Annotated in this window: 61 protein-coding genes and 2 pseudogenes (2 of these 63 running past the window's edge); 25 read left to right on the top strand and 38 right to left on the bottom strand. The window is 29.9% G+C overall.

The features are described from left to right. The 3 genes in view from gltX to FBE96_RS04135 are tightly spaced (at most 2 nt apart) and all read left to right on the top strand, a layout consistent with a single transcriptional unit that may run on beyond the window. Positions 1–1115: the 3' portion of a glutamate--tRNA ligase gene (gene gltX, locus FBE96_RS04145; protein WP_002871824.1), read on the top strand. 181 nt of this gene lie to the left of the window's left edge; only the last 1115 of its 1296 coding nucleotides appear in the window; the start codon falls outside the window, past its left edge; it ends in the stop codon at positions 1113–1115. A gap of 2 nt (positions 1116–1117) precedes the next feature. After that, positions 1118–1399, top strand: a complete 282-nt coding sequence (locus FBE96_RS04140; protein ID WP_002871825.1) for a YggT family protein — start codon at positions 1118–1120, stop codon at positions 1397–1399. Then, the gene (locus tag FBE96_RS04135; protein WP_002899557.1) at positions 1396–3021 is read left to right on the top strand and encodes a lytic transglycosylase domain-containing protein; all 1626 of its coding nucleotides are present in this window, start codon (positions 1396–1398) and stop codon (positions 3019–3021) included. Before FBE96_RS04140 ends, FBE96_RS04135 begins: the two co-directional genes overlap by 4 nt. Here FBE96_RS04135 and FBE96_RS04130 read toward each other — a convergent pair. After that, positions 2918–3403 (bottom strand): hypothetical protein, encoded by a 486-nt coding sequence (locus tag FBE96_RS04130; RefSeq protein WP_002873511.1) that lies wholly within the window; start codon positions 3401–3403, stop codon positions 2918–2920. The two genes, FBE96_RS04135 and FBE96_RS04130, sit on opposite strands and share 104 nt — an antisense overlap. A 95-nt stretch (positions 3404–3498) precedes the next feature. Between FBE96_RS04130 and mobB the strand changes: the two genes are divergently transcribed. The 5 genes from mobB to FBE96_RS04105 are packed head-to-tail and all read left to right on the top strand — an operon-like array spanning position 3499 to position 7865. Continuing rightward, positions 3499–3990 (top strand): molybdopterin-guanine dinucleotide biosynthesis protein B, encoded by a 492-nt coding sequence (gene mobB, locus FBE96_RS04125; RefSeq protein ID WP_002899555.1) that lies wholly within the window; start codon positions 3499–3501, stop codon positions 3988–3990. A 1-nt stretch (position 3991) separates the two neighbouring features. Further along, positions 3992–4834, top strand: coding sequence for a class 1 fructose-bisphosphatase (locus FBE96_RS04120; protein ID WP_002899553.1), 843 nt, complete (start codon positions 3992–3994; stop codon positions 4832–4834). Then, on the top strand, positions 4827–5024 hold the full coding sequence (locus FBE96_RS04115; RefSeq protein WP_002797008.1) for a hypothetical protein: 198 nt from the start codon (positions 4827–4829) through the stop codon (positions 5022–5024). Before FBE96_RS04120 ends, FBE96_RS04115 begins: the two co-directional genes overlap by 8 nt. Before the next feature lie 9 nt (positions 5025–5033). Further along, positions 5034–6920: a methionine--tRNA ligase gene (metG, locus tag FBE96_RS04110; RefSeq protein ID WP_002899551.1), complete on the top strand. Its 1887-nt coding sequence runs from the start codon at positions 5034–5036 to the stop codon at positions 6918–6920. A gap of 3 nt (positions 6921–6923) precedes the next feature. Continuing rightward, positions 6924–7865 carry a hypothetical protein gene (locus FBE96_RS04105; RefSeq protein WP_002867484.1) on the top strand — a complete coding sequence of 314 codons (942 nt, stop codon included), beginning with the start codon at positions 6924–6926 and terminating at the stop codon, positions 7863–7865. On the opposite strand, the gene FBE96_RS04100 is transcribed toward FBE96_RS04105, so the two are convergent. Next, the gene (locus tag FBE96_RS04100) at positions 7857–8309 is read right to left on the bottom strand and encodes a methylated-DNA--[protein]-cysteine S-methyltransferase (protein WP_002852552.1); all 453 of its coding nucleotides are present in this window, start codon (positions 8307–8309) and stop codon (positions 7857–7859) included. The genes FBE96_RS04105 and FBE96_RS04100 overlap by 9 nt on opposite strands. Before the next feature lie 54 nt (positions 8310–8363). On the opposite strand from FBE96_RS04100, the gene FBE96_RS04095 reads away from it, so the two are divergent. From FBE96_RS04095 to trmA, 5 genes are read left to right on the top strand one after another with little or no spacing between them, the layout of a single operon-like run. Beyond that, on the top strand, positions 8364–10910 hold the full coding sequence (locus FBE96_RS04095; protein ID WP_052805929.1) for a bifunctional aconitate hydratase 2/2-methylisocitrate dehydratase: 2547 nt from the start codon (positions 8364–8366) through the stop codon (positions 10908–10910). Between the two features lie 59 nt (positions 10911–10969). Beyond that, positions 10970–12208 carry an ankyrin repeat domain-containing protein gene (locus tag FBE96_RS04090; protein WP_052793867.1) on the top strand — a complete coding sequence of 413 codons (1239 nt, stop codon included), beginning with the start codon at positions 10970–10972 and terminating at the stop codon, positions 12206–12208. Beyond that, complete coding sequence (locus FBE96_RS04085; protein ID WP_002852646.1) at positions 12205–12954, top strand: SDR family NAD(P)-dependent oxidoreductase; 750 nt, start codon at positions 12205–12207, stop codon at positions 12952–12954. Before FBE96_RS04090 ends, FBE96_RS04085 begins: the two co-directional genes overlap by 4 nt. Next, positions 12951–14684 carry a Na+/H+ antiporter NhaC family protein gene (locus tag FBE96_RS04080; RefSeq protein ID WP_002906028.1) on the top strand — a complete coding sequence of 578 codons (1734 nt, stop codon included), beginning with the start codon at positions 12951–12953 and terminating at the stop codon, positions 14682–14684. The genes FBE96_RS04085 and FBE96_RS04080 overlap by 4 nt, the downstream gene beginning before the upstream one ends. Continuing rightward, positions 14681–15754 carry a tRNA (uridine(54)-C5)-methyltransferase TrmA gene (trmA, locus tag FBE96_RS04075; RefSeq protein WP_002875202.1) on the top strand — a complete coding sequence of 358 codons (1074 nt, stop codon included), beginning with the start codon at positions 14681–14683 and terminating at the stop codon, positions 15752–15754. Before FBE96_RS04080 ends, trmA begins: the two co-directional genes overlap by 4 nt. Here the strand turns inward: trmA and FBE96_RS04070 are convergent. After that, positions 15741–16157, bottom strand: a complete 417-nt coding sequence (locus tag FBE96_RS04070; protein WP_002852650.1) for a membrane protein — start codon at positions 16155–16157, stop codon at positions 15741–15743. The two genes, trmA and FBE96_RS04070, sit on opposite strands and share 14 nt — an antisense overlap. Before the next feature lie 118 nt (positions 16158–16275). On the opposite strand from FBE96_RS04070, the gene FBE96_RS04065 reads away from it, so the two are divergent. After that, positions 16276–16689: a CoA-binding protein gene (locus FBE96_RS04065; protein ID WP_002865607.1), complete on the top strand. Its 414-nt coding sequence runs from the start codon at positions 16276–16278 to the stop codon at positions 16687–16689. After that, a complete protein-coding gene (ilvA, locus tag FBE96_RS04060) occupies positions 16689–17900 on the top strand; it encodes a threonine ammonia-lyase (RefSeq protein ID WP_002906032.1) in 1212 nt (403 codons plus the stop codon). The genes FBE96_RS04065 and ilvA overlap by 1 nt, the downstream gene beginning before the upstream one ends. Here ilvA and truA read toward each other — a convergent pair. From truA to glmU, 7 genes are read right to left on the bottom strand one after another with little or no spacing between them, the layout of a single operon-like run. After that, complete coding sequence (truA, locus tag FBE96_RS04055) at positions 17897–18622, bottom strand: tRNA pseudouridine(38-40) synthase TruA (protein WP_002852636.1); 726 nt, start codon at positions 18620–18622, stop codon at positions 17897–17899. The genes ilvA and truA overlap by 4 nt on opposite strands. Then, positions 18619–19644, bottom strand: a complete 1026-nt coding sequence (locus tag FBE96_RS04050; protein ID WP_002856798.1) for an LptF/LptG family permease — start codon at positions 19642–19644, stop codon at positions 18619–18621. The genes truA and FBE96_RS04050 overlap by 4 nt, the downstream gene beginning before the upstream one ends. Beyond that, positions 19644–20420 (bottom strand): A24 family peptidase, encoded by a 777-nt coding sequence (locus tag FBE96_RS04045; protein ID WP_002879608.1) that lies wholly within the window; start codon positions 20418–20420, stop codon positions 19644–19646. The genes FBE96_RS04050 and FBE96_RS04045 overlap by 1 nt, the downstream gene beginning before the upstream one ends. Continuing rightward, on the bottom strand, positions 20417–21085 hold the full coding sequence (uppS, locus tag FBE96_RS04040; protein ID WP_002852565.1) for a polyprenyl diphosphate synthase: 669 nt from the start codon (positions 21083–21085) through the stop codon (positions 20417–20419). The genes FBE96_RS04045 and uppS overlap by 4 nt, the downstream gene beginning before the upstream one ends. A gap of 3 nt (positions 21086–21088) precedes the next feature. After that, positions 21089–21706 (bottom strand): hypothetical protein, encoded by a 618-nt coding sequence (locus FBE96_RS04035; RefSeq protein ID WP_002852539.1) that lies wholly within the window; start codon positions 21704–21706, stop codon positions 21089–21091. Further along, complete coding sequence (coaBC, locus tag FBE96_RS04030) at positions 21703–22857, bottom strand: bifunctional phosphopantothenoylcysteine decarboxylase/phosphopantothenate--cysteine ligase CoaBC (protein WP_002906038.1); 1155 nt, start codon at positions 22855–22857, stop codon at positions 21703–21705. Before coaBC ends, FBE96_RS04035 begins: the two co-directional genes overlap by 4 nt. Beyond that, positions 22854–24143, bottom strand: coding sequence for a bifunctional UDP-N-acetylglucosamine diphosphorylase/glucosamine-1-phosphate N-acetyltransferase GlmU (gene glmU / locus FBE96_RS04025; protein ID WP_002856902.1), 1290 nt, complete (start codon positions 24141–24143; stop codon positions 22854–22856). Before glmU ends, coaBC begins: the two co-directional genes overlap by 4 nt. Positions 24144–24285: 142 nt before the next feature. Between glmU and fliP the strand changes: the two genes are divergently transcribed. After that, entirely contained in the window at positions 24286–25020 is a 735-nt protein-coding gene (fliP, locus tag FBE96_RS04020) for a flagellar type III secretion system pore protein FliP (protein WP_002852529.1), read from the top strand. Here the strand turns inward: fliP and FBE96_RS04015 are convergent. The 8 genes and pseudogenes from FBE96_RS04015 to FBE96_RS03980 form a co-directional block, all read right to left on the bottom strand. Then, positions 25017–25241, bottom strand: coding sequence for a hypothetical protein (locus tag FBE96_RS04015; protein WP_002780361.1), 225 nt, complete (start codon positions 25239–25241; stop codon positions 25017–25019). The genes fliP and FBE96_RS04015 overlap by 4 nt on opposite strands. A gap of 25 nt (positions 25242–25266) precedes the next feature. Then, positions 25267–25479, bottom strand: coding sequence for a hypothetical protein (locus tag FBE96_RS04010; RefSeq protein WP_079264038.1), 213 nt, complete (start codon positions 25477–25479; stop codon positions 25267–25269). A gap of 106 nt (positions 25480–25585) precedes the next feature. Further along, positions 25586–26356: a transporter substrate-binding domain-containing protein gene (locus FBE96_RS04005; RefSeq protein ID WP_002873499.1), complete on the bottom strand. Its 771-nt coding sequence runs from the start codon at positions 26354–26356 to the stop codon at positions 25586–25588. A 94-nt stretch (positions 26357–26450) separates the two neighbouring features. Further along, positions 26451–27726 (bottom strand): annotated as a pseudogene (locus FBE96_RS04000) (hypothetical protein). 105 nt (positions 27727–27831) lie between these two features. After that, positions 27832–28551: a 3-deoxy-manno-octulosonate cytidylyltransferase gene (gene kdsB, locus FBE96_RS03995; RefSeq protein ID WP_002868113.1), complete on the bottom strand. Its 720-nt coding sequence runs from the start codon at positions 28549–28551 to the stop codon at positions 27832–27834. Continuing rightward, positions 28548–29960 carry a threonine synthase gene (gene thrC / locus FBE96_RS03990; RefSeq protein WP_002871729.1) on the bottom strand — a complete coding sequence of 471 codons (1413 nt, stop codon included), beginning with the start codon at positions 29958–29960 and terminating at the stop codon, positions 28548–28550. The genes kdsB and thrC overlap by 4 nt, the downstream gene beginning before the upstream one ends. Then, positions 29957–30883, bottom strand: a complete 927-nt coding sequence (locus FBE96_RS03985; protein ID WP_002852582.1) for a tetraacyldisaccharide 4'-kinase — start codon at positions 30881–30883, stop codon at positions 29957–29959. The genes thrC and FBE96_RS03985 overlap by 4 nt, the downstream gene beginning before the upstream one ends. Positions 30884–30886: 3 nt before the next feature. Next, entirely contained in the window at positions 30887–31627 is a 741-nt protein-coding gene (locus FBE96_RS03980) for an NAD+ synthase (protein WP_002852555.1), read from the bottom strand. Between the two features lie 73 nt (positions 31628–31700). On the opposite strand from FBE96_RS03980, the gene FBE96_RS03975 reads away from it, so the two are divergent. After that, positions 31701–32297, top strand: a complete 597-nt coding sequence (locus FBE96_RS03975; protein WP_002852433.1) for an MBL fold metallo-hydrolase — start codon at positions 31701–31703, stop codon at positions 32295–32297. 11 nt (positions 32298–32308) lie between these two features. Further along, positions 32309–32614, top strand: a complete 306-nt coding sequence (locus FBE96_RS03970) for a hypothetical protein (RefSeq protein WP_002852583.1) — start codon at positions 32309–32311, stop codon at positions 32612–32614. 40 nt (positions 32615–32654) lie between these two features. Here the strand turns inward: FBE96_RS03970 and FBE96_RS03965 are convergent, their stop codons facing one another. From FBE96_RS03965 to murJ, 7 genes are read right to left on the bottom strand one after another with little or no spacing between them, the layout of a single operon-like run. After that, positions 32655–33434, bottom strand: a complete 780-nt coding sequence (locus tag FBE96_RS03965) for an enoyl-ACP reductase (protein WP_002852476.1) — start codon at positions 33432–33434, stop codon at positions 32655–32657. Then, positions 33434–34330, bottom strand: a complete 897-nt coding sequence (dapA, locus tag FBE96_RS03960) for a 4-hydroxy-tetrahydrodipicolinate synthase (RefSeq protein WP_002852574.1) — start codon at positions 34328–34330, stop codon at positions 33434–33436. Before dapA ends, FBE96_RS03965 begins: the two co-directional genes overlap by 1 nt. Beyond that, positions 34323–35573, bottom strand: coding sequence for a pitrilysin family protein (locus FBE96_RS03955; RefSeq protein WP_002852436.1), 1251 nt, complete (start codon positions 35571–35573; stop codon positions 34323–34325). The genes dapA and FBE96_RS03955 overlap by 8 nt, the downstream gene beginning before the upstream one ends. After that, on the bottom strand, positions 35570–36628 hold the full coding sequence (locus FBE96_RS03950) for a quinone-dependent dihydroorotate dehydrogenase (protein WP_002868110.1): 1059 nt from the start codon (positions 36626–36628) through the stop codon (positions 35570–35572). Before FBE96_RS03950 ends, FBE96_RS03955 begins: the two co-directional genes overlap by 4 nt. A gap of 31 nt (positions 36629–36659) precedes the next feature. After that, positions 36660–38402 (bottom strand): ABC transporter ATP-binding protein, encoded by a 1743-nt coding sequence (locus FBE96_RS03945; protein ID WP_002858782.1) that lies wholly within the window; start codon positions 38400–38402, stop codon positions 36660–36662. Next, positions 38395–39783, bottom strand: a complete 1389-nt coding sequence (cysS, locus tag FBE96_RS03940) for a cysteine--tRNA ligase (protein WP_002871728.1) — start codon at positions 39781–39783, stop codon at positions 38395–38397. The genes FBE96_RS03945 and cysS overlap by 8 nt, the downstream gene beginning before the upstream one ends. Continuing rightward, complete coding sequence (murJ, locus tag FBE96_RS03935) at positions 39783–41234, bottom strand: murein biosynthesis integral membrane protein MurJ (protein ID WP_002852456.1); 1452 nt, start codon at positions 41232–41234, stop codon at positions 39783–39785. The genes cysS and murJ overlap by 1 nt, the downstream gene beginning before the upstream one ends. Positions 41235–41337: 103 nt before the next feature. On the opposite strand from murJ, the gene FBE96_RS03930 reads away from it, so the two are divergent. Genes FBE96_RS03930 through murF form a run of 6 tightly spaced genes read left to right on the top strand, consistent with a single transcriptional unit; the run spans position 41338 to position 47198 of the window. Further along, positions 41338–43197, top strand: a complete 1860-nt coding sequence (locus FBE96_RS03930) for a flagellar assembly protein A (RefSeq protein WP_002852626.1) — start codon at positions 41338–41340, stop codon at positions 43195–43197. Further along, the gene (ruvA, locus tag FBE96_RS03925; protein WP_002906267.1) at positions 43173–43724 is read left to right on the top strand and encodes a Holliday junction branch migration protein RuvA; all 552 of its coding nucleotides are present in this window, start codon (positions 43173–43175) and stop codon (positions 43722–43724) included. The genes FBE96_RS03930 and ruvA overlap by 25 nt, the downstream gene beginning before the upstream one ends. Before the next feature lie 9 nt (positions 43725–43733). Then, positions 43734–44774, top strand: a complete 1041-nt coding sequence (locus FBE96_RS03920; RefSeq protein ID WP_002852516.1) for a D-alanine--D-alanine ligase — start codon at positions 43734–43736, stop codon at positions 44772–44774. A gap of 59 nt (positions 44775–44833) precedes the next feature. Next, positions 44834–45049, top strand: coding sequence for a type II toxin-antitoxin system Phd/YefM family antitoxin (locus FBE96_RS03915; protein WP_002875532.1), 216 nt, complete (start codon positions 44834–44836; stop codon positions 45047–45049). 1 nt (position 45050) lies between these two features. After that, the gene (locus FBE96_RS03910) at positions 45051–45770 is read left to right on the top strand and encodes an alpha/beta hydrolase (protein WP_002852645.1); all 720 of its coding nucleotides are present in this window, start codon (positions 45051–45053) and stop codon (positions 45768–45770) included. Next, positions 45771–47198 carry a UDP-N-acetylmuramoyl-tripeptide--D-alanyl-D-alanine ligase gene (gene murF / locus FBE96_RS03905; RefSeq protein WP_002906265.1) on the top strand — a complete coding sequence of 476 codons (1428 nt, stop codon included), beginning with the start codon at positions 45771–45773 and terminating at the stop codon, positions 47196–47198. It abuts the gene before it with no gap. Between the two features lie 57 nt (positions 47199–47255). Here murF and FBE96_RS03900 read toward each other — a convergent pair. From FBE96_RS03900 to FBE96_RS03890, 3 genes and pseudogenes are all read right to left on the bottom strand, one after another. After that, positions 47256–48531 (bottom strand): annotated as a pseudogene (locus tag FBE96_RS03900) (hypothetical protein). 117 nt (positions 48532–48648) lie between these two features. Continuing rightward, complete coding sequence (flgS, locus tag FBE96_RS03895; protein WP_002852488.1) at positions 48649–49668, bottom strand: fla regulon two-component system sensor histidine kinase FlgS; 1020 nt, start codon at positions 49666–49668, stop codon at positions 48649–48651. A 3-nt stretch (positions 49669–49671) separates the two neighbouring features. Then, positions 49672–50550, bottom strand: coding sequence for a DUF234 domain-containing protein (locus FBE96_RS03890; RefSeq protein WP_002852402.1), 879 nt, complete (start codon positions 50548–50550; stop codon positions 49672–49674). A 35-nt stretch (positions 50551–50585) separates the two neighbouring features. Here FBE96_RS03890 and FBE96_RS03885 point away from each other — a divergent pair, with 35 nt between their 5' ends. Beyond that, positions 50586–51860 (top strand): aminotransferase class V-fold PLP-dependent enzyme, encoded by a 1275-nt coding sequence (locus FBE96_RS03885; RefSeq protein WP_002864147.1) that lies wholly within the window; start codon positions 50586–50588, stop codon positions 51858–51860. On the opposite strand, the gene purU is transcribed toward FBE96_RS03885, so the two are convergent. The 10 genes from purU to napG all read right to left on the bottom strand — a co-directional run. Continuing rightward, entirely contained in the window at positions 51857–52681 is an 825-nt protein-coding gene (gene purU, locus FBE96_RS03880) for a formyltetrahydrofolate deformylase (RefSeq protein WP_002852510.1), read from the bottom strand. The two genes, FBE96_RS03885 and purU, sit on opposite strands and share 4 nt — an antisense overlap. Next, the gene (locus FBE96_RS03875; protein ID WP_002868507.1) at positions 52678–53796 is read right to left on the bottom strand and encodes a CCA tRNA nucleotidyltransferase; all 1119 of its coding nucleotides are present in this window, start codon (positions 53794–53796) and stop codon (positions 52678–52680) included. Before FBE96_RS03875 ends, purU begins: the two co-directional genes overlap by 4 nt. Beyond that, positions 53765–54256, bottom strand: a complete 492-nt coding sequence (locus tag FBE96_RS03870; protein WP_002852635.1) for a hypothetical protein — start codon at positions 54254–54256, stop codon at positions 53765–53767. Before FBE96_RS03870 ends, FBE96_RS03875 begins: the two co-directional genes overlap by 32 nt. Next, positions 54253–54501, bottom strand: a complete 249-nt coding sequence (locus FBE96_RS03865; protein WP_010891888.1) for a tetratricopeptide repeat protein — start codon at positions 54499–54501, stop codon at positions 54253–54255. The genes FBE96_RS03870 and FBE96_RS03865 overlap by 4 nt, the downstream gene beginning before the upstream one ends. Positions 54502–54579: 78 nt before the next feature. Then, positions 54580–54753: a Sec-independent protein translocase subunit TatA2 gene (tatA2, locus tag FBE96_RS03860; protein ID WP_002852615.1), complete on the bottom strand. Its 174-nt coding sequence runs from the start codon at positions 54751–54753 to the stop codon at positions 54580–54582. A gap of 12 nt (positions 54754–54765) precedes the next feature. Continuing rightward, a complete protein-coding gene (locus tag FBE96_RS03855) occupies positions 54766–55104 on the bottom strand; it encodes a chaperone NapD (protein ID WP_002852435.1) in 339 nt (112 codons plus the stop codon). Then, complete coding sequence (locus FBE96_RS03850) at positions 55097–56011, bottom strand: WD40 repeat domain-containing protein (protein ID WP_002852557.1); 915 nt, start codon at positions 56009–56011, stop codon at positions 55097–55099. Before FBE96_RS03850 ends, FBE96_RS03855 begins: the two co-directional genes overlap by 8 nt. Before the next feature lie 4 nt (positions 56012–56015). Next, on the bottom strand, positions 56016–56540 hold the full coding sequence (locus tag FBE96_RS03845; RefSeq protein WP_010891887.1) for a nitrate reductase cytochrome c-type subunit: 525 nt from the start codon (positions 56538–56540) through the stop codon (positions 56016–56018). After that, complete coding sequence (gene napH / locus FBE96_RS03840; RefSeq protein ID WP_010891886.1) at positions 56537–57319, bottom strand: quinol dehydrogenase ferredoxin subunit NapH; 783 nt, start codon at positions 57317–57319, stop codon at positions 56537–56539. Before napH ends, FBE96_RS03845 begins: the two co-directional genes overlap by 4 nt. Next, a protein-coding gene (napG, locus tag FBE96_RS03835; protein WP_002852504.1) for a ferredoxin-type protein NapG crosses the window boundary here: on the bottom strand, positions 57316–57671 show its 3' end. It continues 385 nt past the right edge of the window; 356 of the gene's 741 nt are visible here — the last part of the coding sequence; its start codon lies off the right edge, out of view; the stop codon is at positions 57316–57318. Before napG ends, napH begins: the two co-directional genes overlap by 4 nt.

Below are 57671 nucleotides of genomic sequence, written 5' to 3'. Positions count from 1 at the left end.
TTAGTATTTCATGGCAGCATTACTATATACAAAGTGAAAATTTAAAATTCCATCGCCAAATGGCTTTAAAACTTGTAAGCGAAAAAAAAGCTTTTGCTTGTTTTTGCACCGAAGAAGAACTTGAAGCAAAAAAAGAGCTGGCTAAAAAACAAGGTAAAGCTTATCGCTACGATGGCACTTGTGAAAAACTAGCCGATATTGATGTTTTAGAATGTGAAAAACCCTTTGTTATCCGTCTTAAAAAACCTACTCATACTATGAAATTTACTGATTTTATCAAAGGCGAGCTTAGTTTTGAGCCTGAAAACATAGATTCTTTTGTGATTATGAGAACGGATAAAACTCCAACTTATAATTTTGCTTGTGCGGTTGATGATATGCTTGAAAATGTCACTTGTATTATACGCGGAGAAGATCATGTTTCAAACACTCCAAAACAAGAACATATCCGCGCAAGCTTAGGTTATAATAAAGCCATGACTTATGCACACTTGCCTATCATTTTAAACGAAGAAGGTGTTAAAATGAGTAAAAGAGAAGCACATTCTTCTGTAAAATGGCTACTTGAAAGTGGAATTTTACCTAGCGCAATCGCAAATTATCTGATCATGCTAGGCAATAAAACTCCTTGTGAAATTTTTACCTTAGAAGAGGCTATAAAATGGTTTGATATTTCTAAAGTTTCAAAAGCTCCCGCAAGATTTGATCTTAAAAAACTCTTACAAATCAATCGTGAACATATCAAAATGATCAAAGATGATGAGCTTAATAAAATTTTAGATTTAAACAAAGATCTTGCACAACTTGCTAAATTTTACACTCAAGAAACAAGCACTATAAAAGAACTTAAAGAAAAAATGCAAGCTATTTTTAACGCAAAAGATTTTGGCGAGTTTGAAACAGAATATAAAATTTTAAAAGAACTCTTAAAAGATATTGAACTTTTTGAAAATTATGAAGATTTTAAAAATGAACTTTTAAATAAAAGCAACTTAAAAGGTAAAAAATTTTTCATGCCTTTAAGGATAATTTTAACAGGAAATATCCACGGACCTGAGCTTAGCGATCTTTATCCTTATATTAAAAATTTTATTCACGAATTAGCAAGGATTTAACTATGGTTATAGACTCTTTTATTATTTCTATTTTTCAAGTACTTCAAATTGTCATTAACATTTATACTTGGATTATTATCATCACAGCACTTTTAAGCTGGGTAAACCCTGATCCTTATAATCCCATAGTGCAAATTTTATATAAATTAAGTTATCCTGCTTACACCTTAGTTAGAAAAATTCCAACACGCATTGGCAATATTGATCTTGCACCTTTGATTATAGTCTTAGCATTGCAGTTTCTTGACATTTTTCTTGGGAATATCTTAAGGAGTATATTGTGATAAAAAAAATACTCGTTTTTTTATTTATTTTTTCAAGTTTAAATGCTACACAATATAGCATAGAAAAACTCAAAAAGGAAGAAAATTCACTTGCTAAGGATTATTATATTTATAGGCTTTTAGAAAAAAATAAAATCAGTAAAAAAGATGCACAGGATTTAAATTCTCATATTTTTCGCTATATAGGAAAAATTAAATCCGAACTTGAAAAAATCATCCCTTTAAAGCCTTATATCAACCCAAAATATGCTAAATGCTATACCTATACAGCGAATACTATCTTAGATGCAAATTTAACTTGTCAAAGTGTGCGCTTAAATTCATTAGTTTTTATAGCGAGTCTAAATTCCAAAGACCGAACTACTTTAGCTCAAACCTTTAAAAATCAAAGACCTGATTTGACAAATTTATTGCTAGCTTTTAATACTTCTGATCCTATGAGCTATATAGTACAAAAAGAAGATATTAATGGTTTTTTTAAACTTTATAATTATTCTAAAAAATACGACTTAGATTTAAATACAAGTTTAGTCAATAAACTACCAAACCACATTGGTTTTAAAGATTTTGCACAAAATATTATTATTAAAAAAGAAAATCCAAAATTTAGATATTCTATGCTAGAAATAAATCCTGAAAATGTAAGTGAAGATTCTGCTTTCTATTTAGGAGTCAATGCCTTAACTTATGATAAAACAGAGCTTGCTTATGACTTTTTTAAAAAGGCGGCACAAAGTTTTAAATCGCAAAGTAATAAAGACAATGCTATATTTTGGATGTGGTTGATTAAAAACAATGAAGAAGATTTAAAAACTTTATCGCAAAGTTCTTCTTTAAATATTTATAGTCTTTACGCAAAAGAACTTACCAACACACCTTTTCCAAAGATAGAAAGCCTTAATCCAAGCAAGAAAAAAAATAATTTTAATATGCAAGATCCTTTTGCTTGGCAAAAAATAAACAAACAAATTCGCGATGCTAACGCAAGTCAACTAGATGTCTTGGCAAAAGAATTTGACACACAAGAAACCTTGCCTATTTATGCTTACATATTAGAACGCAAAAATAATTTTAAAAAACATTATTTTATAATGCCTTATTATGACAATATAAAAGACTATAACAAAACAAGACAAGCTTTAATTTTGGCTATTGCCAGACAAGAAAGTCGTTTTATTCCAACTGCTATTTCAGTTTCTTATGCTTTAGGCATGATGCAATTTATGCCATTTTTGGCCAATCACATAGGGGAAAAAGAATTAAAAATTCCAAATTTCGATCAAGATTTTATGTTTAAACCTGAAATAGCATATTACTTTGGAAACTATCATCTAAATTACCTTGAATCACGTTTAAAATCTCCACTTTTTGTCGCTTATGCTTATAATGGCGGTATAGGATTTACTAACCGTATGCTTGCAAGAAATGATATGTTTAAGACAGGCAAATTTGAACCTTTCTTGTCTATGGAACTAGTTCCTTATCAAGAAAGCCGAATTTACGGAAAAAAAGTTCTAGCTAATTATATTGTGTATCGACATCTTCTGAGCGATAGTATAAAGATTTCGGATATTTTTGAAAATTTAATTCAAAACAAGGCAAATGATCTAAACAAATCTTAGCTACAAGCCTAGTCTCTTCCTTGACACTAGGAAGAGATACTTTAAAATAATCAGTATAGTTGTTTTGTATTATATATTTTAAATACTCATCATCCAATTTTTCAATATTGGCTTTTTTATTATTGATAAAAACTTCTAAATTTTGAATTTTTAATGTATTTGGAGTAAAAGACAAGGCCAATACATCATCTTTACTTGTCTTGTCTAGAATTGGGTTTAAATAAGACATAGTTATAATGGCATTAATCTTATCTTGTGTGATTTTGTATTTTTGAGTAAACATTAAAGTTTGAGATTTTAAATTTGTATCCACAATCGCCTGATCTTTTAAAGAACAAGCTCCAAGCAAAAAAGCACCTAAAATTACACTATAAATTTTCATTCTTTTTCCATATTTTTTAGTATTATTGTAGCCTTTTAACCCTATTTTTTGGTTTAAAAAGATATAATTTTGCAAAAAAATTAAGAGTATATTTTATGAAACAACTTATTATAGCTTTTAGCGGGCCTTCAAATTCAGGAAAAACTACACTCATAACCAAAATAGCTGATAATTTTTTGCAACAAAATTTAAAAGTTTTAATCATTAAACATGATCCTGCCGATAAAGCTCAATTTGATTTTAACGGTAAAGATAGTTTTAAATTTTTTCAAAGTGGAGCTGAAGTCATGGTTTTAAGCCCTGCAAGAACAACTTTTTTTTCTCATGAAAATAGAGATATTTTAAAAGCTTTAAAATTAAGCCCTGATTTTGACATTTGTTTGGTTGAAGGATTAAAAACTCTTGATTTACCACGCATTAGCGTATTTTGCAAAGAAATTGATGAAAGTTATTTTATTTTTTCAAACGCCATTGCAAGCTATGAAAAAATTTCTCACCCTTATCTTACTTGGCTTGATTTAAACGATATACAAGCTATTTGCCAATACATACTTAAAAATGCTAAAAATTTACAAGGAGAATTATAAAATGCAAGAAGTGATTTCTTATATACAAAAAGCGGTTTTAGAAATTTCTAACGCTTTAAAATTTCCCGATACAAGCTACAGTCAAAATCAAAATTTTACAGGCGATACCCAACTCAAATTTGATGTTTTAAGCGATGAAATCATCACAAAAACTCTAAGTCAATGTTCAAGCATTAAAGCCATCATAAGTGAAGAAAAAGACGAAATTTTAACGCTTAACGAGAGGGCAAATTTTATCGTAGCTTATGATCCTTTAGATGGTTCTAGCTTAATGGATGTTAATTTTGCCATAGGTTCTATTTTTGCTATCTATGAAGAAAAAGCAAATGCTAAAAATTTAAGAGCTGCACTTTATAGTATGTATGGAGCGCGCTTAGAACTTGTGATTTGCAAAGATCAGCCAAAACTTTATCGCTTAAATGCAAATAATGAATTTATTTTTATAAAAGATCTTAAAATGAATGAAAAAGGCAAGATTAATGCTACAGGCGGGACGCAAAAATTTTGGGAAGAAAAACACGCTAAATTTATCAAAAGTCTTTTTGATGAAGGATATCGCTTAAGATATTCTGGAGCCATGGTAAGCGATATCAATCAAATTTTATTAAAAGGGGGTGGGATTTTTAGTTATCCTGCAACACAAGATGCACCTAATGGTAAACTTCGCGCCTTTTTTGAAGTCTTTCCTCTAGCCTTTATCATAGAAAAAGCAGGCGGAAAAACTACAAATGGAAAAAACCGCTCTTTACTTGAACTTGAATTTGATAAAATCCATGCGACAACTCCTTGTTTTTTTGGCTCAGAATATGAAATTTCAAAACTTTTAAAGGCTTACAATGAATGAAGTTAGAGATGAATTTGAGCAAGATATGGATAAAAAAAAAGAAATTTTACTTTCATGTCAAAACTCAAAAAACCTAAACTCTTGTTATAATTGCGATGAAATTTTTAACTGCCAAACTAGAAAAAATTATGTTGATGCAGTCTATAACAGTATGTCTAAGGGTAAAACCGAAGGCGGATTTGACTTTTAAAGGAAAAAAATGCGTTATATTACAACACCAATTTATTATGTAAATGATATACCTCATTTAGGTCATGCTTATACTACCATCATAGCCGATACTTTAGCAAGATTTTATCGTTTGCAAGGACATGAAACAAGATTTCTAACAGGAACAGATGAGCATGGACAAAAAATCGAAGAAGCTGCCAAACTAAGAAATTCCACTCCTCAAGAATACGCTGATAAAATCAGTTTTGAATTTAAAAAATTATGGGATGAATTTGAAATCACCTATGATATTTACGCAAGAACAACTGATACAAGGCATATTGAATTTGTTAAAGCTATGTTTTTAAAAATGTGGCAAAAAGGTGATATTTATAAAGATGAATACGAAGGACACTATTGTATTTCTTGTGAAAGCTTTTTTACTCAAAGTCAGCTTATTAACGATTGTTCTTGCCCAGATTGTGGCAAACAAACTAGAATTTTAAAAGAAGAAAGCTATTTTTTCAAACTTTCAAAATATCAAGATAAAATTTTACAATGGTATGAAGAAAAAGATCCTATCTTGCCAAAAAACAAAAAAAACGAACTTATAAATTTTGTCCAAAACGGCCTTAAAGATCTTTCCATTACAAGAACAAGTTTTGATTGGGGGATTAAACTGCCTCAAGAAATTAATGATGATAAACATATTATTTATGTATGGCTTGATGCACTTTTTATCTATGTAAGCTCACTTGACTTTCAAAACAAGGGAGAAAATGCTAAATTTTGGCCTGCGCATGTGCATTTAGTAGGAAAAGATATCTTGCGTTTTCATGCCATTTATTGGCCAGCTTTTTTAATGAGCGTGGATTTGCCTTTGCCAAAATTTATAGGTGCACATGGCTGGTGGACTAAAGAAGGTGAAAAAATGAGCAAATCTAAAGGCAATGTTGTAAAACCTAAAGAAGTAGTTGATGCCTATGGAAGTGAAGCTTTTAGATATTTCTTGCTTAGAGAAGTGCCTTTTGGTAACGATGGGGATTTTAGCGAAAATATGCTGATAAATCGTATCAATGCAGAGCTTAGCAATGAATTTGGAAATTTACTTAATCGCATTATAGGTATGAGTACAAAATATTCTCAAGGAAATATTTCAAAAGAAGGTGTTTTAAAATTTTACAATGCCGAACTAAATCAAGCAAAAGAACACTTAAATTTAGCGGTAGAATTTTTAGAAAACTTACAGTGTAATCGTTATTTAGAAGAACTTTTTAAAGCCTTAAGTGTGGCAAATTTAGCCATTAGTAAATACGAACCTTGGAATTTAATCAAAGAAAACAAACACGAACAAGCTAATGCTTTAATTGCACTTTGTGCAAATATTTTAGCCAAAACAAGCCTTTTATTAAGCCCTACTCTACCAAAGTCCTCTCAAAAGGTGGCCTTAGCTTTAAATTTTGAAATTTCGTCTGCAAATTACACAAAAATGATACTTGATAATGAACTTTTAGATTTTAAAGCAAATCCTTGCGAAGCTTTATTTCCAAAAGTAGAAAAAGCTCTTTTAAAACAAGAAATTAAAGAAGAACCTAAAAAAGAAGAAAGTCCTAAAATAAAAATCGATGATTTTGCAAAAATTGAAATCAAAGTTGCTAAGGTACTTGATTGTCAAAATATAGAAGGGAGTGAAAAACTTTTAAAATTTCAACTCGAACTTGACGATAAAGAAATCCGTCAAGTACTCTCAGGCATAGCAAAATACTATAAGGCCAGTGATTTAATCGGTAAACAAGTTTGCGTTATAAGCAATCTTAAAAAAGCTAAAATTTTTGGACATGAAAGCGATGGTATGATACTTTCTGCAAAAAGCGGAGATAAACTTGTTTTAATCACCCCTGAACAACTTGTGCAAAACGGCTCTTTAGTGGGTTAAAATATGCAAATTAGCAATTTAGGCGAACTGTTAAACGCAACACTCATTCATGAAGGTAGCGTTTTAAGCGTGGAAGGTTTTGCCATAAATTTAAACGAACTTAAAGCAGGCTTTGCCTTCTTTAATAACGATAAAAAAGAAATTACCCAAGCTGTAAAAAAAGGTGCTTATGCTATAATTACAGAAAATGACATTACTATTGAAGATAAAGATATTTTTTACTTTAGAGTAGAAAATCTAGAACAAGCTCTTGTAAGATTTTTACGCTTTTTTTGTGAAGATAAAGAATGTGAATTTTTGCTTTTTAAATCTTACGAACTAAGTCTTTGCAAGGCTTTTTATTTTAACATTTTAAAAGGAAATATTTTTGCTGATTTTGAAAAACTAATCAAAGCAAAAAAGGGTGAAATTTTTTGCTACTGTGAAGAAAATTACTTAAATAAACTTTGTGCCTATTCTCATAGTCTAAAAGATGCTAATTTTACCTTATTATCGCGATCTAGCTTCTTTTTTACAACTTTGATTTGTGAAAATTTATATTTTAAAAATCTTAATTTGCCTTTTTTTTACGCAAATAGTTTTGCAAAAATTATTTCTTTTTTAAAAGAAAAAAATCAAAAAATAATATTTGACTTTAATAAGATTGATGATTTTAAAATTTATTTTATTGATGATAAATTTGAAATCACTCCTTTTGGTTCAAGCTCTCAAGCGTTTATTGTAAGCAACAACCAAAATACCTTTGAATTCTGGAAAGAAAAATTTAAAAACATAAAAGACTTTAAAATTGCTTCTAAAAATTCTTTATTTTGCGATTTTTCCTATAATCAGCTTTCAGATTTAAGAAAATTAAAAAATTTTAAATATTGTTTAATTCTTGAAAATTATGATATTTTTGAACAAGAATTTGAAAACAAAGAAAATCAAACCCCAAGCTTATTTTAAATTCACTCCTTCATTTTCAAGCAAAAATCTTTTTATTTCAAGCCCTCCATTATATCCTCCTATGCCATTGCTTGCAATAACTCTATGACAAGGTATAAAAATAGGAATTTGATTTTTAGAATTTGCATTTCCAACAGCTCTAAAAGCTTTTGGATGATTAATTTTTTCTGCTATATCTTTATAGGTAGCTATTTTGCCATAAGGAATTTCCATTAAAGCCTTATAAACCTTTGATTCAAAATCCGTACCTTGTATCAAAACAGGAATGCTAAATTTTCTAAGCTTATGAGTAAAATATAAATCAAGTTCATATTTTGCTAAGTCAAGCAAACTACAATTTTTTTCTGATCTTTTATTATCACAAAAATCGACTCTAGTTAAAAATTTTCCATCACTATGTAAAGATAGGTAACATAAAGGCATTTTATAATAAACTTTAAACATTTTTTATCCTTCAAAGAGCTACAATTATAATAAAAAATATTTAAGGAGTAGAAAATGTCTTTTATGCAAGAATACAATAAACTTGTTGAAGAAAGAGCCGCTTTGGGTATACCACCCCTTCCTTTAAATGCAAATCAAACTAGAGAACTTTGTAAATTACTTGAAAATGAAAATAATGAAGAGCTTGCAAATCTTTTAGAAAATAGAGTAAATCCTGGTGTTGATGATGCAGCTTTAGTAAAATGTGAATTTTTAGATTCCATACTTAAAGGCAAAATCAGTGCTCCAAATATAGACAAAAAAAGAGCCTTAAGAATGCTTGGAACTATGCTGGGCGGATATAATGTTAAAGTTTTAATCGATGCCTTAAAAGATGAAAACATAGCCAAAGATTCTGCAGAAGTGTTGAAAAATATTATTTTTGTTCATGATAATTTTCATACCATAGCTGAACTTAGCAAAAACAATCCACACGCTAAAGAAGTTTTACAAAGCTGGGCAAATGCGGACTGGTTTAACAAAAAAGAAAAATTACCTCAAGTGATTAAATGTATAGTTTTTAAAGTAACAGGGGAAACAAATACCGATGATCTAAGCCCTGCAGGAGATGCTTTTACAAGAAGCGATATTCCTTTACATGCAAATGCCATGCTAAAGGTAAGACAAACAGGATCCTTAGAAAAAATCAAAGAGCTTAAAAAAAGCGGTCGTGAAGTGGTTTATGTAGGTGATGTTGTAGGAACAGGTTCAAGTAGAAAATCGGCAATAAATTCCATACAATGGCACTTAGGAAAAGAAATAGAAGGGATACCAAACAAGCACAGCGGTGGTATAGTAATGGGTTCAACCATAGCACCGATTTTCTTTAACACTGCTCAAGATAGCGGGGCTTTACCTATCATCTGTGATGTAACAAACTTAGAAATGGGCGATGAGTTTGAAATTCATCCTTATGAGGGAAAAATCATAAAAAATGGCTCTACAATTGCAGAATTTACACTCAGTCCAAACACTCTCTTAGATGAAGTTAGAGCAGGAGGAAGAATCCCACTTATCATAGGTCGTGGGCTTTGTGCTAAGGCTAGAGAATTTTTAGGCATGGAAAGTGAAAATATCTTTACCAAACCTGAACAACCTAAATCTTCAAGCGGTGGTTATACCTTAGCTCAAAAAATGCTAGGTCGTGCCTGTGGAGTTGAAGGTGTGCGTCCAGGTATGTATATAGAACCTATGACTTTAACCGTAGGCTCTCAAGATACTACAGGTCCTATGACTAGAGATGAAATTAAAGAACTTGCAAGCCTAGGTTTTAATGCAGACTTTGTGATGCAAAGCTTTTGCCATACAGCTGCTTATCCAAAAGTAAGCGATTCAAATTTACATAAAACCTTGCCCAATTTCATGACAAGTCGTGGTGGGGTGAGTTTAAAACCAGGTGATGGGGTTATTCACTCTTGGCTTAATCGTTTTGTATTGCCAGATACCGTAGGAACGGGTGGGGATTCTCACACACGCTTTCCTATAGGAATTTCTTTCCCTGCAGGAAGTGGACTTGTGGCTTTTGCTGCGGTTACTGGTTCTATGCCTTTAAATGTACCTGAAAGTGTTTTAGTGCGTTTTAGCGGGGAATTACAAGCTGGAGTTACCTTAAGAGATTTGGTTAATGCTATACCTTATTATGCAATCAAACAAGGACAACTTACCGTTGAAAAGAAAAATAAGAAAAATATTTTTGCAGGAAAAATTTTAGAAATAGAAGGCTTGCCAAACTTAAAAGTCGAACAAGCTTTTGAACTTAGTGATGCAAGTGCTGAAAGATCTGCAGCTGCTTGTAGTGTAGATTTAAGCATAGAAAGTGTAAGCGAATATATCAAATCCAATATTTCTTTAATTGAAGCTATGATAGAAGTAGGATATGAGAATAAAGCTACCCTTGCTAGAAGGGCTGAAAAAATGAGAGAATGGCTTAAAAACCCTACTCTTTTAAGAGCAGATAAAGATGCAAAATACGCTTATATTATAGATATTAATCTTAATGACATTAAAGAGCCAATCCTAGCTTGTCCAAATGACCCTGATGATGTGGCAACCTTAAGCGAAATTTTAGCCGATGATAAGCGTCCAAAAAATATAGATGAAGTTTTTGTAGGTTCTTGTATGACAAACATAGGACATTATAGAGCTTTGGGAGAAATTTTAAAAGATAAAGGCATACTTAAAACCAGACTTTGGGTAGTGCCTCCAACAAAAATGGATAAAGCACAACTTATCAATGAAGGTTATTACAGCATCTTTGGCGCAGCAGGTGCTAGAATAGAAGTTCCTGGTTGTTCTTTGTGTATGGGTAATCAAGCTAGAGTAAATGATGGAGCTGTAGTTTTCTCAACTTCTACAAGAAATTTTGACAACCGTATGGGAATGGGTGCTAAAGTATATTTAGGCAGTGCAGAACTTGCGGCAGTTTGTGCGATTTTGGGTAAAATTCCAAGCAAGGAAGAATACTTACAAATTGTTAGCGAAAAACTAAGTGATGAGCATAAGGCAAATATCTATAGATATTTAAATTTTAATGAGATTGAAAATTTCAAACTTGAAAATTAATTCAAATTTAATACTTATTTGGATTAAATAACAAAATTAAAATTTTCAAAGGAAAAATATTGAAGTTATTATTCGCTTCCTTTTGTTGTTTTGCAAGTTTAATGGCTAGTGATGCCATTAACTGCGACAACATTAAAAATAATAAAACATTGCTAAATGAAAGTTCAAATTTAGATTATTTAAATATAGCTTCAAGCTGTAAAGAATCTTTAAAAAATCAAGATTTTACAAAAAAACTCTATGCAATTTCCAATGAAATTCGCGGAAGCAATAGCTCTTGTAATGGTGTGACTTATTTGCCAAAATTACAACAATTTGATTTTTTATTATTAAAAATAGCTATCGATCCCATCGCTTATCAAAAAACTTTAGATACACCCGAAAATTTAGAAAAAAAATATGATATTTTAAAATCTTATTTTAGATATTGGGCATATCAAAGTATAGGAAATTTTAGACTTTACAAAGCTTTTTGGAAAGAATACAATAACGCTATAGAACCTTTAGAAAAGTATTTTGAAAGTAATTTTAATTTTGATAAAGGTAGTAATATTTACTATACTAGCAATGCCTTAAACGAATTTTTAAATTGGGCTGTTGGTGAAACAAAAATTTACAAAGACATTAGTCCTTTAGCAAAAATCATGTCAAATAAAAATTATTCGGTATCTTATATACAAGATTTTATTTTTTCAAATAATCCAAGCCAAGATGATCTTACTATAGCCTTGCAAGCAGCGCTTCTAAATCAAAGAGAAAAAGAAATTTTAGAACTTTTGATTCGTTTTGGTGCTAGGATTGACGAAGGTTATGAAAGTGCTATTTTTTACGCATTGGAAAGTTATGAAAATACAAACTTTTTAATCCAAAATGGAGCAAATGTTAATCAAGCCAATGCCTTTGGTAAAACCCCACTTTTTTATGCCATAGAGTTTAATCGTCTTGATATCATAAAACTACTTCTTGATAATGGAGCAAATGTTAATCAAAAATATATTAATAACAATGAAAAATTAGCATTAAGCGCGAACATAGGTTCAAATACGCCTTATTTTATTACATTTTGTGCTCTAGAGCACACTTCAAAAAATGTTTTAATGCATGCTGCAGCCTATGGAAATGTTGAAATTTTAAAACTTCTTATTTCAAAAGGAGCAAATTTTAATGCTGTTGATGATCTTGGTTTTAATGCACTCGACTTTGCGCTATCAGCAGGTAAAAAAGAAAATGCTGATTATCTAAAAAGCTTGGGTTTAAAAGCAAACGAAAATCTATTTTACGGAGGTAGTTTAGAATGAAAACCGCATTTATTACAGGAGCTAGTTCAGGTTTTGGTAGAGCTTGCGTTGAAGCTTTTATACAAGAAGGCTACAAAGCAATCGCCCTTGCTAGACGCAAAGAGCGTCTAGAAGAGTTAAAAAATGCTTACAAAGATAAGATTTACACGCTTTGCATAGATGTAAGAAATCAAAAAGAAATCTTTGAGGCTATTGAAAATTTACCCAAAGAATTTCAAGAAATTGATGTGCTTTTTAATAATGCAGGTTTAGCTTTAGGGGTAGATGAATTTGATAAATTAAACCTTGAAGATATTAACACTATGGTAGATACAAACATCAAAGGATTTTTATATGTTGCAAAAGCTATTATTCCTATACTTCGCAAACAAAAAAATGCTTATATTTTTAACTTAGGTTCGGTTGCGGGACGCAATCCTTATTTTGGAGGCAATGTGTATTGTGGAACCAAAGCCTTTGTAGGACAATTTTCATTGGCCTTAAGAAATGATCTTAGAGGAAGCAATATCAAAGTAACAAACATTGCTCCAGGACTTTGCAAAACTGAATTTAGTGAAGTGCGTTTTAAAGGAGATATCCAAAAAGCTGATGCAGTGTATGAAAATACGCAATTTATCAGTGCTAATGATATTGCCAAAGTGGTAATGTCTATCATTAACCTACCAAGCCATATTAATGTTAATGAAATCGAGCTTATGCCGGTAACACAAACTTGGAATGGATTTTATATAGAAAGAGATGAATGAATAAATTTTTAGTTTCATTGTTTTTACCTTTAGTTGCATTTGCAAACTCCTCAGAAGCAGCTGCAAATGCTAATTTATTTGGAGCTTTTACGCTTATACCACCTTTAGTTGCTATTGCTTTAGCCTTTATCACAAAAGATGTTATTTTATCGCTCTTTACTGGAGTTTTAAGTGGAACTTTTCTACTTAGCCTTTCTACAAATATTTTTAAAGCACAACATTTAACTTTTGTAAATTATTACAATACTACAGTAGAATCTTTTTCAAAAATTATTTCCTATATCTTAGGTTCAACTTCAGATCCAGTAAATGCAGGAATCATTTTACAAATTCTTTGTATAGGTGGTCTTGTGGCGCTTATCACAAAAATGGGTGGTGCGAAAGCCGTAGCGTTAAAATTTGCCAAAAGAGCCAAATCAGCTGTATCAGCTCAAGTTAACACTTGGTTTTTAGGGCTTTTAATATTTTTTGATGACTATGCTAATTTACTGATCGTAGGTCCAATTATGCGTCCTTTGGCGGATAAATTTAAAATTTCTCGTGAAAAATTTGCCTTTATTATCGACTCTACCGCAGCTCCTGTGGCAGGAATAGCTGTAATTTCTACTTGGATAGGCTTAGAAGTTTCTTTAATTAAAACCGCTTATGAACACATAGGCATTAGCGATATTAGTGCTTTTGGAATTTTTGTCGAAACCATACCTTATCGTTTTTATAATATCTTCATGCTTTTTTTTGTAGTCATGACTGCAATCATGGGGCGTGAGTTTGGTTCTATGTACAAGGCTGAAGTGCGTGCAAGAACCACAGGACAAATTGCTCCTCTACCTAAATCAGGCACACTAGATACTGCCGAATTAGAAGATCAGTTTTTAGCGCCAAAAGAAGGTATTAAAATTCGTGCTTTTGATGCTATTGTTCCTATTTTTACTTTAATCATTTTAGCTATATTAGGATTTTATTTTAATGGACTTAGCACTTTAGAAGGCGAAGAACTTGCAAAAGCAAGTGCCAATCCTTTGTCTTTTGAAACTTTTAGAGCTGCTTTTGGAAATGCTGATTCTTCTGTGGTGTTATTCCAAGCTGCTTTGTTTGCTGCTATTGTAGCGATTTTTATTGGGGTGCGTCGTAGAATTTTCAATCTTAAAGAAGCGGTAGAAACTTGGATATATGGCTGGAAAACCATGATTTTTACCATAGTATTGCTTTTATTTGCTTGGTCACTTTCAAGCATAGTAAAAGATCTAGGAACTTCTTTATTTATCACTAGTTTGCTTGCAGACAAATTGCCTGAGTTTATTTTGCCTGCTACTATTTTTGCTTTTGCCTCAGCCATTTCTTTTGCCATAGGAACAAGCTATGGAACTATGGGGATTTTAATGCCTTTGGCTGTGCCTTTAGCTCATGAAATCGCCAAAATCAATGGTATGGATGCAAACGCTATGCATCATTATATGGTTATTAATATAAGCTGCGTTTTAACAGGTGCGATTTTTGGAAACCATTGCTCACCAATTTCAGATAATGTAATCCTTTCATCTATGAGTGCAAAATGCGATCATATGGAGCATGTAAGAACACAAATTCCTTATGCTTTATTTATCTGTGGCATTTCTTTAATCGCTGGATATATTCCTGTATCTTTAGGACTTAGCGTTTGGTTTGTCTTGCCTTTAAATTTCATACTTATTGCACTTTTACTAAGACTCATCGGAAAGAAAGTTCCATGAGTCTTGAAAATTTTGGAAATTTTCTCACTTTAGATGAAAAACATTCTTTCATAAAAAAATATTTTAAAGAATTTTATACAAAGGATTTTAAACTTTTTGCTTCAAAAGATAAACATTATCGTACAAGAGCTGAACTTTCATTTTATCATGAAAATGATACGCTTTTTTATGCAATGTTTGATCCAAAAAGCAAAAAAAAGTACATTATAGAATATTTAGATTTTGCTGATGAAAAAATTTGTGCTTTTATGCCAAGACTTCTAGAATACTTGCGTCAAGATAATAAATTAAAAGAAAAACTTTTTGGTGTAGAATTTTTAACCACAAAGCAAGAACTTAGCATAACCTTACTCTATCATAAAAATATAGAAGATATAAAGTCAAATTTAGAAAATTTAAGCAATATTCTTCATATCAACCTCATAGCAAGAAGTAAAGGCAAAAAACTTATTTTTAAAACAGAAAATCTAAGACAAACTTTAAATATTCAAGATAGAAAAATATTTTATGAATTTAACAACGATTGTTTTATTCAGCCTAATACTGCTATAAATGAAAAAATGATTACTTGGGTGTGTGAAATTTTAAACACTCAAAAAAGAATGGATTTGCTTGAGCTTTACTGTGGATATGGAAATTTTACTTTAGCTTTAGCGCCATTCTTTTTTAAAATTTTAGCCACTGAAATTTCAAAAAGCAATATTAATTTTGCTTTAAAAAATTGCGAGCTTAACAATACAACAAATATCCACTTTGCAAGACTTTCAAGCGAAGAATTAAGTCTTGCTATCAAAAAAGAAAGAGAATTTTTTCGTTTAAAAGATATTCGATTAGATGATTTTAATTTCTCTCATGTTTTAGTTGATCCACCCCGTGCAGGACTTGATAAAAGCGTAATTGACTTAATAAAAAAATATGAAAATATTATTTATATTTCTTGCAATCCTATCACTTTAAAAGAAAATTTAAAAGAATTAAGCCTAACACATAGAGTGGAAGAGTTTGCTCTGTTTGATCAATTTGTCAATACTCCACATCTTGAATGTGGAGTATTTCTTAGCAAGGTATAAAAAAATAATTCATTAATTTAGCCAGTATTACTATCGCGATACAAAGCACAAATACAAAAGGGTGGATAAAAACACCGAGTGGATTTTTCTTCTTTAATATAAAATGACAAAATAAAGAAAAAACAACTAAAGATAAAATTCCAAAAGCCAAAATAATTTTTACAGCAAAAAGTAAATTTAAAGGTTTAAAATGAAAACCTGCCAAAGCACCTCCACTTAAAAAAAGCAAAAGAACAACAAAAGGCATTATTTTAACTCCAGTAGCACTAAAAAGACTTTTGTCAAAATTAGGATTTTTCTTTTTAACTACACCCAAAACAAATACATCAACAAACAAATAACCTATAAACAAAATAGCACAAAGAAGATGGATTGTTAAAGTATATGGATAAAATTCTTCCATTTTTCCCTCCTTATTAAACTTCGGAATTTGCTATATTATAACACTTTTTTCATTTTTTGAATTCACTTTAGTTAATTTTTTAATCATTTAAGATAAAATACCAAAACAAAGGTTAACAATGAACGAAAAAGAAACTATCTCTTATATTATAAATACAAGTAAAAATATTGTCATATTTGCTTTAAGTCCAGATAAGACAAAAGCTTCTTATAGGGTAGCAGAATTTTTACAAAGAAAAAATTATAAAATTTTTCCTATTTATCCTAAAGAAGAGTTTATTTTAAATGAAAAAGTTTATAGAAATTTAGATCAAATAGAAGAAAAAATCGATACACTTATACTTTTTAGAAAAGGTGAAGTGGCGCTAGAAATTCTTCCTAAGCTTGTTGAAAAAAATATTAAAAACCTATGGCTTCAACTTGATATTAGTAATGAAACAGCCAAAGAAGAATGTAAAAAATTAGATATAAATTTTATACAAAATCGTTGCATTATGCTAGAATATCCGTATTTTAAAACAAAGGAAAAATAGTGTTAGAGCTTAATAAAATTTACAAAGCAAAACAACAAATTTCAGGATTTGTAAACAAAACTCCTTTCATATACTCTTCTTTTTTAAGTGATATTTGTCAAAGTGAGATTTATCTTAAAAATGAAAATTTACAAATTACAGGTGCTTATAAAATTCGTGGAGCTTACAATAAAATAGCCAATCTTAGCACTGAACAAAAACAACATGGAGTCATTGCAGCAAGTGCGGGAAACCATGCTCAAGGCGTGGCCATTAGTGCAAAAAAATTTAGCATTAAAGCAGTTATCGTAATGCCAGAATCCACTCCACTCTTAAAAGTTTCTGCTACAAAAGCCTTAGGAGCAGAGGTGATACTCAGAGGAGATAATTTTGATGAAGCCTATGCTTTTGCAACCTCTTATGCTAAAGAAAATAATCTTAGCTTTATCCATCCTTTTGAAGATGAATTTGTAATGGCAGGACAAGGAACTTTAATGCTTGAAATGCTTGATGAAATAAGCGATCTTGATATGATTATTGCACCTGTTGGAGGCGGAGGACTTATAAGCGGTATCTCAAGTACAGCTAAACAAATCAATCCTAACATTAAAATCATCGGAGTTGGAGCCAAAGGAGCTCCTGCAATGTATGAAAGTTTTCATGCTAAAAAAATCAAAAATGCAAAAAGCGTACGCACTATAGCCGATGGTATTGCTGTGCGTGATGCAAATCCTATAAATTTTAACATTATCTTAGAATGTGTAGATGATTTTATCCAAGTTGATGATGAAGAAATAGCTAATGCGGTATTGTTTTTACTCGAAAAACATAAAATCATAGTCGAAGGTGCGGGAGCTGCGAGTGTAGCCGCCCTGCTTCATCAAAAAATAAATACACAAAATCATAAAAAAATTGGCGTAGTTTTAAGCGGAGGCAATATCGATGCACAAATGCTAAATATCATCATAGAAAAAGGTTTATTTAAATCTTACAGAAAAATGCAAATTCATGTTACTTTAGTAGATAAACCTGGGGCATTATTACACCTTACAGACAGCTTAAAAATAGCCAATGCAAATATAGTAAAAATCGACTATGATAGATTTTCTACCAAGCTTGATTATGGCGATGCGATGATTTCAATTACCCTAGAAACCAAAGGTAAAGAACATCAAGAAGAAATAAGAAAAATTTTAACCCAAAAGGCTTTTAATTTCTATGAAAGTTTTTAATAACATATACGGCTTAAATAAAGCCCATTTGGCGGTGCTAAAAAGTGATTGTATTGCTTTTTAGCTTCAATCTGTTCTTTGAGTTCTTTTTCACTCATTTTTCCTTCTAAAACTTTTAAAACGCTTGCTACGCTTAATCTAATTTGCCCTCTTAAAAAACCATTAGCTTTAAAATGAAAAATGCTAAAATCTTTATAAGCATAAGCTCTAGCAATAAAAATTTCTCTTAAAGTCGTTTTATTATCCCCTCCACTTTTGCAAAAAAACTTTAAATCCTTTTTTCCTACAAAAAAACCCAAAAGTTCATTAGCTTTACCTAGGTCAAATTTAGGATAAAAATGTACATAAGAAGCCATAAAAGGACTATAAGAAGCGTGAGAAAATATATAGCGGTATTCTCTACTTTTTACATCAAATCTTACTTCAAAATCATCTTTTACTTTTTCAATTTTTTTGATATGGATAAAAGGATGGGAAAATTTATTAAGTTGTTTTTGAAGATATTCTAAATTTGTAAAATAATCTCCACACTCCACACTAGCTACAGCATAGCTTGCATGTACTCCTTTATCTGTACGAGAAGCCATCAAAAGAGGTGAAAAAATACCCAAATGCGATAAGGCCCCACTTAAAGCATCTTGAACACCTTTTTTATGAGGCTGAGTAGCAGAACCTAAAAAAGCAGAGCCATCATAAGAAAATATAATTTTTATTTTCATCAATATCGACTCAAAATCATTTTCTTAAAACAATAAGCCGAAACAAATAAACTTAAAGAAAAAATTCCAAGACAAGCCAAAATTGGAGGTTGAGAAAAAGAACTTAAAAGTCCAAAATATATAGCAATCACTCCAAACATACCTAAATACACATAGCCTTTTTCATAACGATAAGTAACCAAACCAAAACAAAGCGCAAAAAGCGTACTAGCAAGTGGAAACAAGGCTATAGTTGTATAAATCACAAATTCTCTTGCTCTTTGTGGATTTTCGTTTAAATCATTCCAGTATTCATAAAATTTCTTTGTTTGAAGATTGTCTGTATTAAACTGAGTATTTACTACTAAAGTGTCAAATTCTCCACTAAAAATACTTTGACCTTGCTCAAAATTATACATTTTGCCTTGATTTAAGCTAAAAGCAAAGCTATCATCTTTTCTTTGCACATGCGCTTCTTTGGCTATGATAAGTTGTTCTTTATCATCTGCTTTATGTTTAGGGCGATACATAATTATGTTTTCATACTTATCACTATCTTGTTTTTCTATAAAAATCATCCAGTCTAAAAATTTTTGTCCAAATTCTCCTGTTTTGTAGTTAAATTTCACTTGAGTGCTTTTATAGTTTACAAAGTTATCCTGAAGTTCAAATACTATAGGTATCATTACCAAAGCTACAACAAGCATAAAAGCACTAATCAAGCTTGCAATTTTAAGGAAAAATTTTGCCAAAATCATTGGTGAAAATCCCAAAGTAAAAAGCACTATGCTTTCATTTTCCTTAGAAAGCCTAAACAAAGCCAAAGTTAAAGAAATAAAAAAAGATATAGGCAAGGTAAAAATTAAAATTCTAGGCAACATAAACCCATAAAGCTTTAAAAGATCCAAAAAACTAATCTCTATACTTGAAGTAAGTTTTGCAAGTTGAATAAAAAACACCATAGATACAATAGCAAAAAGTACGAAAAATATAGACAAATTCGTACTTAAAAATTGATTTAAAACATATCTTAAACTAAGCTTCATTAGAATAATCCTAAGTTTTTATAAAATAAAACTGCCACAAAAGCGATATTTAAAAAGGGTATCATAGCAAGTTCTTGCTCTTTTATTGCTTTAATTCTAAAAAAAATAAAAAAAGGCAAAGTCAAAATAGAAGCTATAAATAATACTAAAAATCCATACTCAAAACCTAAAATTCCACCTATACAAGACATAATAATAATATCAGCATCACCCAAATTTTCTAAAATTTCATCTTTTTTTTGGAAATTCATTAGAAAAAAAACCAAACTTTTTAATAAAAAAACAAATCCTCCAAAACTAAAAGCATTTAGTAAAAAACCTCCACTAAACTCTTTAAAAATCAAAAAATGTAAAATTTCACTTTCCCTAAAGGCGTAAAAAAAAGCAAATAAAAAAGCACTCCAAAGTAAAATTTGTGGTACGGCTTTGAGTTTAATATCAATTAAAGAAAGTAAGAAAAGATTAAATAAAAATAGAGATAAAAATAAAAAATCATAAAAATTTTGACTTAAAGAATAAACCAAAATAAGCAAAATTGCGCCTAAAATTTCATTGATTAACAAAGAAATAGACAAATGACATTTACAAGTTTGACATTTTGCCTTTAAAAAAATATAAGAAAAAATAGGAATAATTTCATAGTATTTTAATTTTGTATCACAAGAAAAACAAAAAGAGCGCGAGATAAAAAAGGGTTTTTTTTCAATTATCCTACTTGCCAAACTTGTGCAAAAAGAACCCAAACAAGCCCCTAGAATTATTATGAAAAATATCATTTTCCAAAAGTTCTTTCTCTATTTCTAAATTCTTTAATAATCCTTTTAAATTCTCTCTTGGTAAGAGATGGAAATAAAGTTTCACTAAAATAAATTTCAGCATATGAACACTGCCAAAGTAAGAAATTTGAAAGTCTTTTAGCGTTTCCAACGCGAAGCATCAAATCCACATCTAAAGGTAAATCTAAATTTTGCGTTAAATTTTCTTCATTTAGCTCAAGTTTTTTTTCAATCACACGCTTAGCAGCTCTTATAATCTCATCTCTTGCACCATAACTTATAGCCAAATTAACACAAAGTGCGTCACAATGCTTTGTTTTTTCTTCAACTAAGGTAATTTTTTCTCTTACTTTATCTTCCAAGCGCGATAAATCACCTATAGCTCTTAAACGCACATTATTTTTTTCAAATTTTTCTAAAGCTTCATCTAAACAACGATCTAAAAGTTCAAAGATAAAATCAATTTCATCTTTAGGACGCTTCCAATTTTCCGTACTAAAAGCAAAAAGGCTTAAATTTGAAATATTTTCTTCCATGCAAACTTCCATCAATTTTTGCATAGTTTTGACTCCTTGGGAATATCCAAGCTTTGCCAAAAAACCCTTAGCTCTAGCCCACCGCCTATTGCCATCCATAACAACAGCAAGGTGTTTTAATTCATTCATTTTTCATCCTTTAAAATCAAAAAGCCTTTTGAAAACAAACAAAGGTTCAATCTTGTTTTCTTGAGATACATTAAAATCTAAATGTTCGTTTAAAAATTTTTGCACCTTGGCAAAAGGTGTAAAAACACTAATGCCTTGCGAGTCTATTAAAATTTTTAAAGCTCCAAAAACGCTAAAATATAAGTAAATTTCTAAATATTTTGCTCTTTTACGCATTTGAAACAAGCAAGATTTATTTTCAAAGTTAAAAGGAATATGATAAATATTTTCAAAACTTGCAAAAAGCATTTCTTTTAATATCTGATAACGCTCTATATCTTTACAATCTAAAAGATTTTGTATGATGAATTTTTTATAAGAAATTTTATCCTCTAAAATAGCGATTATCAAAGCCAATCCCTCTTCAAAAGGTTTAAAATTAGGACGCTTTGAAAGATGTTTAAATTGTATAACTCCACCATTTTGCATATAAAGTTCAGCTAAATATTCAGCACCAATTTCAAGCTCTATCATGCTTTTGGTTTGAATCTTTTTGTGATTTAACAAAAGCGTATAATGTCCATAGCCTGATTTAGCCAAAACTTTCATTTGTATAGGCAAGGTAGAATTAATCATACTCATAATTTTTCACACCATTTTACTAATTCAAATGCCAATTTTTCTTTGCTTTGCAAAGTGCTTTTATTTTCATTGTTTAAAGTGATAAAATAAAGCTCATTTTGATCGCTTCCAAAATAATTTTTTTGATCAATGATATTAAGGCAAACCATATCAAGTTGTTTATCTTTTAGAGATTTTTTCGCATTTTCTAAGGCATTTTGAGAATCAAATTCCATCTTAAAACCTATCTTTTTGCCTTGAAATTTACAAGTTTTAAGCAAATCTTCATTTAAAGATAGATGCAAATTTAAACCCTGTAAATGCTCATTTTTTTTAATTTTCCCTTTTACACTTTGAGGGATAAAATCACTCACCGCAGCCGTCATAATCAAAAAGTCATGATTTAAATTTTTATCCAAAAGCTCCTTTAGTTCCTTAGAACTTTCAAATTTGCAAAGCTCATAAGGCGTATCAAATTCCACAGAGCTTAAAAGTTTTACCCTAGCTCCTAAAAAATAAAAAGCATCAGCTATGGCCTTTGCCATTTTTCCACTTGAAAAATTACTCACACAACGCACATCATCGATCTTTTCTTTTGTGCCGCCACCTGTGATAACTACACTTTTATCGCACCAAAACTTTTCTTTTAAAAGCTCTCTTTTGCTTATATTAAAGATATCTTTTACTTCAGCCAAAGCTCCGATACCTTCATCTTTACAAGCTAAAACTTTACAAATAGGCTCTATAATCAAAGCTTTATTTTCTTTAAGCATCTTTAAAGAATTTTGCGTGCTAAAATGATGAAACATATTTGTATTTGCCGCAGGAGCTATGATAAGAGATTTATTTGCTGCGATTAAGGTTTGGATAAAAAGATTATCCGCTATACCAAAAGCAAGTTTATTGATAGAATTAACACTTGCAGGGGCAAACAAAACAAGGTCTACATCCTTGCTAAAAGCTATGTGATTGTTTGAATTTTGCCAACTTTCATTTTCCTCACATAAAACTTCATCAACCAAGGCTTCAAAACTCATTTTGCTAGCAAATTTTAACAAACCATTAGAAAGCAAAACTTTTACCCTAAAGCCTTCTTTTTTAAACAAAGAAATAAGCTCATAAGATTTATAAAAAGCTATACTACCGCTAATGGCTAAAAGTATGGTTTTCATTTTTGAAATTTCTTATAATAATAATCTTTTATCATTTTATGCCCTGCTCTATTGATAAACAAAGCACCCTTTTCTACATTGACACTTACTGTGCTTCCTGCTGCTATGATCACTTCATCTTCGATTTTTACAGGTGCGATAAATTGCGTATCCGAACCTACAAAAACATTTTTTCCTATGATGGTTTTATGTTTTTTTACCCCATCATAATTACAAGTGATAGTCCCACAGCCTATATTGGTTCCACTATCTATCTCACAATCTCCTAAATAGCTCAAATGCCCTGCTTTTACGGTATTTAACTTTGCATTTTTGCATTCTACAAAATTTCCTATATGAGTGTTTTTTAACTCACAATTTGGACGCAAATGTGCCAAAGGTCCTACATCGCTATTTTCTACGATGGAATTTTCTATCACGCTTGAACTTTTAATGATAGAGTTTATAATCTTACTTTTGCCCTCTATCCTTACATTTTCATATACTTCACATTCACCTACAAATTCAACATCTGCACCTATAAAAGTGCTTTGCGGTAAATGAAAAATCACACCCTGTTGCATCCAGTATTTTTTAATTTTTTTTTGCATGAAATTTTCAGCTATACTGAGTTCAAATTTATCATTAATCCCCATAAATTCATCTTCATCTACAAAAACTGCTTTAATCATCACATCTTTTTCTTTTGCTAGTTTTACAATATCGGTTAAATAATACTCTTTTGCCGCATTATTGTTATCAATCAAAGGTAAAAGCTCTTTTAAAAGCCTCGAGTCAATCACATAAACCCCAGCATTGCAAGTATTTATCTCTTTTTCTTGCGTATTTGCATCTTTAAATTCAACAATTTTTTCAACGCTATCGTTTTTTATCACCACCCTACCATAACTTTTAGGATCTCTTGCTTTAAAAACTGCTAGATTTAATTTTGCATTATTACCCAACAAAGCTTCCAAACTTGTTTGCTCAACCAAAGGCATATCACCACAAAGAATCAACACTCTTTCATTTTTAGGCTCAAACCCACTTAAAGCTCCCGCAGTTCCTGGATAATTTTGCAAATCTTGCTCTAAAATTTGTGTTTTTGGAAAATATTCTAAAATTTCTTTTTCAACGCGTTCTTTTTGATGCGATAAAACTACACTTACATCATCACTTAAAGCAAAAGCCTTTTTTAAAATGTGTAAAATCATACTTTTTTGACAAAGCTCTTGCAAAACCTTTGGCTTTTGTGATTTTATTCTAGTGCCTAATCCTGCCGCTAAAATCAAAATAGAAGTTTTCATTTTTTACCTTTGTTATTAAGAAGTCTAAAAGACTATTTTAGCAGTTTAAAGTTAAAATCCTAATACCCTTAAACTAGTTTTTAGTCATCAAAAGATAAAATTTAAATTTCTTTAGTAAAAAACAAAAAAAGGTTTTTAAATTTTGAAAAAAATATTATTATTTTTACTTTTAAGCATGAGCTTATTTGCTGCTGAAGCAACTATCCCTACAGTAAATTTAAGCTTAAGTGCACCCAATACACCTAATCAGCTTGTTACTACTTTAAATATAGTGATTGTTTTAACCATACTTGCGCTCGCTCCAAGTATAGTTTTTGTTATGACTTCTTTCTTGCGTCTTATTGTAGTATTTTCATTTTTGCGACAAGCTATGGGGACGCAAAGTATGCCACCTAATACCATTTTAGTAACCTTGGCTTTAATTTTAACTTTTTTTATCATGGAACCTGTAGCTACAAAATCCTATAATGAAGGTATAAAACCTTATTTAGCAGAAAAAATAGGCTATGAAGAGGCTTTTATAAAAGGAGCAAAGCCTTTTAAAGATTTTATGCTTAAAAATACTCGCGAAAAAGATTTAGCCCTTTTTTATCGCATACGCAATCTACCCAATCCCAAAACCATAGATGATGTTCCCCTTACGGTTTTAGTTCCTGCTTTTATGATTTCAGAGCTTAAAACCGCTTTTGAAATAGGGTTTTTAATCTACCTACCCTTTTTAGTCATAGATATGGTTGTAAGCTCAGTTTTAATGGCTATGGGTATGATGATGCTACCTCCTACTATGATCTCTTTACCTTTTAAACTCTTAATTTTTGTATTAGTGGATGGATGGAATTTGCTAGTGCAAAGGCTTGTGGAAAGCTTTGTAACCTAAGATTTATAAAATCTTAAAAACAAAATTCCAAGAAAAAGATACAAAAGCAAAAATAATTCTAAAGCTAAAAGTATATACAAAAACAAGCCTTTAACGCAAAAAAGAGCTATAAAAACAACAAAAAGAATTACTAAGGCTGTTCGCCCTAGAAAGACTTTTTCTAGGGTCTTGATAGAATAAAAAGTAAAATCTAAAATAAGAGTAAAAATAAATTCTAGCATTGTAAAATACACCCAAAAACTAAGCTTAGTGGCATCTTGCAGCCATCATGTCAATTTTTGAATTGTAAGTACTTCCGCCCGGTGCAGGTGCATTCGCAACCCCAGCACCTACTACCCCCAATCTTATTCCATAATTTAAAATTAAAGGTATAGCTCTATCTTCTTGATAAGCATATTTGCAATACTCCCTAGCTGCGTTTAGTACAGTGCAAGATAAAAACAAAAATAACAAAAAAATGCAACTTTTTTCATTATCTTAAATCCTTTTATTTAAAATTTAAATAATGATATTGTATATCAAAATTTATAAAATTAATATTAATTATCAATATTTTATTAAAAGCCTACAAGAAAAAAGTGATATTATTTTGCTTAAAAACTTCTTTAATGTCTTTTAAATACTTATTGCCCAAAAAATCTAAAAAGCCATTTTTCCTACTCTCATCAATGAAATTATCAAGCTTGTCCTTTAAAGCTTCATCACCTTTTCTTACAGCTATACCCCAAAACTCAGGATTTTCTTGAAAAGGCGCTAAAATGGCTCTGGTTGTATCTTGATGCTTTTGCCAAGTCCGATAAATCGTAAGTTGATCATAAAAAAATCCATCAGCCTTGCCTTGAATCACTTCCAAAATAGCAGCATTTTCTTTATCAAATAAATTAATAGTTGCATTTTTTAAATTTTTAACCGCATATAAATGCCCTGTAGAACCACGCTTTAAAGCCAAAACTTTGCCCTTTTTATCTAAATCTTTGATATTTGTAATATCAGAGTTCAAAGGAGTTAAAATAGCCAAATTTGCCTTAGCATAAGGAATGCTAAAATCCACCACTTTCTTTCTCTCATCAGTAATTGTCATAGAGGACATAATAAGATCTATCTTGGCTGTTTTTAAAGCAGGTATTAAACCATCCCAAGCGATATTTTTTACTACAAGTTTATAGCCGTTTTTCTTTGCAAAAGCTTCTAAAAAATCCACGCTAATTCCACTTACTTTGCCTGTTTTATCGCTCATTTCAAAAGGCGGATATCCAAGCTCCATTCCTACAACCAAATCTTTTGCACTCAAATTTAAAGCAAAAAAAGAGATAAAAATCAAAATAATTTTTTTCATAATTTCCTTTCAAATTTTTTTGTAAAAAAATTATACTAGTTTTATCTTATTTTGTTATTAGCAATTTATTTCAAACTTAAAAAATTAATACTTCCTAAACCCTAGTTTGTCCTATAAGATTATTAAGTCTATCCATTATATTATTTACAAAAGAATTTATACTTTCATTACTTGCTTTCCAACCATTAGCTTTTGCTTGATGAAATTCTCTATCAAAAGAGATTCCACTGCCTACGTATACATTTTGCCATTTAACTCCTTTTTCCATTGCATATATACCTGCATCAAGCCAGCCATCTTGTGCATAACCTTTTAATAAACTTGCAAAATCAACTTTTCCTGTCATAATGTCGTCTAAAGAAGCTAAAGAGCCATCAAAGCTTTCTTTAGCCATAGCTTCAGCATAAGACTTAGCTATAGGATTTAATGTTGCACTACCTTCTCTTGGCGATACACCCGTTGATTTTAAAAAACTCATAAACAAAGCTTCTTTAGAATAACTTCCATCTTCATTTTGTGGATAAACTGACATATCAGGATTAAAAGTATCTATTGCAGTATCTTTATCTAAATTTTGAGTTTGCATACTTTGCGGAGTGAAATTTAATGGTTGTAAGCCTATATTAATATGTCCAAACATTCCTAATTGTTCTGCTTCATTATATTGCTCTTGTGTATTATAATAGTTTGTTATTGTTAGCTTGTCATAATTTTTCGGCATAATACCTATAGTTTTATCAGATGATAATTCACTAATTCCCTTAGGCATAGAATTTATATCTGCTTCAGTGAAACTTGTTTTATTGGTATCATTAAAAGCATAATTAACAATTTGATTAAATTGATTATAATATTGTTTTATGGTTTCAGCCATATCTATATTAGTATAATACTCGCTTACGCCTAAAGTATTCTTTTGTACTTGAAACAACAGGATCATTTTCGGCAGCTTTTTTAATCTCATCTAAAGTAGATTTATGTATCTTAAAATCTTCAGGAAGTCCTGCAGCTTTGTTAAAATCACTTCCCATATAACCATCTTTATCTACACTATAACCATAGGCTGTATTGATAGAAGTGCTTATATCTGCTTGTTTATATTTTAGAGTATAAATAGAGTTTTTAAATTCACTTGATATATCATAATTAGGAGAACTTGTCTTACTACTTATACTAAAATTAGTATTATTGCTAGTATTTGTTGTATTAGTAGAATTTAATACTTCACTTCTTGCTAGAGTTTGTGAATTTGCATTTTGAATTTCATTTAATTTACTAGCATTTTGTTTTAAAAAAGAATTAGCAAAACTTATTTTAGAATTTTCTTTACTTTCTTTACTCTCTTTACTTTGCATAGTTTGAGTTATCATTGATACTAAAGATACTCATATTAATTCCTTGATTTAGATTTTTCTGCCTTCAACCTAAATATATTAAAATAATATAAGCAAAATTTGTTCCGTTTTGGGGTGGAGTTATTTTTCTAAATAAATTTTTAAAGCCCTTTCATAGTCTTCTTTAGTATCAATCCCCATGCTTGTTGTTGAAATTTCAAGCATTTTGATTTTTTTACCATTTTCTATAGCTCTTAATTGCTCTAATTTTTCCGCTCTTTCAAGTGCAGAACTCGATAAAGAACAAAACTCTCTTAAAGCTTTTACACTATAAGCGTAAATGCCTAAATGCCCTTTAAAACTTTCCTCGTAATTTTCTCTTTCATAAGGAATTTTAGCTCTTGAAAAATACAAAGCATACCCTTCTTTATCGCAAAGCACTTTAACCAGATTAGGATCCATAGCTTCTTCTTGAGTGATTTTTTTATAACAACTCGCCATAAAAGCTTTTTTATCCAAGCAAGAACTTGCAAATTCTTTAAATTTTAATAAATTTTCACATTCTATAAAAGGCTCATCAGCTTGGACATTGATAATAATCTCATCATCTTTTAAAGCTAGTTTCTTACAAGTTTCATTAATCCTATCCGTACCGCTTTCATGATTTTTGCTTGTTAAAACTGCATTTAAACCATATTCTTTAGCGATACTTAAAACCTTTTCATCATCTAAAGCTATACAAACTTCATCCACACTACTTACCCTTCTTGCAGTAGCCACAAACATAGGCACTCCACCTACATCACATAAAATTTTCTCATGAAAACGACTTGATTTTAATCTTGCAGGAATAATAATCATTTTTGCATCCAATCTAAAATTTCTTTTTTTATATTTTTGGCTTCAAATACCTTTTCATCGCTATTTTTCAAGTCAAATAAAGCCAAAATTTCATCTTTAACTTGGACATTAAACTCTTTAGCTATAAATTTTAAATCTTCTTTTTCATTCTTAGAATCCCTATCGTATAAAGCTTTTATCATACTTGGAGTAAATTTTGTCCATTCTGCTGTAGAGGTAATAATGCTAGGTTTTAAAGGATCAAGCATTTTAAAACAAGTTGCGGTGTGCGGATCGATTAAAATCTTGCTTTGTTTGATAAATTGCATACATTCTTCATCGGTGCAAAAATCCGCCTCAAAATCTTCTTGTAAACTTTGCAATTCTTCTTTTTCAAGTTTAAAATATCTCTCATTTTTCAACAAATTCATCAGTTCTTTGGTTCTTTTATCTTTAAATTTCGCAAACAAAAGTCTTTCGATATTAGATGAAATAAGTATATCCATAGCTGGAGAAATAGTCTTCTTAAGACTTTTTTCACGCAAATCATAAACGCCATGATTAAAAAATTCACTCAAAATATTATTCACATTTGAAGCGATTTTGATTTTTGAAATTTTAGCTCCCATTTTTTTAGCATAAAAAGCTCCTAAAGCATTGCCAAAATTTCCACTTGGAACAATGATTTGTACTTCTTCTAAAAACTCATTAAAAAGTTTTAAACTCGCATAATAATGATAAATAATCTGAAATAAAATACGCCCAAAATTTACAGAATTCGCTGCGCAAAGCTCATAATTTAAAGCTTTAATTTTGTTTTGAAAATCTTTTGAAAAAAGCAATTCTTTTAAAGTGCGTTGCGCTGCGTCAAAATCCTCATCTATAGCAAAAACTTTCAAATTATCCTTATCTAAAGCTCGCATTTGCAACTCTTGAACTCCACTTGTGCCACCTTTTGGATACATACAAGCTACTTTAACATTTTTTGCATTTTCAAAGCTTTTTAGGGTTGCAGGTCCTGTATCGCCGCTCGTAGCACAAATAATTAAAATATTTTTATCCTTTGAAAATTCGTTTAAAAGCACGCCAAAAGGCTGTAAAGCCATATCTTTAAAAGCTCTTGTAGGCCCATGCCAAAGCTCGTTAATATAGGTTTTTTCAGAGATTTTTTGCAAAGAAATAGGTGTATTTTTATCATCAAAGCTTTCGTAACTTTTCAAAGCCTTTTTAAAAAGCTCTTCTTCGCCAAAACCAAAACTTTCTATAAGCTTTAAAGCAAAATCTTTATAAGACAAATTGGCATATTTTTCTCCTTCAAAAATAGGCAAATTTAAAGGTGAGTAAAGCCCTCCTTCCGGGGCGTTTGGGTTAATCAAAGCTTCCTTAAAACTTGATACATTATTTACATTTCTACTCTCGACTAATTTCATTGCTCAAACTCCTTGATATAAGTTTTTATTTTTTCCCTTAATGAATCTTTTAATTCTATATTTAATTCTATAATTTGACATTTAAAACCAAAATCTTTAACTTTAACAAAATCCTTAAAAGTAAGCATTAGTGTATCGCAATTATGTTTTTTTAGCAAATTTTCTAATTCTTCTTTTTTAAACTCATAATGATCTTTAAAAAAATAACAAGCCCTTGCTTTGATAAAATGCTCATACAATCTAAAAGGTTTAGCAATAGCAGTTACTAAAACAGCCTTTGGATTTTCTTTTACAAAAGAATAACGCACAAAATCCCTGCCTTCTAATGCAATAAAATCAGCCCTTTTTTCATAAAATTTCGGCAAACGATAAGCTCCACTTGGTAAGGTAAAATTAAAATAAGGTTTGATTTTACTTTCAAGTAAAATATCAAATTTTTTAATATGAAATTTAGAAAAAGCATCATCAAGCACAACAATTTTAGCTCCCAATTCAAAAGCTTTTTCAATACCTTTTACTCTATCTTCGCTCACAATCACACCTTTGATATTTTCTTCAAAAGCATACTCCATAGCTTCATCGCCACTTTGTGTTAAGGTGCATAAAATTTCATTTTGATTTTTAACAACAAACAAACCTTTAGACTTTCTTTTATAGCCCCTAAGTACTATAAAAACACCATCAAATTCCCTTGCTATAGCTTTACAAAGCGGGGTTTTTCCATTACCTCCAAAACTTAAATTACCAACGCTAATAACAGGCTTTTTAAAAACTATTTTTTTACGAAAAAAAGTATTTAAAATCGCAAAAAAAGCATAAAGCACACTTAAAGGTAAAAGTATAAAAGCAAGGCATTTTTGCCAAAAATTGGGCTTAAAAAAATAATTATCAAGCCAAAGTTCATAATTTTTTTCTTCATTCATTGTTTAAATTTCCAAAATTTCAGGCATTTTTCCCTTAAAAGCATTTTTTTGCATGCGATTTTTTAACATAGCAATCAAAGAAGGATCAAGTGTTCTTAAAAGTTTTTCATCATTAGTTTCTAAAGCTTTTAAACCTTCATCGATTTTTGTATAAGAAAAACCTAAATCCGCCTCATCACTTTGATTTTCCCAAAGATCCGCACTTGGAGCTTTTTTGATGAAATTTTCATGCAAGTTAAGGTATTTTGCTAAGGCATAAATTTCACTTTTATAAAGCGATCCTATAGGATTAAAAGCACAAGCTAAATCCCCATAAATCGTACCATAACCTAAAAGCAATTCGCTTTTATTAGAAGTGCCTATGACTAAAGAATTTTTCAAAGCAGAATAATCATAAAGCAAACTCATTCTAATACGCGCTGCAAAATTTCCCAAAGATACTAGAGTGGTATTTTCACTTTGCTTTATAAAAGCATCTAAAATGCTTTGAATTTCTATGATTTTATATTCAAGATTTAAATCCGCACAAAGCCTTAAAGCATCTTCAAGATTGGCTTTGTTTGAAATTTGAGTTGGCATTAAAAGAGCAAAAACATTCTCTTTTAAAGCTCTTTTACAAAGCGTTGCTACTAAAGCAGAATCAATCCCGCCACTAAGCCCCAAAACCACACCTTGACTTTGAGAATTTTTCACTTTTTCTTGTATAAAATCACACATTTTTTCCGTAATCTTTTGCCAATCCATAAAGCTTGCCTTTTAAAAATTTAATGTATAATTATATTTATTTAAGGCAAATTTTTTATTAAAGAGGCAAAAAATGCAAATTATCAAACAAGCTTGTGGAGTTTATGAAACTAATTGCTATATTTTATTTACCCCAAAGGGTGAATTTATCATTGATCCAGGAACTGATGCACTTTTATTTATCAAAAAACATGTAAAAAATCCTTTGGCGATTTTAAATACTCACGGGCATTATGATCATATTTGGGATAATGCCAAGGTTAAAAAAGAATACAACATCCCTATTTATATTCATAAAAATGATGCTTTTATGCTACATGATGATTTTAATCAAGGCTATGATTCTAGCGATGCGGATTTTTTAGTAGATAATGAAGATATTTTAAATATTTGCGGAGTTGATTTTAAATTTCACTTTTTACCAGGACACACACCAGGTTGCACTATGATAGAAATTGTAGGTAAAAATATCATGTTTAGTGGAGATTTTTTATTTTATAGAAGCATAGGAAGATGGGATTTTCCTTATTCAGATGCAAATTTAATGAAACAAAGCTTAGAAAAAGTTATGACTTACAAAGAAGATTTTAAACTTTTACCAGGACATGGACAAGAGACTACTTTAAAAGAAGAGCAAGTCCATCTACCCTCTTGGCTTAGATACTTTTAAGGTATATTAAAATGGAATTAGATCAAATTTTATTATATGCTTTTATTTTTTTAAATCTTTTTGCCCTTTTTGGTTTATTTTTAGGAAATAAAAAGAAAAATCAATTTAACGATAAAAAATTTTATAAAATCTGCCCATGTAAAAAAATGGCAGAAAATGGATCTTTAAGTACGATTTGTATTTATTCAGCTGTGGGAGGATTTTTTTACAGCGTATTATCTATAGGTTTTGTAGGTTTTGGTAATTGGACTTTAAATTTTATTTTTTTACTTGCATTATTAAGTGTTTTTTTAGGGTGGAAATTAAAACTTGATTGAAAAATATTTTTAAGAAAAATCCATTGATTTTTCTTAATTTTTATTTAAAAGTTGTACCACCATCAACGATGAAAGTATGTCCTGTAACCCAACTTGCCTTACTTGAACAAAGAAAAAGACATGCTCCAGCCAAATCTTCAGGCTGCCCCATGCGATTTAAAGGGCTTAAATTTATAGTAGCCTGTTTTACTTCTTCATAATTTGTAAAAGCTCTTAAAGCATCAGTTTCAATAGGCCCACCACTTACGACATTTACACGGATATTTTTTTCTCCAAGTTCAGTAGCCGCATATCTTGCCATAGCTTCTACAGCGGCTTTTGCTGTACCATGACCTGAATAATTTTCTATATACACTAAATTTCCTGTAGATGAGATAGAAATAATGCTTCCACCCCCTACTTTTTCCATCCTTTTAGCTGCTTCTTGTGCGCCCACAACAAAAGCATTTACTGTGGCTGTAAAAATGTTATTAATTCCCTTTGGTTTTAACTTCATAAATTTGGTATAGCCACCTACAACCGCACGTCCTGAAATGATAGCATTTGAGATAAAATAATCCACTCTATCAAAATCCACATCAATTTTTTCAAAAAGTTCTTTATAGGTTTCAGGTTCTAAGATATTAAATTCATAAGCTCTAGCTTTGATTTTATAATTTTTCTCCAAATCTTGAACCATTTCATCAGCAATTTGCGCATTAGAATTATAAGTAAAAGCTATATTTGCACCCACTTTAGCAAATTCATAAACTATAGCTTTGCCTATCCCGCGAGTTCCACCGCTAATCACTAAAGTTTTTCCTTGAAATTCTGTATTCATTAAAATCCTTTGATCTTATATTTTTTCATCACTTCTTCAATTTTAGCAAAATTTTCCTTACTTGGAGAACAAAGAGGAAGTCTAAATTCCAAACTTTCTATCAATCCAGCTAAATACATAGCCGTTTTAATAGGAATAGGATTACTTTCGCAAAATAAAATTTTATTGATATTATAAAGCTCATCATTGATTTTTTTAGCTTCTTTATAATTTTCATCTAAAGCAAAATGAGTTAAAGCGCTAATCATATCGGGTAATAAATTTGAAGTTACTGAAATCACCCCCTTTCCACCATTTGAAAGTATAGGATAATTGATCGCATCTTCCCCTGAAATAAGCATCATTCTAGGTTCGTGTGCAAGCAAATCCACACACTTATCGATATTTCCACTCGCTTCTTTTACTCCATAAATATTTTCACAATCTCTAAAAAGCTTGATAATAGTATCCGTTGAAATTTCACAACCTGTTCTTCCTGGAACATTATATAAAAGCACAGGAATATCTACACTTTGCGCAATAGCCTTATAATGCTCGTAAAGTCCTTGTTGCGTAGGTTTATTATAATACGGTGCCACACTTAAAATCCCATCAGCACCATGCTCTTTAGCAAATTTAGCCAAACCCACTGCCTCATGAGTTGCATTACTTCCCGCACCTGCTAAAACCTTAACTTTAGTTCCTTTACAAGTCTCAACGGCTATTTCTATGCAAGTTCTATGTTCTTCATGGGTTAAAGTTGCACTTTCTCCTGTTGTTCCTACTGGAACTACTGCATCGATGCCATTTTCTATTTGTCTTTTAATCAATCTTGCATAACTTTGCTCATCAACTTTTCCATTTTTAAATGGTGTAATAAGAGCCGTCATCGCCCCAATGATAATATTTTTATCCATTTGAATCCTTTCTTAGAATTACCGTAGTTGAATTTTCTTGAATAAAATATTTTTTAGCACAAGAAATCAAATCTTTTAATTCCAAATTTTGTATATCTTTCTCATAATTTAACAAAGGATTGATATCTCCTCTTGCTAGATATGAACCATAAATATTTGCCACTGCACTAGCATTGTTAAGTGAGAAAATAAAATCACTTTTGACATTATTTTTCACTCTTTGCAAATCTTTTTGAGAAATTTTACCCATTTTAAGTTTATCAATGATTTTTAAAAGCTCTTTTTCTACTTTTTCTGCATTAACATTGGGGTTACAATTACAAATAAAAATAAATAAATTTTCATCTATACAATCATTAACATAAGCATAATAATCATTGATTAAATTTAATTTATCAATCAAAATTTCACTCATTAAAGAACTTTTCCCACTTCCTAAAAGCTCGGATAAAGCATTTAAAGCAGGTATATCTTTGTGCTTGAAATTTGGAATTTTATAAGCAAGGGCTAATAGTTCAGTATCTGAGTTTTTATGTAAATATATTCTTTTTACTCCATCTTGCTTAGGCTCTTTTGTGTGAATTTTAGGTATAGTCTTAGTATTTTTAATCTTTTCAAAATGTTTTTTTGAAAGCTCAAAAACTTCCTTACTTTCTATATCGCCACTTACAAGTAAAATCGCATTTTTAGGTTGATAATAAATACTGTGAAATTCTTTAATATCTTCAATACTCCAATTTTCTATATCCTTAAAAAAACCTATAGGAGTCCAATGATAAGGATGATACATAAATGCATGATTAAAAAGCCTAAAATAAAGATATCCTAAAGGGTTATTATCTGTTCTCCATCTACGCTCTTCTAAAACCACTGCTCTTTCAGGCTGAAATTCTTCATCTTTTAAATTTAAATTCGCCATAAGTTCTGCAAAAAGCTCTAAAGCTTTATCTAAATTTTTCTTCGCACATTTAATATAATAATGAGTATAGTCAAAACCTGTGCTTGCATTATCCACACCACCAAAACCCTTAACAATCTCATCAAATTCGCCAGCTTTTAAATTTTTAGTACTTTTAAAATTTAAATGTTCTAACATATGAGCTATGCCACTTTTTCCCATGATCTCATTTCTTGAACCCACTTTATAAAAAATATCAACGCTAATCACATCGCTATTTTTATTTACAGGCAAAGCATAAACTTCAAGCTTGTTTTTTAATTGAATTTTTTCATAAGCAATCATTTTAAATTTACCCCAACAGCTTCGCTAATGTGTAAAAAACCATCTTTTCTTAAAAGCTCTATAAGATTTTGATTGATATTTTTTACCAAAGAAGGACCTTTAAAAATCAAAGCTGTATAAACTTGCACCAAATTAGCCCCATTTTTAATACGCTCATAAGCAATATCAGCACTATCAATCCCTCCACTTGCAATAAGCAAGGTTTTGCCAAAAAGAATTTTAGCTACTTCTTTGAAAAAAATACCACTTTTTTCCGTAATCAGTCTTCCACTAATACCACCAAAAGTACGATTATTATCTAATAAACTATAATCAACACTAGTATTGGCTAATATAAACCCATCTGCACCTTTTTTAATGGCATTTTCACATAAATTTAAAGCATCATCTATTTTCATATCAGGAGCAATTTTTATCAAAATAGGCTTAGAAGTGATTTTTTTGGCTTCTTCGAGCAAGGTATTTAAAAAATCATCATTTTGCAACTCTCTTAAATTTTTAGTATTAGGAGATGAGATATTAACGATAAAATAATCACACAAATCCTTAAAATCTCTAAACAAAGTAAAATAATCCTCCAAGGCTTTATCATTTGGAGTGATTTTATTTTTCCCTATATTTACCCCTAAAGGCAAAACAAAAGGATAGGTTTTTGCAAGTCTTAAAGCAATCTTTTCAGCACCTTCGTTGTTAAAACCCATAGCATTTTGTATACTTTCTTGTTTTACAAGTCTAAATAGACGTGGCTTTTCATTGCCTTCTTGAGGTTTTGGAGTAAAAGTTCCCACTTCTAAAAAGCCAAATCCTAAAGCACTCAAAGGTCTTATCATAGTGGCATTTTTATCAAAGCCTCCTGCTAAACCTACAGGATTATTAAAATCAAGTCCAAGTAAATTTTGCCTTAAACTCTCATCATCAACTATATATTTGTGTGCTAAAAAACTTAAAGCTCCTGGAAAACTGGCACTTAAAGCCCTTAAGCTATATTCAACCAAAGCATGTGCATGCTCAGGGTTTAACTTAAAAAGTAAAAGTTTTATCATTTCATAAGCCATTTTTTAATCCTTTTTGAAATTCTAACTAAAATTAACTAAAGCTGGGCTTTGTTTTTTCTTTGCTTTTAAATTTTTGATACAAAGAACAAGTTTGCAAAAGCTCTTCATCTTTACCTATTGCCAATACCTTACCCTTATCCAATACTACTATTTTATCCGCATTTTCTATAGTGCTTAAACGATGTGCAACCACTAAAATCAATCTATCTTGTTTTAAATTTTCTATAGTTTTAACTATTGCTTTTTCACTTTCATTATCCAAAGCTGAAGTTGCTTCATCAAAAATAAGCACATCAGGATTTTTATATAAAGCTCTAGCGATTGCTATTCTTTGTTTTTGCCCTCCACTTAAGTTCTTACCATGTTCTTTCACTTCAGCCCAAATCCCGCCCATTTCTTTAACAAATTCATAAGCATTGGCCAATTTTAAAGCTTGGATGACTTTTTCTTCTTCTAACTCTTCGCTATAAGCAATATTTGCAGCAAAACTATCATTAAAAAGATAAATATTTTGCGTTACAAGTCCTATTTTAGCATGTAAGCTTTCTATGGTAAAAGTGCTAATATCTTCTTGATTGAGTAAAATTTTACCTTTTTGCTTTTCATAAAAATACATCAAAAGATTAATAATAGAAGATTTACCACCCCCACTTGTCCCTACAAGAGCAAGCATTTGCCCTTTAACAAAATCAAAATTTACGCCTTTTAAAACACTTTTATGCGGGTTTTCATAAGCAAATTCAACATTTTCAAAGCTAATTTTTTCAATGTTTTTTAATTCTTTGCTTCCACCTTTAATTTGAGGTTCTAAATCCAATAAATAAAAAGTTCTTTCACTTGCCGCAACAGCACCTTGAAGTTTTCCATATAAAGACGAAAGACGCTTTAAAGGAGTATATATCGCAAAAAGTGCCGAAACAAAACTGATAAAACTTCCCACACTCATAGAACCATTGATAACCTCTCTACCCCCTACAATAATCACCACAGCAACCCCAACAGAACCCATCATATCCATTAAAGGACTTGTAAGTGCATCAATACGTGCGGATTTTAGGTTTAATTTACATAAAGTATCATTATGCTTAGCAAATTTATCACTTTCTTTTTTTTCATTATCATTAGCTTTGATCAATTCAATATTTGAAAAAATTTCACCCAAATAAGAAAGTAAATCCGAATTTGTTTCTTGTATATTTCTTGCATATTTTTTAAGTTTTTTAGCAAACCATACCAAAGGAAAAATAGCTAAAGGCAAAATCACTAAAGCAAAAAAAGCCAAAGTAGGACTTTGATACAAGACTACCGCAAGCAGTCCTATAGCAGTTAAAAGCTCTCTAAAAAAATCAGGAATAATGTTTGATACTATGCTTTGAAGTGCATTAATATCATTAGTACAACGACTTACAAGCTCTCCGCTTCTATAGCGTTTAAAAAAATCCATATCCAAGCGTAAAACATTTTTTAAAACCCTAGCACGCAATACTCTTAACATATCTGTTCCTATAAAGGAAACATAAAAACTTTGTAAATAAGTTCCAAGATTTTTAAAAAAATACATCAATACTAGCAAAAAAGGTACTGTATAAAGTAAAGCTTCATTTTTTTCAACGAAAATATAATTTAAAATAGGCTCTAAAGCATAAAAACTTCCAGCAGTTCCTCCGCTTGCTAAAATCATACCAAAAATAGCTATAGCAAATTGTTTCCAATATCTTTTATAAAAGGGCTTAAAGCGTATTAAAACCTCTTTTAAATTCATCTCATTATGCATTTATTTTCTCCCAAATTGTTCCATTTGGAGTATCTAAAAGAGTGATTTTTTTACTATTTAATTGCTCTCTTATTGCATCAGCTGTGTTAAAATCTTTGTTTTTCTTAGCCTCAGTTCTTTCTAAAATTAACTTTTCAATCTCTTCTCGTTCTTCTTTGCTTACACCCCATTGAAAATATAAAGTTGCATCCATAAAACCAAAGCCAAAAATTTTAGCTAGCTCACTTAAAGCTTCTTTGATATTTTGTTTTAAAATTTTATTTTTGCTTTCTTTATCCAACTCTAAATTTGCACTACTGATAAAATCATCCAAAAGAGCTAAGGCTTTAGAAACATTTAAATCATCATTTAAAATCTCTAAAATTTGCTTAGCAATTTCGCTTTTTATTTCAATATCATTTAAAACATCAAAATCAGAAATTTCACCTAAATCCAATCTTTTTTTAAGGCGATAAAATTTATCTAAACGTTTTTTAGCATTTTCTAAATCCGATAAAGAATAATTAAAATGAGATCTATAATGAGAACTCAAAAGATAAAATCTTAAAGCCTCGCCCATAAATTCTTTTAAAGCATCTTTTATAAAAAAACTATTATTTAAACTTTTACTCATTTTTTCGCCATCGATTTTTACAAAACCATTGTGAAGCCAAATATTTGCTAATTTTCTCTTACATCCACAACGACATTGCGCAGCTTCATTTTCATGATGAGGAAAAAGCAAATCTATCCCTCCAGCATGTATATCAAGAGTATTTTCAAAAATAGAATCAATCATAGCAACACATTCAGTATGCCAACCTGGACGCCCTTTGCCAAATTCACTTTCGTAAAAATTTTCATCAAATTTCCAAAGCACAAAATCGCTTTCATTTCTTTTTTGCACTTCATTACTTAGACGAGAGATATTTTCTTCTAAATTGCGATTTGATAGGCTTAAATATTTTTCATCTTTACTTGTATCAAAATAAATTCCATCTTCTAGAGTATAAACAAACCCATCCTTAGCAAGCTTTTTAATCAAATCAAGCATAGCTGTTATATAATGCGTTGCACGAGGTTTAAAATCAGGATCTAATACATTTAAAACCCTCATATCCTCTTCATAACTTTTGATATAAAATTCCGTAATTTCCTCTAAAGTTTGACCACTTTGAGCCATTTTTTTCAAAATCTTATCATCAATATCTGTATAATTTCTAGCAAATTTTACCCTATTGCCTTGAGCAAGTAAAACCCTACGCAAAAGATCAAAACAAACACTACTTCTTGCATGTCCTAAATGTGCATCATCATAAACCGTAGGTCCGCATAAATAAATACTAATATCTTTTTTATCAAGTTTTATTTTCTCTTTTGTTACACTATCTAATAATCTCATTAAAAAACTCCTTTAAAACTTGTAAAAATTCCTATAAAAAAACTTAAAATATAAGGTTTAATCAAAATAAGTAAGATCGTAAAAACAATCAAAGCAACTATAACCAATAAGCAAATTTTAATAGATATTAAAGCAAAAAATTTCTTAAAACCAAATTCTTTGATATTAGCTCCAAGCAAATAAAAAGCACTAATAGAGCTTGAAAGTGCTACTGCAATAACCTTTAAACTTTCATCTTTAATCAAAAATATAAAAGCCATAGAACATAAAGCACTGATAATTAAAGATTTTACCGCGATCCAAGCTGCTGTTTTTTGTTTAAATTTTGCATAAAGCCACAAAGAAAAAAGCTTTTGCAAACCAAAAGGTAAAAGCCCTATAAGATAAGCAATCAAAACATAAGCCGTAATCACACTATCTTCGTGAGTGAAATTTCCTCTTTCAAATAAAAGCTTTGAAATTTCCAAAGCAAACACAGAACCTACAATACTAGAAGCAATAAGCAAAATGCTTAAAAGCGCTAATGCTCTTTGCATAAATTTTAAGGCTAAATTTTCTTGATCACTTTTTAAATGTTTTAAAATTTTTGGAAAAGAAACTTGAGTTAAAGCAATAGCAAAAAGTGCCAGGGGGAGTTGGAAGACACGATTTGCATAATAAAGATAAGAAATACTCCCGCTCATTAAAAAACTAGCTATAGTTGTATCAAGCAATGAGCTAAATTGAGTCGCAGAAGAACCTAAAACTCCATGAAAAAAATTGCCATAAAAACCTTGTAATTTCGCCTTGGTTTTTTTAAATTTTATACTTAAAGTCATAGCACGTATTACAGGATTGTTTTTTAAAACAAGCAAATGTAAAATAAGCTGTGCCACCCCACTTAAAACCGTTGCATAAGAAAAATAATAAAGTGTATTTTGCGGTGCATTTTTATCCACAAAAAAGGCAGCTATAACAATACTTAAGTTAAATAATGCCGCAGAAAAAGAGGTAATGAAAAATTTTTGTCTATAATTTAAAATAGCTCCTAAAAAAGTAACTAAAAAAATAAAAAACAAATACCAAAAATTAATCGCCACCAAAGGAGCCGCTAAAGCTATAGTATCTGCGTTAAACCCAAAAGCAAAAAGCTTAGTAAAAAAAGAGGAAAAAAAACTTACCAAAAGACAAAATAAAAAAACTATAAGGCTAAATTGCATCATTACACTAACGCAAAAAGCTCCCTTTTTTTTCGCTTTTACAAAATTAGGCAAAAAACTTTGTCCAAAAGCCCCTTCTGCAAAAATTCTTCTAAAAAAAGCAGGCATTTTTAAAGCCACAAAAAAAATATCACTATAAAGCCCTGCTCCTAAAAAAAGCGCTATTAAAACATCTCTAGCAAGCCCTAAAATTCTTGAAAATAAAATTCCTAAAGCATTGATAATAAAATTTTTAAATACTAAACTCTTCATTAAATTTTTTCATAAATTTCAAAATATAAAGAGAACTATTTTAACTAAAATTGATTAAAAATTGACTATAATTACATTCTTAATTTTTTACAAGGGGAAAGTTTTGGCTTTGGATGAAAAAATTATTGCCTATACAGAAAATCCAGCTCGAGAGCTTTTAAGCGTAGCTTCACGAACAAACCTTAGCTTAAATGAGCTTGATTTTAGTTTATTGGCATTTTCTACACAATATCGTTTTGGAGATTTAGAATGGGAAAAAATCTCTGAAAAAGAATTAACTCTTTTTGATAAAGATGAAATTTTTTTAAAAAATGATCTTCAAATCAAGCAAGAATACAAAATAGAAATTTTCCACGGTATAAACCAAAGCAAAGCATCTCAAGCAGTCAAACTAGTTGCAAATAAAAATTTAACCAAAATAGTTGCTCAAATTGATTTTACAAATTTAGACTTTCATGAAAAACTAGCACTAGAACTTTTGCAAAATATTTATAAAAAGATGTTGAAACTTAAATTTTTAATAGGTATCCGCATTTTTGATTTTAAGAAAAAATTAATGTCTTTTTGCAACCAATATAAAAACACCCCTTTAAATAAAACTATACAAATCACCGTTGCACAAGGTATTGATCCTATAGAAAGTCAAGATGAATCTCTGATCTTGACTTATAAAGAAAAAACCAAAAACTACACTATCGATGAAAAACGCTCAGGTATTATTGTTGTTGATGAAAATGAAGTTGTTTTAAAACACGTCAAATTTAAACAAGGTAAAGAAGGAAAAGACTTAAATTTACACACCTTAAAAGTTTTAGCCGCAAATGAAAATAAAGTTAAATTTTCTTGTTCTTCGGCTTTTAAACAAGTAGAGCAAGATGGATACACAGAATATATAGCCTTAAAAAAAGGTTATGTAGTACAAGATGGTGAAAAATTTGATATCGCCAATGAACTAGATTTTAATGGGGTAGATTTTAAAAATATAGGGATTATAAGAGCTGGACTAGACAAAAATGTCAAAATCAATATAAAATTTCTTTCAGAAGTAAAAGATGCTGTAAATTCTGGCGTTGGGATAGAATGTGAAGAATTAAATGTAGTCGGAAGCGTAGGAAGCAACACTCAACTTAATGCCACCAAAATGAAAATTGAAGGCACTACGCACTCTAAAGCCAAAATTCAAGCCAAACAAGCCTATATAAAAACTCATAGAGGATTTGCGGAAGCCGAAATTTTAAATATAGATTTGCTCGAAGGTGGAACAATCAAAGCCAAAGAAGTGAGAATTAAAAAAAGTTTAGGCGGAAATATACAAGCTGATAAAATCTATATAGAAAATTTAGAAAGTAATAATTCTTGTGTGTTTTTTGAAAACACCACAATAGAACGCATTAACGGGGATAACAATAAATTTCATGCTAAAATTAAAACTCTTGATAAAAATTATGATGAAGAATTTGCGATTTTAGGAGAGCAAATTTCTAAGTTAAATCATAAAATAAATAAAATAAGACAATACATTTTATCAAGCAAAAATGGAATTTTAAGCGTTGAAAAAAAGATAACAGAACTTAAAAATCAAGGTCAAAATGTTCCTGTACAATACGAAAAAGCCCTAAAAGATTTCTCTTTACAAAATCTTGAATTAAATAAACTACAAAATGAAGAAAAAGAACTTCTTGAACGCAAAAAATCTTTACAATTAGAATTAATCAATTTGCAAAAAATGCTTTTTGAAGCAACTTTTATAAATAAAAGCGGCAAATGGACTGATATGAATGAAATCAAATTTTCACTTCTAGAGCCTAAAGAAGATATTTTTTGCTCTTCATTTGTTAATGAAAGTGCTAAATTTATAGGCATTAAAAAAGTCATACAAAACAACCAAGAAAGTATAGAAATACATAAAAAATTAGATTATGAAGAAAAGGATATAGCATGGTTGTCGGCATCGAAGGAATAATCACAAAAAAAGAACCTACTTTTATCATTGTTAAATGTGCTAGTGGTTTAAGCTATGGGATATTTATTTCTCTTTTTTGTTCTGCTAAAATTCAAACTCAAGAAAAGCATGAGTTTTTTATCACTCAAATCATCAAAGAAGATTCTAATAAATTTTATGGCTTCTTGGATAAAGATGAACAAAAAATGTTTGAAATGCTTTTAAAAGTCAATGGAGTGGGTGCAAATACTGCTATGGCGGTATGCTCTAGTCTTGATGTAAATTCTTTTTACAAAGCGTTAAGTTTGGGCGATGAAAGCGTGCTTAAAAAAGTACCTGGCATAGGTCCAAAAAGTGCAAAACGCATTATAGTAGAACTTTCTGACACAAAAACCAAACTTGAAAATGTAAGCAATGATAAAAGCGAAGCCTTAGCCGCACTTCTTACTCTAGGCTTTAAACAAGAAAAAATCATAAGTGTTTTAGTAAGTGCTCAAGCAACAGGCACAAGCGAACTCATCAAAGAAGCTCTTAAAAAACTAGGATAAAGGAATAAAATGAAATTTGCAATACTTTTTGGCGGAAATTCTTATGAACATGAGATTAGTATAGTAAGTGCTGTAGTGCTTAAAAAAGTTATCAATCAAAATTTAGAATTTATTTTTTGTGATGAAGAAAGAAGATTTTATCATATCCCAAGTGAAAAAATGAATTCTAAAACTTTTAGCACCAAAGCTTATAAAAAAGAAAAAGAACTCTTCATCAAACAAGGAGGTTTTTTTAGCAAAGGCTTTTTAAAAGAAAATAAACTAGAGTGCGAATGCGTGATCAATCTTATCCATGGTAGAGATGGAGAAGATGGAAAAATTGCGGCTTTATTTGAGTTTTATTCTATTAAATTTATAGGACCTAGGCTTGAAGCTAGTGTATTATCTTTTAACAAAGAACTTACCAAACTTTATGCCAAAAGCGTTGGAGTAAAAACACTTGATTATACCATACTAAGAAAAAATCAAAACTCTAAAGAAAAGCTTAGTTTTCCTTGCATTATCAAACCTGCAAGACTTGGAAGTAGTATAGGTATTAGTATAGTAAAAGATGAAAAAGATTTAGAATACGCCAAAGATGTAGGTTTTGAATTTGACAATGATCTTGTAGTAGAAGAATTTAAAAACAATATCAAAGAATACAATCTTGCAGGATGTATGATCAATGATGAGTTTGTTTTTTCCATTATAGAAGAGCCAAAGAAAAAAGAATTTTTAGACTTTGAACAAAAATATCTTAGCTTTTCAGGACACAATGAACTTATAGAAGCAGATTTAAGCGAAGAATTAAAAGAAAAACTCAAAGATAGCTTTAAAAAGATCTACAATCCTTTGTTTAAAGGTGCTTTAATACGCTGTGATTTTTTTATACTGGATAATGAAATATATTTAAATGAAATCAACCCAAACCCTGGTTCTTTGGCTAATTATCTTTTTAAAGATTTTAATACCACTTTAAACGCTTTAGCTGATCAAATTTCACTTGAAAAAATGATAAAAATCAATTACAACTTCCTTCACTCCATTAACGGACAAAAAGGAAAATTATAAGCTTTTAAGTCAAAATGCGCTAAATTATACATAAAATTTAGCGTATTTTAGGAAGAAAAATGCTCTCTTTTAAACAAGATGAAATTTACACTGCCACCGAAGTGGTAAGAAATTTTAGCCCCATTATGGAAAAACTCAAAAAAAGCGAAAATGGAAAAATAGTTATTTTAAAAAATAACAAATTTGAAGCTGTAATGCTTAGTATGAAAGAATTTGAACGCTTACAAAATGCCATGCAACTTTTAGAAAATATCTACAAAAATCAAAAGGCTTAAAATGGCTCAAACTCAACTTTCTTATAAAAACAAAACTTATCAAATTTCTTATGAAATTTTAGGTGATCTTTCCTTACCGCAAATACTTATCTTACACGGCTGGGGAGCTGATAAAAAACTTATGAAACAAAGTTTTTGTCCTTTTTTGAAAGATTTTTGTCAAATTTATATGGATTTAGCAGGTTTTGGAAATTCAAGCGTGGAAGAAATTTTAAACACTCAAGATTATGCCAATATCACAGAACTTTTTTTAAAACAAAAAAAACTCAATGTCTGTTTTTTCATGGGGCATTCTTTTGGTGGAAAAGTAAGTACCCTACTCGCAAAAGAAAAAGACACCCTAATCCTACTTTCAAGTGCAGGAATTTTGGCTAAAAAATCCCTAAAAGTGCGTTTTAAAATCCGTATTTTTAAAATTTTAAAACTCTTTGGTTTGGGAAAATTTTATCGCTATTTTGCTAGTAAAGATGGAGCAAATCTTAGTCCTATAATGTATGAAACCTTTAAAAAGGTTGTTGATGAGGATTTTAGTGAAATTTTTGCCAAGCAAAAGGCTAAAAGCTTGATTTTTTGGGGAAAAAGCGATGAAGCTACGCCTTTGTATTGTGGTGAAAAAATGCATCAATTTTTAAAAAATAGTACTTTTTATCCTTTAGAGGGGGATCATTTTTTCTTTTTAAAACACTCTGCTTTCATAGCTCAAAAAATCAAGGAAATTTAAATGCTTATCAATACTCTTTATTTTATCAATTCTTTATTTTTTAATTTTTGTATAGCTTTTTATCTTATGAGTGCTTTACAATGGTATTCTTATAAATTTAAACGCGTGTTTTTTCATTATCATAAACCTTTGTGGCATTTGTATTTTTTATTTATTCCTTATTTTTTATTCTTAGCTTTTCCTTTATACTCTTTGGTATATTTTGCATTGATCCATACTCCGATTTTGTATTTTTGGAATAAAGGCATAGATAAAAAGCTTGTTTTTACAAGTAAGGTTAAATGGTTTTTTGTTTTTGTTTTTGTTTATAATACTATTTTTACCATCCTTGCTTTGCGTTTTTCTTTTCTTTTTAATCTTTTTAGTCTTCCTTTTGCTTTATTGAGTCTTAAAATTTATGAGTTTTTTACAAATTTATATTATAAAAAACAAGCCAAAGCCAAACTAAGAGCCAATGAAAATTTAAAAATCATACTCATTACCGCAAGTTTTGGAAAAACAAGTATTAAAAATTTTTTATACGAACTTTTAAAAGATGACTTTAAAAGCTACAAAACACCACGCTCTGTCAATACCTTACTAGGTATAGTTGCTGATATCAATGCTAATTTAAGTCAAGATACTCAAATTTACATAGCTGAAGCAGGCGCTAGACTTAAAGGCGATATCGATGAAATCACGCATTTTTTACAACCTCAAATCAGCATAGTAGGAGAGATAGGCAATGCACATTTAGAGTATTTTAAAAGTGTTGAAAATATCCGCTCAACCAAACTTGAAGCCTTAAATTCCGAAAGACTAGAAAAGGCTTTTTTACACTCTAGCACCCAAAAAGAAGAAGATAAACTCATCAGCCTTTATGATGATAAATTAAGTCTTATTCATTCAAGTCTTGAAGGTTTAGAATTTAAAGTCGATATAGAAAATAAATCCTATGATTTTAAAAGTCAAATTTTAGGGGATTTTAATGCGCAAAATCTTTGTGTTTGTATACTTTGTGCTCATTATCTTGGCATAAAACTAGAAAAAATTCAAAAGCAAGTTTTAAATATAAATTCCGTAGAACATCGCTTGCAAGTGCTTTCAAGAGAGCCTAAATTTATCATAGATGATGGTTTTAATGGAAATTTTAAAGGTATGAGCACAAGCTATAAACTTTGTAAAAGCTATAAAGGACGCAAAGTTTTAGTAAGTCCTGGTATAGTAGAAGTAAGCGAAGAAGAAAATATAAAACTTGCCAAAATCATCAATGAGTGTTTTGATCTTGCTATCATTAGTGCACAAATCAATGCTGAAATTTTCAAAAAAGAGTTAAAAATAAAAACCATTATACTTAAAGAAAAGAGTCAACTAGTTCAAACTCTAGCTAAAGAAACAAAACACGGAGATTTGATACTCTTTTCAAACGATGCACCTAGCTTTATGTGATTTGCATAAGTATTTGCAAATGTCATCATTTTTAATTTGACTTCGTGCAAATACTTCCTAAACCCTAGTTTGTCCTATAAGATTATTAAGTCTATCCATTATATTATTTACAAAAGAATTTATACTTTCATTACTTGCTTTCCAACCATTAGCTTTTGCTTGATGAAATTCTCTATCAAAAGAGATTCCACTGCCTACGTATACATTTTGCCATTTAACTCCTTTTTCCATTGCATATATACCTGCATCAAGCCAGCCATCTTGTGCATAACCTTTTAATAAACTTGCAAAATCAACTTTTCCTGTCATAATGTCGTCTAAAGAAGCTAAAGAGCCATCAAAGCTTTCTTTAGCCATAGCTTCAGCATAAGACTTAGCTATAGGATTTAATGTTGCACTACCTTCTCTTGGCGATACACCCGTTGATTTTAAAAAACTCATAAACAAAGCTTCTTTAGAATAACTTCCATCTTCATTTTGTGGATAAACTGACATATCAGGATTAAAAGTATCTATTGCAGTATCTTTATCTAAATTTTGAGTTTGCATACTTTGCGGAGTGAAATTTAATGGTTGTAAGCCTATATTAATATGTCCAAACATTCCTAATTGTTCTGCTTCATTATATTGCTCTTGTGTATTATAATAGTTTGTTATTGTTAGCTTGTCATAATTTTTCGGCATAATACCTATAGTTTTATCAGATGATAATTCACTAATTCCCTTAGGCATAGAATTTATATCTGCTTCAGTGAAACTTGTTTTATTGGTATCATTAAAAGCATAATTAACAATTTGATTAAATTGATTATAATATTGTTTTATGGTTTCAGCCATATCTATATTAGTATAATACTCGCTTACGCCTAAAGTATTCTTTTGTACTTGAAACAACAGGATCATTTTCGGCAGCTTTTTTAATCTCATCTAAAGTAGATTTATGTATCTTAAAATCTTCAGGAAGTCCTGCAGCTTTGTTAAAATCACTTCCCATATAACCATCTTTATCTACACTATAACCATAGGCTGTATTGATAGAAGTGCTTATATCTGCTTGTTTATATTTTAGAGTATAAATAGAGTTTTTAAATTCACTTGATATATCATAATTAGGAGAACTTGTCTTACTACTTATACTAAAATTAGTATTATTGCTAGTATTTGTTGTATTAGTAGAATTTAATACTTCACTTCTTGCTAGAGTTTGTGAATTTGCATTTTGAATTTCATTTAATTTACTAGCATTTTGTTTTAAAAAAGAATTAGCAAAACTTATTTTAGAATTTTCTTTACTTTCTTTACTCTCTTTACTTTGCATAGTTTGAGTTATCATTGATACTAAAGATACTCATATTAATTCCTTGATTTAGATTTTTCTGCCTTCAACCTAAATATATTAAAATAATATAAGCAAAATTTGTTCCGTTTTGGGGTGAAAAGAAAATATTTATCACACCAAAGGTAAGGTAAAATAAAAATTCTTAGGATCACTTTGAAAACTTAACTCTCCCTTATGAGCGTTTATGATTTCTTTAGAAAGAGACAAGCCAAGTCCATTGCCTTTAAGTTTTGTTGTTTTAAAAGCTTCAAAAACCAATTTCTCATCTTTTATTTCACAACCATTATCATACACTCTGATGCATATTTTTTCATTATCATAACTTGCTAAAATTTTAATCATAGGCTTTTCACATTCGCTTTCTTCTATCGCATCAATAGCATTATAAATCAAATTTTGCAAAACCAAACCAAGAAGAGCTTTATCAGCACAAATCTGCTTATCCAAAAAAGATATTTCAAAGTCTATTTGAGAAGTGAAATTATAAGAGTTAATGGCACTTTCACACTCTTCTTTTAACTCTAAAAGATTAAAATTTAAAGCATTGATGTGTACACCCTTAGTAAAAAGTAGAGTTGAATTTACGATACGCTCCACTCTAGCAATAGCCTTTTGGATTTCAAGAACTATATGCTTATTTTTAAGCTCACTACGAGCAAAAAGGGTTGAAGCAAGTAAAGATATAGATCCAATAGGATTTCTTATCTCATGTGCCAAATGAGCCGCTACACTACCCATGCTTGCAAGCCTTTCATTGCGTTTTTCATCGCTAATATCTGTAGCTGAAACTATAGTTTTTTCATTATGCGCTATGATTTTTACCGCATAAAACCTACCTTCAAATTCAAGCTCATCACGAATTTTATCAAGACTAATGATACTAAGTAATTTTGGATTTTTCAAGGCTTCTTGATTTTGTAAAATAATATTTTTTTCTTTATCTAAAATCCAAAGCGCACTAGGCAACACCTCTATAATCTCATCAACCATTGCGCGTAAGGAGTTATAGTTTTCATTTAAAGTTTTGTATTCATTTTCTATTACATAAGTTTGTTCTATAAGACTTTCTAAGCCTTTTTGTAGGGTTTCTTTTTCATTTGAGTCTAAACTTTTTAAAATACTTTCATTCATTTATCATTCCTCTAATAAAATCTTAAAATCATTCAAATCAAGTAAAAGCAAATTCTGTTCACATATTTTATCAATTTCCTTGCTAAAACCATTTTTTGAGATTATAATGTAATAATTTGGAGCCAAATTTAAAGACTTTGCTTTTGATTTTAAAAGATTTAAAATATTTTTACAAATTTTTTTATTTTTAAATTTAACTTCTCCGACAAAACACAAATTTTCATCTTGATAATAAAGATCAAGTTCTAAATTCTTATCCCAGTAACTTTGCACTCCATTGATATTGAATTTTTTCTCAAGTAATTCTCTAGAAAGCTGTTCAAAACAAAAACTTTGATAAAGTTCAAATTTTTCCTTAATACATTCTAAAACTTCTTTATAACGATTTTGCAAAATAAGCTTTTCATTGGGCTTTAAAAAATAAAAAAAGAAACGAGTAAAATGGTTGCTAAATATAATCTTATCTTGGACAACATAAGATCTTAGTTCTTTTTTGATTTTTTGTCTTTTATCTTTTATTTTTTTAGCTTCCTTACTATACTCAAGTTTTATTATACCTGTTTCTAAAAGATATTTAAGTGTAGATAAAGCTTTAAAATGCTGAATTTTTCTATTGATAGAAAAACGCTTGCGATTGTTTTTAGCTAGTAAAGTAAGAGCGTAAGAACTTGTTTCATCCAAGGCGAAATAACTTTTAATTTTTAGATAATCATCAAGCAAAATTCGCTCTATATTTGTAAATACATCGTCTTCAAAATTTAAAATGTTTAATTTTTCAAAACCTTCAAACACACTATAAAAATCAAAAAGCTTACTTAAAGACAAATTCTTATGCAAATCTACAAAGTTCTTAAATTTTATATTTTTCCTTTTATAAAGCATTTTTATAGTATAATTTTAGCAAATTTTTATAAGGATTGTATTTGCAAATTTCAGATTTAAAAAAAGAATTGATCTTAAAAAAAGGTATTTTGCATTTTGACTTCACAGCAAGTGCTTTAGCTCTAAAATGTGTAGAAAAAGAAATTTTAAAAATTCTCCCAACCTATGCAAACACACATTCTGATAGCTCTTTGAATTCTTTTAAAACTCAACAAACTTACGAACAAGCAAGAAAAGATATAAAAAAAAGTTTATCATTAGATGAAAATTTTGCCCTTATAGCTTGCGGAACAGGATCAAGCAGTGCTATTAAAAAATTTCAAGAATTGATCGGCATTTACATTCCCCCTCTTGTAAAAGAAAGATATTTTACGCAAATTGATAAAAATACCTTACCTTTAGTTATCGTAGGGCCTTATGAGCATCATTCTAATGAACTTTCATTTCGAGAAGGCTTGTGCGAATGTATTAGAATTCCCTTGGATAAAAATGGAGAAATTGATTTTGATTTTCTAGAAAAAACTTTACAAAAAAACAAAAAAAGAAAAATAATCGCTAGCTTTTCTTTAGCTTCAAATGTTACTGGGATATTAAGTGATTACAAACGCATTTCTGAAATGGTTCGTAAATTTAAAGGGATAGTTGCTTTTGATGCATCTAGTTTCATTCCCTATAAAAACATATCTTGTCAATACTATGATGCGTTGTTTATAAGTTCTCATAAATTAATCGGTGGTATTGGCGGTTCTGGACTTTTAGCCATCAAAAAAGATCTTTGTGGAAACAAACCTAGCTTTGCCGCAGGTGGAACTGTGGGCTATGTTTCTCGCACTTCACAATGCTACCTTTGCAATGAAGAAGCTTTAGAAGAAGGAGGAACACCTGGAATTTTACAACTCATTCGCGCTAGCTTAGCTTTTAAAATCAAAGATTCTATAGGGGTTAAAAATATAGAAAAAAAAGAAGAAATTTTAAAAGATTATTTTTTTGAAAAACTAAAAACTATACCTAATTTAATTTTATACGCAAAGAATTTAAAAACCCGATTGCCTATTTTTGCTTTCAATATCAAAGGAATTTCTCCTTTTGATATCGCTTACGAACTTAGTAAAAAATACCACATAGAAACACGCGCTGGATGTGCTTGTGCTGGGCCTTATGGTCATGATTTGCTAGGCTTAAAAGATAATCAAAAACTTAAAACAAAACCAGGTTGGTTAAGAATAAGCTTGCATTATACGCATGAAAAAGAGGATATTGATTATTTTTTTAATGCTTTAAATAAAACTATAGTAAAATTATCGCATTAAAATATTATAGTTTTATTATTATGTATAAAAATTCTATCTTCAAAAGCCAAATCAAGTGCTTTTGAAAGAACATCTTTTTCTATATTTCTACCTGCTTGTTGCATATCTTGCCAAGTAAATTCATGGTTTACAGGCGAAACAGCTTGAGTGATAATAGGACCTTCATCAAGATTATTATTTACAAAATGTGCCGTAGCTCCAATTATTTTAACCCCTCTTTCAAAGGCTTGTTTATAAGGATTTGCTCCTATAAATGCAGGTAAGAAAGAATGGTGAATATTTATAATCTTGCCTTCAAAATGCCTAACAAAATCAGGAGATAAAATTCTCATATATTTTGCCAAAACCAAATAATCAAATTTATATTGTTCAAGACATTTTAAAATCTGATTTTCTTGCTCTTTACGATCTAAATTTTCAGCGCTGATAAAATGATAAGGAATTTCAAATTTCTCAACTAAATCCTTTAAAGAGTTGTGATTTGAAATCACAGCTTTGATATTTGCTTCAAGTTCGTTACTATAATGCTTTATTAGCAAATCTCCCAAACAATGACTTTCTTTAGTAGCAAAAACAACAATATCTTTTTTTCTCTTCTCGCAAAGCTCTATCAAGGCTTCTTGTCCAAGCATAGCCTCAAGCGTTCCTATAAAAGCTTCTTTATCAAACTCACCTTCTAAAAGAGCACGAAAAAAAAACATTCCTTCACCTACAAATTCATCGTTTTTTACTATATTGATATGATATTTAAAAATAACATCAGAAATTCTATAAATTAAACCTTTTTGATCTTTGGTGCAAATTTTTAATACAGAAATCATTTAGCTAAACCTTTTATATATTCTTTTAATTCATTCTCTCTTGCTTCTTGAAGCTTTAAACCAAGAATTTTACCACAAAATCCAGCATTTATGAAATCTTTTGCTAAAATTTTACTTTCAAACTTATTCTCATAAAGCCCTAATCTTTTAGCTTGCTCAATACGCTTTTTACTCCAAAGTCCAAGCCATTCCTTCAAAGGCATTTCAAAAGCAATTTTTGCTAGTTCAAAATCACTTATATCATCAAGATAAAAAGCTTGATTTGCGTATTTTAGGTATTCTTTTTTAAGTTTAGTTCTTTTAAAAAATATATCTTTTTCTAAATTAAAAAAATTCAAATACAAATACAAGAATAAAGCATCGCTTTTTACAAATTCTCTACTTTGTCTGAGTAAATTTTGAAATTCCGAACTCTTAAAAACACTCTCAAAGCCGAAAACCTGTTTCTCTAAGCCAAGTTCTTGTAAATATCTATAGCCAACATCAAGTCTAGGACTTTTAAAGAATTTACAAAGCTCCGCATTGATCCTATCTTTGCTAAGATCAGTTATATCCATACTTTGCATCAATTTCAAGCTTTCACTAGTTATCTTAAAGTTAAACCTTGAGGCAAATACTACTGCTCTTAATACCCTTAAACTATCCTCTTGAAAGCTTTGTTTATCAATATGCCTTAAAAAGCCTACTCCTAGATCTTTTAATCCTCCATAAAAATCTAAAAACTCATCGTTAAAAAGATTAATCATCATAGAATTTATGGTAAAATCGCGTCTTTTGGCGCCAAGTTTTTCATCATTGCAAATTTGAACTTCAAAACCTTTATGTCCATAGCTTATTTTATTTTCGGTTCTAGCAAGAGCTAAATCATAATTTTTAAACTTATATACAAAAAAACTTTTTCCAAAGCCTTGTGCGCCCAATTTTTGCATAATCTTTTCAAAATCTTTAGGTTTTATATCATAAAGCTCTATATCATAGTCGCAAATTTTTAAACCTAAAAACAAATCCCTAACGCTACCTCCAACCAAATACGCTCGTTTGGTATAAGGCTTTAAAAACTCAGCGATAAACTGTAAATCGGGATTATTTTTTAAGCTTATCTTCGATATTTGCAAGCAAAAACTCTAAAAAATTTATGGTCAAGTTTAACCTATTTTCAAGATCATCTTTTTTTATGCTATTTAAACCTTCAAAAAGAACTAAAATTCTCTCTCTAAGATGTTTTAAAAAAATATCCTCATTAAGCGTTTGAACCTCTGTCATAACACTAGGATTTAAAATTTCATTTTGTAAAAAAGGCTCTTCTTTTTTAAACTCTTTATTTTCCTGAGTAGAAATTTCAATATTATTTTGTATTTTTTGCTCTTCTTCAAATTTTGCCATAGAAATTTTATCTTCTAAGTCTTGCGGAGTATCAAGCTCTTCGCATACAAACTCCATAGGTGGTAATTCATCTTTTATTTCAGTTTTTCTATTTAATTCTTGTTCTTTTAAAATTTCATTTTGTCTTCTTTGCTCTTCCATGATAGAGCTAACTTCGCTAATGGTTTTTTTAGCTAAATCTTCCAAATTCATATTTTTATCAACCACCTTTTAAATTCATTAATTTCTTCATCGCTTTTCATATTAATAAAAAAATCCAACATTTGAGTGTTTAAGTCTTTATGCTTGGATCTAAAACCACTAAGACGACGAACCGCATCGATAGCGTTTTGGTTATTCGGATCTTCTTTTAAGATATTTTTATAAATTTCTAAAGCTTCGTCTTTTAACCCTTGAGCCTCATAGATAGAAGCTTCAGTGACTGTATTTTTCATCACTGTTTCCTAAAATTTTTCTTTAATTCTAGCAAAAAGCTTTTTAATTTATCTTTAAGAAAATAATATGATTTTTAATGCCTATTTTGTTTTAAACAATTTTTCTATATATTCTTTTTTTTCTTTCTCTAAGCTAGAATTTAATTCTTTTTGTTCTTTTTTAACTTGCACTTTTAAATCTTGATTTTTAAAATACACATAATCAATTCCAAAAATAACACCAATTATAATAAGCAATGGGATTAAAAATACCATATACTTTACACTTTAAGAAAATTGATTAAACACACTACCATAGTAGCGAACATTCTCAGCATTTTCATTTTTTTCTATCGTTTCTATTGCGCCACTATTGATTGCTTTTTGGATATCATCATTTAAATCTTGATAAGAAAAAACCATATTAATACTGATAATATTTGGCAATTTCTCAAGCATTTTATAAGAGTTTAACTCATCTTCTAAATTTTCACTTTCAATCACAACTATAATCTTTTCATTTTCACAAAGTTCTACAGAACAAAAAGGAATTTCAGATATAGCCTTTTTTAAATCATTTATATATTCTTCTTTTGCTAAAATCAAAACACTAGAAAGATTATTCATCAATACTCCTAAACATTATACTATCACCAAAGCCTGAAACGATAAAATCTTTATTGTTTAAAAAAATAATAAACTCACTCATCAAATTTTCATTATTAAAAGTTTTAACAGGCTTAAAATCACTTGTGCTAAAAACTTCACTAACTCCAGCTTCATTATCGCTATAAACAGCGAATTCTCCACTAGGACTTAAAGCACAAGTATATATCAAAAAATCTTTTTGTAAAAAATTTTGTTCTTCATTTTTTACAACTCCTATACGCCTATCCGTTCCACAACTTAAAATAACATTATTTTTAAAATCTACTTGATAGATATTATCTTTATGCATTTTATCATAGTTTTTCAACATCTTCCAATTTTTCAAATCAAAAAGTTCTACTTCGCCACTCTCAAAACCTGCAATTAGTCTACTCTTATCTTCATTTAAAACTGCATCATTAAGACTAGAATGGGAAAAATTAAATTTTTTTATATTTTTTAAACTTTTATCAATCAATTCTATTTCAGAACCAATAGAAATCAAAAGATAAGTATTTTCATTGATAAAAAATGCTTTTATTATGCTATTTTCTTCGAGCTTTTTGATTTGTAAATTTTCCTTATAAAAACTTAAATTTTTAGCACCAAAATCACCCTCGCTAAGTATTAAAAGTGTATGTTTAAAAATATCAATGTTGTAAATTTTAGCAAAATCATCACCATAATAATTTTTAATCTTTGGCAAAGATAAAAGTTCTTTTAAACTTTTATCTTTAATGTTATATTGCAAAATTTCACCTTTATCAGTGCCTATATATAAGTTTTGCTTATCAAGCTTTAAAGCTGTTATATTGGCATTTAATTTCAGCTCATAAGCATAAGACAAAACACAAAAAAGACTCAAAATAAAAAGAAATTTTTTCATTTATTTACTTTACACCCTCATTAATCACATCAATTAAATTTGAACGACTTTTTAATTGTTCATTTTTAAATTCAGGTTTAAAGCTATTTCCCACTAAAGGTTTTGCATCACTTTGTGGAACATGGCACTGAGTGCAATTAAAACGACTATCGCTAATCATATCTCCTGTGGTTTTATTGTGTCTAAAATCATAATAATGACTAGCAGGAAGTGGAGTTGCACCAGCATCTGCTGCTATAGCCTTATCATGGCAGCTTAAGCACATATTGTTATCTTTAGTTATAGGTAACAAATCTTCAATAGCATGCGGAATTAATGGTGGTGCATTTTCATAAGAACGCTCAAAACGAGTAGATTCCCCAGGCTGTAAAGTTGTGAAATTTGCCTCCACTAAATTTACTTTATTTTCATTTTCTAAACTTGCTTTTCTAAGTCCAATTTGTTCTGAACTTACCCCACTATTCATTGCACAAGCGGCAAAAAATACCACTGCAGCACTTCCTAATAAAACCAATTTCTTCTTCATCATTTATTCCTTAAATCAAAAATATTAAAATTCAAAGCATCATCATTACAAACTTCTATACATCTTGCACACCTTATACACTCTCCTGATTTCACGCTAGTACTTTCTTTTCCAACCATCCACAAAACCTGTTTTTCAGGACAAATACGGATACATTCATAACATTTAGTGCATTTATCACTATCATGCTTTATTTTAAGCAAAGCAAAACGAGAAATAAAAGCATAAAAAGCTCCTAGTGGACAAAAATGTGAACAAATTGCCCTAGGACTTAAAAAAGTATCGATACAAAAAAGTATAAAGGCTACAAAAATCCAAGAACTTGTAGCAAAAATAATCCCTCTATGTATCATTCCTATATAAGAAAAACTTTCAAACACAGGCAATGAAAATACAAAAGAAAGGACTAAAACCAAGACCAATACAAAATAGCGTAAATTTTTAGGCAAAATTAAAAATTTATTATTAAGGGTTAATTTATTTCGCACAAAAGCAGCAAAATCTGTGATTAAATTAACAGGACAAACCCAAGAGCAAAAAACCCTTCCTAAAAGCAAACCATAGATAAAAAATATAATCAAAGCTCCTATTAAAGCCATTAAATCTATACTCCAGCTTGCTAGAATGATTTGCAAAACTGCAAAAGGATCACTTAAAGGTATGGTATTAAAAAGTCTAGAAGAACTTAAATTTCCCTGCAAGATAAAATCTGTAGCTTTAAAACTAAAAAGCGCTAAAATTCCAAGCTGAACGATGCGTCTAGCAATTAAATACTTCATCACAGTTCTCCATCATTTAAATAATTGGTTGCTTTTTTAACATTAAAATGTTTTGAAGTATCTGCATTTTTTATACGACCTTCATCTTTTTCATCCCAGCCTTTTACATAATGAGATCCTGCTTTTCCCAATACATACTCCCTTGGCAAAACACGAATGGCCGGTTTTTCAGTAATACAAGCCAGTTCACAAAGCCCACAACCTACACACACTTCATGATCCACACTAGGTAGTAAAAAAGCATGTTTGGCGGTGCGTTCATTGCGTTTAAGCTCAAGTTTTAAAGCCCTATCTATCAAAGGACAAGCTCTATAACAAGCATCACATTGAATTCCCCAGTGTGCCACACAAGAAG

Origin of the sequence: Campylobacter sp. CFSAN093241, assembly GCF_012889595.1 — a bacterium.
GTDB lineage: Bacteria > Campylobacterota > Campylobacteria > Campylobacterales > Campylobacteraceae > Campylobacter_D > Campylobacter_D jejuni.
This window is presented reverse-complemented; position numbering and strand designations above follow the sequence as displayed.

Excerpts from the sequence above, each read along its gene's own strand:
- FBE96_RS04140 (WP_002871825.1), top strand. The coding sequence starts at position 1,118 with ATGGTTATAGACTCTTTTATTATTTCTATTTTTCAAGTACTTCAAATT.
- FBE96_RS04130 (WP_002873511.1), bottom strand. The coding sequence starts at position 3,403 with ATGAAAATTTATAGTGTAATTTTAGGTGCTTTTTTGCTTGGAGCTTGT.
- mobB (WP_002899555.1), top strand. The coding sequence starts at position 3,499 with ATGAAACAACTTATTATAGCTTTTAGCGGGCCTTCAAATTCAGGAAAA.
- FBE96_RS04120 (WP_002899553.1), top strand. The coding sequence starts at position 3,992 with ATGCAAGAAGTGATTTCTTATATACAAAAAGCGGTTTTAGAAATTTCT.
- FBE96_RS04115 (WP_002797008.1), top strand. The coding sequence starts at position 4,827 with ATGAATGAAGTTAGAGATGAATTTGAGCAAGATATGGATAAAAAAAAA.
- metG (WP_002899551.1), top strand. The coding sequence starts at position 5,034 with ATGCGTTATATTACAACACCAATTTATTATGTAAATGATATACCTCAT.
- FBE96_RS04105 (WP_002867484.1), top strand. The coding sequence starts at position 6,924 with ATGCAAATTAGCAATTTAGGCGAACTGTTAAACGCAACACTCATTCAT.
- FBE96_RS04100 (WP_002852552.1), bottom strand. The coding sequence starts at position 8,309 with ATGTTTAAAGTTTATTATAAAATGCCTTTATGTTACCTATCTTTACAT.
- FBE96_RS04095 (WP_052805929.1), top strand. The coding sequence starts at position 8,364 with ATGTCTTTTATGCAAGAATACAATAAACTTGTTGAAGAAAGAGCCGCT.
- FBE96_RS04085 (WP_002852646.1), top strand. The coding sequence starts at position 12,205 with ATGAAAACCGCATTTATTACAGGAGCTAGTTCAGGTTTTGGTAGAGCT.
- FBE96_RS04080 (WP_002906028.1), top strand. The coding sequence starts at position 12,951 with ATGAATAAATTTTTAGTTTCATTGTTTTTACCTTTAGTTGCATTTGCA.
- trmA (WP_002875202.1), top strand. The coding sequence starts at position 14,681 with ATGAGTCTTGAAAATTTTGGAAATTTTCTCACTTTAGATGAAAAACAT.
- FBE96_RS04070 (WP_002852650.1), bottom strand. The coding sequence starts at position 16,157 with ATGGAAGAATTTTATCCATATACTTTAACAATCCATCTTCTTTGTGCT.
- FBE96_RS04065 (WP_002865607.1), top strand. The coding sequence starts at position 16,276 with ATGAACGAAAAAGAAACTATCTCTTATATTATAAATACAAGTAAAAAT.
- FBE96_RS04050 (WP_002856798.1), bottom strand. The coding sequence starts at position 19,644 with ATGAAGCTTAGTTTAAGATATGTTTTAAATCAATTTTTAAGTACGAAT.
- FBE96_RS04045 (WP_002879608.1), bottom strand. The coding sequence starts at position 20,420 with ATGATATTTTTCATAATAATTCTAGGGGCTTGTTTGGGTTCTTTTTGC.
- uppS (WP_002852565.1), bottom strand. The coding sequence starts at position 21,085 with ATGAATGAATTAAAACACCTTGCTGTTGTTATGGATGGCAATAGGCGG.
- FBE96_RS04035 (WP_002852539.1), bottom strand. The coding sequence starts at position 21,706 with ATGAGTATGATTAATTCTACCTTGCCTATACAAATGAAAGTTTTGGCT.
- coaBC (WP_002906038.1), bottom strand. The coding sequence starts at position 22,857 with ATGAAAACCATACTTTTAGCCATTAGCGGTAGTATAGCTTTTTATAAA.
- glmU (WP_002856902.1), bottom strand. The coding sequence starts at position 24,143 with ATGAAAACTTCTATTTTGATTTTAGCGGCAGGATTAGGCACTAGAATA.
- FBE96_RS04015 (WP_002780361.1), bottom strand. The coding sequence starts at position 25,241 with ATGCTAGAATTTATTTTTACTCTTATTTTAGATTTTACTTTTTATTCT.
- FBE96_RS04005 (WP_002873499.1), bottom strand. The coding sequence starts at position 26,356 with ATGAAAAAAATTATTTTGATTTTTATCTCTTTTTTTGCTTTAAATTTG.
- kdsB (WP_002868113.1), bottom strand. The coding sequence starts at position 28,551 with ATGATTATTATTCCTGCAAGATTAAAATCAAGTCGTTTTCATGAGAAA.
- thrC (WP_002871729.1), bottom strand. The coding sequence starts at position 29,960 with ATGAAATTAGTCGAGAGTAGAAATGTAAATAATGTATCAAGTTTTAAG.
- FBE96_RS03985 (WP_002852582.1), bottom strand. The coding sequence starts at position 30,883 with ATGAATGAAGAAAAAAATTATGAACTTTGGCTTGATAATTATTTTTTT.
- FBE96_RS03980 (WP_002852555.1), bottom strand. The coding sequence starts at position 31,627 with ATGGATTGGCAAAAGATTACGGAAAAAATGTGTGATTTTATACAAGAA.
- FBE96_RS03975 (WP_002852433.1), top strand. The coding sequence starts at position 31,701 with ATGCAAATTATCAAACAAGCTTGTGGAGTTTATGAAACTAATTGCTAT.
- FBE96_RS03970 (WP_002852583.1), top strand. The coding sequence starts at position 32,309 with ATGGAATTAGATCAAATTTTATTATATGCTTTTATTTTTTTAAATCTT.
- FBE96_RS03965 (WP_002852476.1), bottom strand. The coding sequence starts at position 33,434 with ATGAATACAGAATTTCAAGGAAAAACTTTAGTGATTAGCGGTGGAACT.
- dapA (WP_002852574.1), bottom strand. The coding sequence starts at position 34,330 with ATGGATAAAAATATTATCATTGGGGCGATGACGGCTCTTATTACACCA.
- FBE96_RS03955 (WP_002852436.1), bottom strand. The coding sequence starts at position 35,573 with ATGATTGCTTATGAAAAAATTCAATTAAAAAACAAGCTTGAAGTTTAT.
- FBE96_RS03950 (WP_002868110.1), bottom strand. The coding sequence starts at position 36,628 with ATGGCTTATGAAATGATAAAACTTTTACTTTTTAAGTTAAACCCTGAG.
- FBE96_RS03945 (WP_002858782.1), bottom strand. The coding sequence starts at position 38,402 with ATGCATAATGAGATGAATTTAAAAGAGGTTTTAATACGCTTTAAGCCC.
- cysS (WP_002871728.1), bottom strand. The coding sequence starts at position 39,783 with ATGAGATTATTAGATAGTGTAACAAAAGAGAAAATAAAACTTGATAAA.
- murJ (WP_002852456.1), bottom strand. The coding sequence starts at position 41,234 with ATGAAGAGTTTAGTATTTAAAAATTTTATTATCAATGCTTTAGGAATT.
- ruvA (WP_002906267.1), top strand. The coding sequence starts at position 43,173 with ATGGTTGTCGGCATCGAAGGAATAATCACAAAAAAAGAACCTACTTTT.
- FBE96_RS03920 (WP_002852516.1), top strand. The coding sequence starts at position 43,734 with ATGAAATTTGCAATACTTTTTGGCGGAAATTCTTATGAACATGAGATT.
- FBE96_RS03915 (WP_002875532.1), top strand. The coding sequence starts at position 44,834 with ATGCTCTCTTTTAAACAAGATGAAATTTACACTGCCACCGAAGTGGTA.
- FBE96_RS03910 (WP_002852645.1), top strand. The coding sequence starts at position 45,051 with ATGGCTCAAACTCAACTTTCTTATAAAAACAAAACTTATCAAATTTCT.
- murF (WP_002906265.1), top strand. The coding sequence starts at position 45,771 with ATGCTTATCAATACTCTTTATTTTATCAATTCTTTATTTTTTAATTTT.
- flgS (WP_002852488.1), bottom strand. The coding sequence starts at position 49,668 with ATGAATGAAAGTATTTTAAAAAGTTTAGACTCAAATGAAAAAGAAACC.
- FBE96_RS03890 (WP_002852402.1), bottom strand. The coding sequence starts at position 50,550 with ATGCTTTATAAAAGGAAAAATATAAAATTTAAGAACTTTGTAGATTTG.
- purU (WP_002852510.1), bottom strand. The coding sequence starts at position 52,681 with ATGATTTCTGTATTAAAAATTTGCACCAAAGATCAAAAAGGTTTAATT.
- FBE96_RS03870 (WP_002852635.1), bottom strand. The coding sequence starts at position 54,256 with ATGAATTTGGAAGATTTAGCTAAAAAAACCATTAGCGAAGTTAGCTCT.
- tatA2 (WP_002852615.1), bottom strand. The coding sequence starts at position 54,753 with ATGGTATTTTTAATCCCATTGCTTATTATAATTGGTGTTATTTTTGGA.
- FBE96_RS03855 (WP_002852435.1), bottom strand. The coding sequence starts at position 55,104 with ATGAATAATCTTTCTAGTGTTTTGATTTTAGCAAAAGAAGAATATATA.
- FBE96_RS03850 (WP_002852557.1), bottom strand. The coding sequence starts at position 56,011 with ATGAAAAAATTTCTTTTTATTTTGAGTCTTTTTTGTGTTTTGTCTTAT.
- FBE96_RS03845 (WP_010891887.1), bottom strand. The coding sequence starts at position 56,540 with ATGATGAAGAAGAAATTGGTTTTATTAGGAAGTGCTGCAGTGGTATTT.